This window comes from Paenibacillus sp. FSL K6-3182, assembly GCF_037976325.1.
GTDB lineage: Bacteria > Bacillota > Bacilli > Paenibacillales > Paenibacillaceae > Pristimantibacillus.
Map to the genome: position 1 here is coordinate 3,913,547 of NZ_CP150265.1, position 57,314 is coordinate 3,970,860.

The window sequence follows — 57,314 nt, forward strand, 5'->3', positions numbered from 1 at the left end:
ATTATAAATGTTCAAAATCGTTATAATGACAGTTATCGATAGCGTAATAGCAACGATCGACATAAAGCCTGGTCCAAGTCCAACGATAAAAATAGGTCCAAGCGCCACTTTTGGCATACTATTGAGGACGACCAAATAAGGATCGAATACACGAGATAGAAATGGGAACCACCATAGCAAAGCGGCAATCGCAGTGCCTAAAATCGTACCAAGCAAGAAACCTACGACGGTTTCTGTCACGGTCATGCCAACATGGGGCCATATGGAGCCGTCCGCCATCGTCTTCCAAAGCTGTAGAAACATCTTGGAGGGATAGCTGAACAGCAAGGGATCAATCCAATTTTTGCGCCCAGCTGCTTCCCATAGACCGATAAACAGGAGCAGCAGCACAAACTGTGTTGTGATGACCGCAGCTGTAATACGCCGTTTGTGTTCCTTGAACCGAGTGTGCAGCTCGCCCATCCAAGTCAGGCGATCCTCTTGAATACCAGATACAGCAGCTTTACCTGTTTTGTCGTTATTCAATATATCCCGCCCGCTTCGTTCATCCACCATTTCCACCCCCTTCCATGTCGTCCTCATCAAGCTCCTCCCATAAGCGATCAAACAATTGTTGAAAGTCTGGGAGCTTGCGAGCCGCCATCGGGGTTGCTTGACGAATCTCTTCCGGTATTTCCACTTCACATCGAATATGTCCGGGGTTTCTGCCTAGCACGATAACACGGTCACTCATTGCAGCAGCTTCTGCCAAATCATGTGTGACGAGAACCGCTGTTTTGCCAAGTCTCTTCAATGTCTGATGAACCAAATCCTCAAGTTGAAGCTTGATATGCAAATCAAGTGCTGAGAAAGGCTCATCGAGCAGAAGCACTTCCGGCTCTGTAGCTAAAGTTCTTGCAAGTGCGACTCGCTGCCTCATTCCACCTGATAGTTCATGAGGGTATTTGCGCCCGGATTCCGGCAGCCCAAGCTCAACTAACAGCTCATCTACCGCTTGAAGCGCCTTTTCTGATTTGCGTCCGCTTATTTCAAGTCCAATTGCGGCATTTTCTTTGATAGAACGCCATGGAAATAAATAATCTTGCTGCAGCATGTAGCCTACCTTGGGCGAAGGTCCCACAACCCGCTCACCATTTAGCAGTACTTGCCCCTTAGTCGGTGGAAACAAGCCGGCTAACAGACTAAGCACCGTCGTCTTGCCGCAGCCGCTAGGACCAACCAAGCTGATAAACTCCCCGCGGTTAACCGTCAGCTCAATTTGTTCGACCGCGAGGGAGGCTCCTTTTTCATTCACATATACATGTGATAATTGCTGCAGCTCAAGCACGGGTACATCCATCATGCCTAAGCCTCCATTTCATGCCGGCAGTTATTTCACTGCTTCGATTGCTTTTTCGGCAAAGCTAGTATCTACAATTTCACTATGCTCGGTACGCTTCTGAAGTTCTCCCGCGCTCGTAATAACGTCAAGAAGGTTGTTCCATTCCCCTTCATCAATGATTGGATCTGTAGCGAACGAGCCTTGTTTTTTGTAACGGTCAATGGAGCTGATAAGAATATCGCGATCCACATTTTCAAAATATGGCAGCACAACATCGGCAATTGCTTCTGCATTGTTGTCTTTAACCCAGAGCTGCGCTTTATGAACAGCGTTCGTGAACGATTGAATAGCTTTTTTGTTTTTGTTGATATAGCTTTTCTTAGCCATAAACACCGTGTAAGGAAGGTGACCGCTTTCCTCACCAAATGATGCGACCACATGCCCCTTGCCTTCCTTCTCAAAAATCGAAGCTGTCGGTTCAAATAGCTGGACATAATCGCCAGTACCCGATGCGAAGGCTGCAGGTATGTTTGCAAAATCAACGTTTTGAATCAGCTCCAAATCCGCTTTCGGATCGATGCCAAGCTTCTTTAACGCAAACTCGCCGGCCATCTGCGGCATTCCGCCTTTTCTTTGGCCAAGGAATACTTTGCCTTTTAAATTGTTCCAATCGAAGTTTGCATCAGCCTCTCTAGCTACAAGGAAAGTACCATCGGTTTGAGTCAATTGGGCAAAATTAATGATCGGATCATCCGTCCCCTGCTGATACACATAAATGGACGTTTCCGATCCCACCAATGCAACGTCGATCGCATTCGAGAGCAATGCCGTCATCGTTTTGTCACCGCCCGGCGTAGTCGTTAATTCCACATCGAGCCCTTCCTCTTTAAAAAAGCCTTTTGCGACAGCTACGTATTCTGGTGCATAAAATAATGAGCGCGTTACTTCGCCGATACGAATCTTCACATTGCCTGAATCGCCTTTCCCGCATCCAGCCAGTACACTTATCATGACTAGCACTGCGGCGAGCAGCATCGTCAATACCATTCGTTTTTTCATTTTTGAGTCCCTTCTGCAACTATGCGTTTAATAAATGTACTTCAGCCTATGCGCTTTAGCGAAGGGCGGTGAATACATGCACAAAAAGAAGGCTGCCCATTATCGTCATTGGACGATTGGACAGCCTTCTCATCTTGTTAGTAAATTTAGCTATATATTACAGCTTGTAGATGTCTGTATATTTTTTCGTTAAATAAGCAACCAAATGCTGTGGATCAAGCGGTTTGCCAGTAACGCTCTGGATAAGCTCAGAAGGCGTTCTCAGCTTGCCGTATTTGTAAATTCTCTCGCTAAGCCATTGCTTAATCGGCAGTAAATTCCCTTTTTCTACACTGCCCCAGAAACCTTGCAGATCACGCTCCATCGTATCTGCGATTTGAGCCGCATACATATTGCCAAGTGAATAGGAAGGGAAATAACCAAAAGCTCCACCAGACCAGTGAACATCTTGAAGAACGCCTTCTGCATCATTTTGCGGAGTCACGCCTAAATACTCTTTGTATTTTTCATTCCAGATAGCTGGAAGATCAGCAGCTTTCGCGCCGCCATTAAATATAAGCTTCTCGATCTCATAGCGGATAATGATATGCAGATTATAAGTCAGCTCATCTGCTTCTATTCTAACTAGCGATGGCTGCACAACATTATTCCCACGATAAAATTGATCAACGCTCACATCTAGCTGGCCAGGAAAACGTTGTTGTAGCTCGCCGAAATAACGATTCCAGAAAGGTCTGCTCCGGCCAATGACATTTTCCCAGAAGCGGGATTGCGATTCGTGAATCCCCATGGAAGTTCCGGTGCAAAGTGTTGTGCCGATAAGCTCTTCCATAATATTTTGCTCATAAAGCGCATGACCGCCTTCATGAATTGTACCGAACAATGCACTTGTTACATCGTCCTCCAAATATCTTGTCGTAATTCGAACATCACCGGGATTAAGTCCTGTAGCGAATGGATGAGCGCTCTCATCGAGCCTGCCTGCTTCAAAGTTGTAGCCCATTTGCTCCAATATGTATAGACTAAATGCTTTTTGAGACGATTTATCATAGTTTTGCTTCAGAAATGATGTATCTGGCTGATGCGGCGAGTTAGCGATCGCTGCTGCTAGTGGTACGAGCTGCTCGCGTAAACCGCCAAACACTCGGTCAAGTTCAGCAACGGTCATGCCCGGTTCATATTGATCAAGAAGCGTATCATAACGAGTCTCTTTCGGTCCCCAAAGGTCAATAAATTGATTTGTATAGGAAATGACCTTCTCCAAATAGGGCTGGAAGCTTGCATAATCATTGTTTTCCTTCGCTTCTTCCCATTTGCTTTCGGATTGCGAGGATAACACCACATATTCTTGATATAGCTTTGGTGGTATTTTGATGCTGCGATCGTACTCCTTGCGAGTTTCCGCAACTAAACGCTGATCGATTTCACTGAGCTCTGAGTATACAGAACGATCCTCCAGTGTGGACAGATTTTCTCCTAGTTCAGGTGATGTAGCGAGCTTAAAATGATCGCCGGATAACACGCCAATGACTTCTGAGCGATTATCCATTCCTTTGCGCGGAGCGCCTGTGCGCAAATCCCAATATAGAACTCCGAGTGCTTCCTCATAGCTCGAAATTTTGCGAATGGTTTCTCTGAAATTTTGCAGAGCTTCCGTATGTTTTGTAGACATCATTGTTCCACCTTCCTGCTTCGTTTTTACATTGATTATGATTCATGGGATCTTTACTTGATCTTACTTATTCCAATCCTTATAATCATCTTAAACCTGCAAGACATCCAGTGCAAGAGATAGAAAGAGAGGAAACCATATGCATATCATTTTTTCCAAAGCAGCTACTGATCGGTTAACTCCTTATTTAAAAGAGGGGAAAAACCAATTAAAACTGCTTCATGATACAGAAGGATGCGGTTGTGTCGTTAGCGGCGTTCCTGCCCTTCAGTTGATTAGTGAGCCCACGGTGGACGACAAACTCGCACAAGGCGATCCTTTGCCCTTCTATTATGAACCTCGCCATGAAATATATTATGAACCCCAGCTGCGTGTTGATTACAATGAGGAACGAAGCAGCTTTAGCCTCAAGAGCGACAGCCAAATCTATACAGTAAACCTTCGTTTTCTAAGCGGAGGAGCAGCATGAACAAAATTGATGAAATTTTAAATTACAATAAAGAATTTGTTGAGAACCGGAAATACGAGAAATATTCCACGAGCAAATATCCAAACAAAAGAATGGTCATCGTTACTTGTATGGATACAAGGCTGACAGAAATGCTACCGAAAGCTATGAATCTCAAAAATGGCGATGCCAAAATCATTAAAAACGCTGGTGCTATCGTGACACAGCCTTTTGGCAATATTATGCGTAGTGTCCTTGTCGCATTATATGAGCTGCAAGCCGACGAAGTATTTGTCATCGGGCATAGCAATTGCGGAATGACTGGTCTCAACCCTGAACTCATCATTCAGCATATGGAAGAGCGTGGAGTTTCAAATGAGACGATTACAACCTTAAAGCATTCAGGCCTTAATCTGATGCGCTGGCTGACTGGCTTCGACAACGTCAGAGACAGTGTTCTAAACAGTGTAAGCATCATCCGCAATCACCCCCTGCTGCCTGCCAATATTTTAGTTCATGGATTGATTATTGATTCCGAAACTGGTGAACTAGAGCTTGTAGACGCTGCAACATCTCAATCGTAATCAAACAAAACGGGAACACAGCGGTTAATCTATCATACCGCTACGTTCCCGTTTTTTTGCTTCATAAGCTGCAAGCCTAGCTGCTATCACATCAGATCTGTCTCTTTTTGAATGCCTGTGAATGATTGCTTCATCATCTAATGGGCTCGTAGTTCCCCAAATCAATCCTCTTTGATCACACATCTGCTTGCACAATAAAACGACGTCTTCGTTTACAATTTGCAAATTAAAATCTGTATAGGGAGTTTCGTCCTCTGCCTGCAAATAAGCCAATCTTGCACTTAATTGCATCTGCAAGCTATTCTTACCTAAACCAAGCTCATTAAGCGGGGCTGCAGACAATCTGCGATCTGCTTGCGTTAGCATTTTGACTGCGCCGCGAACATTGCCTCTGCGCTCGTGATAGAGGCCAACAGCCAGCTGTATAAGTCCAACCCAAGTTTCTGCAAATCGATCACCGGGATTCTCTTTCCAGTACTCCTCCAGAAGCTCGTGACATTCGAAATAATCTCTGGATGCATGGAACTCCACTAAATAAGCAATATACGCTTTCGGAAAAGAAATCATAAAAACCTCCAAATGACTTGTTCCAATCGAATTCATCGTTTCATTAATAATAAAAATATTAGCATATGTCGCTTATACTTTCATACATTTAAACCAATCCTATAGAAATAAATGAAACCATCATGTCTATTAGCCGTATATTATCTATGTTTGTAAAGAATGTATTAAAGATATCAGGAGGAGAAAACACAGATGAAAAAGGGATTCATGGTCATGCTGGCACTCACACTATTCATCACACTAGGTTTCGGACAGTATGCCGATGCAAAACCACGAGGCGGAATGAAATCTCCGAAACAAAGCGTTACGCAAAACCCTAAGAAATCGGATAACGTTAATCAATCGAATCCAGGCAAGAAAGCTGGAGCAACTACTGGCGCTACAAAACCTGGATTTTTTAGCGGCGGCGGCTTGATGAAAGGCCTAATGATTGGCGGTTTGGCAGGCTTGATGTTCGGCGGTTTGTTCGCGGGCATGGGCGCATTCGGTAATATTCTTGGTCTAATGATTAATTTAATGGCTATTTTCGCCATCATCATGCTCATACGTGTAGCATTCGTATATCTGCGCAGCAAGCGTAACCCGCCAGATCAACGGAGACCCTACTAATCGTGCGCATCTATACAGATGAGATTATAAACGCTATCTGCCTTCATATGTCTGAACGACGGGGAGTTAACCCTACCGATGTGGAAGTGCAGCTCTCATGGGAAGAAGAGTATGGGTATACGGCCGAGGTTTGGGTGAAGGGCCGCAGCCAGTACATCATTGAAGCGAATATCCTCGAGGCTATCGAGCAATATATGTTCACACAATATAATCGGCGCGTTTTCCGCTCCAACATTACGTTGGATGCAGATGAAGAATTTTGGGCAGACATTTCCGATTAGCTTAAAAAAAGCATCCAATAGCTTGCATTATCTTACGGATAAGCAGCTAGCGGATGCTTTTTTTTGTGCCAAAAAATGCTCTACCAATAATTACTAGAGAAATATTAATAGATTTCCAGCAACATCCTCGTCCTCCCTGCGTCTAATCATTAGACTAGAGAGGAGTGTATATGACAAATCTATGAGAAAAAAAATGAGTACAGCGCTGCTTTTGCTTTTCTTTTGCCAAACAATCATGACAGCAACGGCAGGCATTGCAGATGCTGCAGCAAATCAAATGACAAAATTCCGTGTTTATCAAAATGACCAAGTGCTCCGTGAGTTCACTACGGAGGGCCAAGCGATTTCCTATGCTGGGAAATTCGGTTACAGTCATGTCGAGAAAATTGCCGATCGTGCTTGGGTATGGGATAACTTCCCTCGTTACAAGGTTTATCAGAACGGTCAAACTCTCCCGAAATGGGAGTTTAGCACTTACAATCAAGCATTATCTGTTGCTAAAAACCTAACTAACGTACATATCCGTGATCTTGAAAATATTGGCTGGAGTTATCAATCCTATTCCAAGTTCAAGCTTTATCAAGGCGACAACACTCGTGACAATTGGTCCTTCCTTACACTTGCTGCCGCTAAGCAGGAAGCCAAAAAATGGGGAAATGCCCATGTAATAGACTTAACAACGAACAAATGGGTTTGGGGAAACCAGACAGCTGCACAAACTAAAGCACAGCGCGCTGCTGCACCCGTCTATCAGATTACTGTGGATGGGGCACCTGTAGAAGAGTTACCGCTTTACTCCTACCTTCTCGATGCTATGAATGCCTCATACTCCATTTCTGGCAGTCAGGTATTAAATACAGCAACGAGTATGATCGTTCATTCGAATGTTCCTGCTTATTTAGTAAAACAAAATGGTGCCGTGGTCGGCTCTTCTATTAGCTTAGATGGGGCTGTACAGCTTGCGAAAAAAACACCAAATGCAGAAGTTACCTTTAATGAGAAAGTATACTGGTCCGGTATTCCTTATTTAGCCGTTTATCAAGGCTACAAGAAATTAAGAGCCTTTAATACAAAGACCGGTGCAATTGCGTATGCGAAGGGTTTTGCGAACAGTACCGTTCAAACGAGCGAAGGCCGTAAAATTTTCAGCAATACCAAAAGCCTAGTTTATATGGGATGGAATGGCAGTGCTACAAGTGCAACGATTATCAGCCATGTCGCTAATACGCAAGGATTGTCGATTGACTCCCCTACTTGGTTTGAGCTCTCCGCTGCGGATGGATCAATGATCGACACTTCAGATCAAGTAGTCGTAGACACTTTCAAAGAACAAGGAATTAAAGTAATGCCGCTCGTTCATAATCAATTTAACAAAAAAATGACGACGGAATTTTTAAAGAACAACACCGCCCAGCAAACATTCATTAAGGCGCTTGTAGCGAAGCTTACTCAGCTCGGTGTTGCAGGCATCAATCTTGATTTCGAAGAGGTCGCTGGAACGGATCGGGCTGCCTATACCGTCTTTGTTACAGCACTTTCTAAAGCCGTGCATGACAAAGGTATGCAAATATCTATCGATTTGCCACGCGGCAGCTTAAGCTGGAATGATAGAACCGCTTACGACCATACCGCTCTATCAGCAGTCGTCGATACGATTATCATTATGGCTTATGATGAGCATTGGAAAGGAAGCGAGGTGCCTGGTTCTGTTGCTGGCCTCAACTGGGTTGAAGAAGGCGTTAAGCAATTTTTGAGCTATGGCATTCCGCGTAACAAGCTTATGCTAGGCATTCCTTTTTACGTACGAGAATGGAAGCTTGACAGCACGAATAAGCTAGTCAGCAACCGCGCTATCTTCATGAAGGAAATTCCTAAGCTTATTGCAGATACGAACGCTCAAGGTGAGATGGACCCGGAATCTGGACAGATGAAATATAAGTATACCAAAGACGGCTTCACCTATTTATTCTGGGCTGAAACCGAAAACACGGTCAAAGCTCGTATCGATATAGCCAAAACTTACGATTTGGCTGGCGTTGCAGCTTGGCGCCTCGGTTATGAAAACTCTGATTTGTGGACAATGATGCTTCGCAATAAATAACATGAATAGCCCCATTCTCCTATGGAGAATGGGGCTATTCTTCATTTATAGACTTATTTCAATTGATCTACGGCAGGGAATTTCAGCAATACCTTCGTCCCCATTCCGAGCTCGCTATGAAAAGCAATTTTACCCTTTAATGCTTCGACTATCCGAAAGGTTACCAAAATGCCTAAGCCTGTCCCCGTTTCCTTTGTCGTAAAAAAAACGGTACCTAACTGCTCTAATTCCTCTCTGGATATACCCTTTCCAGTATCAATAATTTCTATACAAATTTCTTCTTTATAATAATAGGCATTGACAGTCACTTCGCCTTTATCTGGGATCGCTTCTACCCCATTTTTAATTAGATTTAATATCACTTGAGTCAGCTTCGGTTTGTCTGCCCTTATATAAAGATCCGTTTGATTACAGTTTAAGTGGATTTGCACATTTTGAATTAACCCATAAGAATTCATAATTTCCAATGTATGTACCAGAAATCCGGAAATCTCGATTACTTCCAGCTGATCTGCTTGCGGCTTAGCAAGATTCAAATAATCAGAAATAATATACTCTGCTCTATCCAATTCAGATAAAGCAATATTCAAGTAATCCTTTTTTTGTCATCTACAGATTCCTTCAACAACTGTAAAAATCCTTTCACTACCGTCAGAGGATTTCGCACCTCGTGAGCAACAGAAGCAGCAATTTGACTTACGATCTTCAATTTTTCACTACGCTCCAGCTCATTTTTCAAATATGCCGTTTCGATAAAATGCTCTTTCAGTAATATAGAGACACCCATTCCAATAAATGATGCTGCAGCTAAAATCGAAATGATAAAAATACAGTCTGAATGAATCTCGTTTGTGTAGGAGTTAATCTCGAGATAGACAAAAAAAGATAAAATGAACACAATAACGGAATAAATCGATAAGTTCATACAAATCAGCATGCGTCTGGCAGCTTGTTTTTTACGCAACGACTTTAAAAAAAAGAAACACGGCCCCACACTTAGCAACAATGTTGCTGTAGAAAGGAAGACATCATCTCCTCCCATACACAAGCAGTATATGATGGCAGCAGCTAGGGCAATAATGCCAGGTAAAATGTACTCGTAGCTATAAATGATCAGAACAATTAAAGGAATACTTCTTAAATCGCCATGAAAGTTGCCCATCACATAAACAGGATAAGCCATACAAAGGATAGAGGATGCTCCAAACACAAATCCATTTAGAACTTGATAAGAAATTCTATTAATTAATTTATTTCGAGAATAAAAAAATTGTTGGATAAAGATCGGAAAACATATGATAATTAGATGAATTAATAATTGATTTATCATATCTAGATATCAATTCCCTCTCCTTTTTGCTATATTTTCAACATTCTTTTAAACGATCTTGTCACCAGTATAATATCATAAAAAATAGAAAATAATCATGTAATTTTTGGAAGAAACCAACAAAATAAAAATCCCATGTCATTAGACATGAGCGAGTTTAAGATATTGGGAACCAAAGCTTAAGTTCTCTGCTTATTCGCTTTGTTTTTGCTGCCATAAATACGAACTCAGGCTTTAAATTATGTACGCCTTAGATTGTTCAATTTATTTTGAGGAGTAAGTAAATTTACGTAGGCTTCGTATCCAATAATAGCTACAATCAGTGAACCTATAAAGAAAAGAACAGATCCACCTAACGTAAACAATCTGCCAATAAGCGTTATTCTTGCCTCATCAATCTGTTCCTTAGTGTTCATTTATTTCACTCCTTGTGGACGTATACCCCATTAATTCCCTTTTGATAACATTTAGCGTTTCAATGTTCTCATAAGCCCATTTCCGACGATATCGTGGAATAAAAATGAATCCATGTTGAAATCAGCTCTTGAACGATCGTGAACAAGGTTCCCCCACCGACACTGACCTTCCTTTTCTCAATCCTAACATCCTACAAATTACTTTAACTTACTTATAACTTACTTCTAAATACTTAAATAATACTTTCATTTACTTAAAAAATACGATAAACTTACTTACAAGGAGGTGTTCATCATCTATCAAGAGCAGAGATTATTGAAAATACTCGAATATTTAAAAGAACATCAAACGATGAGTGTCATGGATATTTGCACCCATCTCGGTGTATCAAGGGATACAGCTCGAAGAGATATCGTTAAATTAGTGCAAGAAGGTGTAGTCAATCGAACACATGGTGGAGTAGCCTCTCCTCAATTACAGAAGGAGCTTGCTTCCTATCAGGAACGGCTAATTGATGAGACAGATAGCAAAATCAAAATTGGATTGGTGGCAGCAAAGCTCATTCATGATCATGAGACGGTCATATTAGACGTTTCTACAACTGTTCAGGCTGTGGCCGAACAAATCTCCGCGAAAAATATTACAGCTATTACTCAGTCCATAGACATCGTAAGAATTCTCTCTGATCGAGATGATTTGCAAGTTTATGTACTCGGAGGTTATTTACACGTAAAGAACCGCTTGCTGTATGGTCCCTCCGTAATTGAAAAGCTTCGTGAAATGAGAGCTGATAAAGTGTTTATTGGCGCCGCTGCGATTCAATCAGATGGGCTCTACTACCCGTTTGAAGAGGATGCTCATATCAAAAAAGAGATGGCACGCAGATCAGACCAGGTTATCGCTGTAGCTGATTTTACGAAGTTTAAAAACAAGTCGGTTTATCGTTTAGATTTTGACTATATTGATATTTTAATTACCGATCAAGAAGTGCCTAGTGAAATAGAAGAAATACTTGATCAGAAAAATATAACAGTTATTTGCTCTGAGATGAACAACAAACTCGAGGAGGAAAATAAAGATGAATAATAAAATAGTGCATAACGTTCAAATCGTTCAGCCTGATGCTATTTTGCCAGCTAGTACCGTCTGGATTAGAAATGGAATTATCGAAAAAATAGAAAATAATCATACTCCCCTTTCGCCTCTTCCAGAGGAGGAATATGAGCTTATAGATGGGAACGGGCAATGGTTAATCCCCGGCATGATCGATGTGCATATACATGGAGCTAACGGGTTCGATATGATGGATGGAAGCGAAGCGAGTATTCAAGAGGTTTCTCGGGCTTGTGCTGCAACCGGCTGCACCTCGTTTCTTGCTACATCAGTAAGCTCAACAATGGATGAATTATTAGCTATGGTTCGTAGTGTTAAACGAGTAGTTGGATTTGAGGTCGGCGCCAAAATTGCTGGACTTCATTTAGAGGGACCTTATCTGAATCCGAAGCGTAAAGGGATGCAAAATGAAAAGTATTTACGTCATCCGCATCTTGGTGAGATGAAGCAAATTTTCGAAGAAGCAGTTGGACTTATTAAAATGGTAACGATTGCCCCAGAATTACCCGGTGGAATGGAACTTCTCTCTTATTTGAAAGAAATGGAAGTTATCATTGCTGTCGCACATTCTGATGCAACGTATGAGGAAGCTAAGTTAGCATTTGATGCTGGAGCTAGCCATGTTACACATTGCTTTAATGGCATGCGGCCGATTCATCATCGAGATCCTGGGCTCGTCGCTGCTGCTTTTGAAGCAGATCATGTGAGTATTCAAGCCATAGTTGATGGAGTCCACCTCCATCCTGCTATAGTTCGTTTGATGCATCGCATTAAAGGACCCGAAAACATGGTACTGATCACAGATGCATTACAAGCCATGGGTTTAGGAGATGGCAGCTATCTCTTTGGCGGCCATCAAGTAACAGTAACCAATGGCTTTGCGCAGCTTGCGGATGGAACATTAGCCTCTAGTGTAGTTACAATGAATGAAGCACTCCGCTTCACGACCGAAACCGGTATTTCCATGCTCGACGCTATTCAAATGGCCTCAACGACTCCTGCTCGAATATTAGGTATGGATCATATGACAGGTACAATCAAAACAGGATTAGATGCCGATCTTGTTTTGATGAATGAACATTTCCAAGTAGAATGGACCATGATTAAAGGTAATGTTATTTGAATGTGCGGTGGTTGAGAAATCATCTTTTACAATAACAAGAAATGAAGAAAACACTCTCTTAATGTAATTACACTACTATAAAATAGTAAACTTACTTTAGGAGGGAATTTATGAAACTTGTTAAAAAGAACGGAATTAAGGCCGCGATTGTAGGTACAGCAGCTACTGCCCTTCTGATTACGAGCATGATCAGTACACAATCGCCTAATCAAGTTGAAGCAGCTACTACAAAAACGAAAAATGTCATTTTGTTTATTGGCGATGGGATGGGAACGGCTCAACGTGATGCTATCCGCCTTGCTACCGTCGGCTTAAAAGGCAACCTCGCTATGGATTCGATGCCTTACGTAGGTTTGCTGCACACGAGCTCTACTGTTCCTGTAACCGATTCAGCTGCATCAGCTACGGCATATGCCAGCGGTGTGAAAACGTACAATGGTGCAATTGGAATGGATGCCAATAAAGTAAAAATAAAAACGATCATGGAATACGCCAAGGAATCTGGAAAATCAACTGGAATTGTAACAACAAGTCAAGTAACAGACGCTACGGGAGCTGCTTTCGGCGCACATGTTGATGAACGTTCTAAACAAAGTGAGATCGCTTTGCAGCTATTGACACAAAGCAAAGTTGACGTCATTCTCGGTGGAGGCGAAGATTTCTGGTATCCAGCTGGAGAGCCTGGTAAATTCCCAGATGAGCCGATCGAAGATCCTTCTGAAAAAAGCAAAGGAACACAAGGTAATCTCGTAAATAAAGCAAAACAATTAGGGTACAATTATGTTACAAGCAAAACAGAAATGCAAAAAGTGAAAAAAGGCAAGCTGCTTGGTCTATTCGCTAATGAAGAAATGTTCCAACAAAAGCCTGAAGGCGAAGGCGATATTTATAACCCAGTTGTGTCTCTAGCAGAGATGACTAAAAAAGCGATAGATACGCTCGCTACAAATAATAAAGGCTTTTTCCTAATGGTTGAGGAAGAAGGAACGGATGAGTTTGCTCACCAAAACAATGCCAAAATGACGATCAAAGCCGGTCAAGAATTGGATAAATCCGTTCAAGTCGCCAAAGATTTTGCCAAGAAAAACCCGAATACACTTGTCCTCGTATTAGCCGATCATGAAACTGGCGGTTTCTCCATCGAAGAAGTGAATGCCGATGATGAGTCCGGCGATGGAATTTCCAAAGAAGATGGTCCTTTCGCCGTTGCTAACAGCAAATTTAATTTTGTTGTGGATTGGACAACATCAGGCCATACTGCCGTAGATATTCCGATTACAGCTATGGGTCCAAATGCTGAGCTGTTTACTGGAATCTACGAAAATACAGATGTATTTCATAAACTCATGCAAGCTTTAGGACTTAAAATTAAAAAATAACAACGAATTGGCTCACCATAACAATGGAATACAACACAAATCAGAAATGCCGCCAGATCACTGGCGGCATTTCTCACAATTGAATGACTTTAGTTTGAGCACCCGCAAAGCCACTGGGCGTTATGCCTACAGCGGCTTTAAATGAACGACTAAATAAATATATGCTGGAGTAACCAACATTTTCAGAAATTTCTGTCACGGTATACTTCCCTTCCATGATAAGTAATTTTGCATGCTCAATTCTAATATGCGTTACATATTTATGAATGGATATCCCAAGCTGCTGCTTAAACAAATGAGACAAATGATTCGTAGACACCCCGACATATTTACTTATAGAAACATTATTTAAATCATGATCTTGATAGCTGTCATGGATGTAATGGATTGCTCTTTCAATGAATGCCCAGCCTTTAGTCAATTTCCCTTCATTGCGATCCGTTTGGTTTTTTAAAAATAAATATAACAGCTCCAAGCAGATTGATTTAGTTAATAAAAAATATCCAACTCTTTTCTCCTGAAAATGTTTGTGAAGCTGCAAAAACTTCTTTTTCAGCTCTATTCTGTCTGCCAACTGTATGTGTGAAATGGGAATAATGGATGTTAACTACATTTCCTTATCCACAATGTAAGTATTATGAATTTTGGAAGCTGTTGTGAAATCCAATAAACTTCTTTCCTCATCATAATATAGATCAAAATGAAAAATATATTGAATTAATGGTTGATCAGAGATCGATCGAATAATGTGAGGCATAAAAGGATGCATCAACAGCACATCGCCTTCTTGAGCAACATATTTAACACCGCTCAAGAAAAACTCAGCTTCACCTTGTTCGATATAGGTAAACACATGATCGTGATCCATCCATTCACCGGCTAAGGATGAAGTCGTCATCATTCTCACCGCCCTTACGAAAGGCGATATGCTGTTCATCCAAGTCTCATCCATTACCTTCACCTCTGCTATCGTAACGCTTCTTTCCATCCTCCTCCCATTATAAATGAAGCATATTAAAATTACTCATAATTAAATCTGTTAATCCGCTAGAATAGATCATTCATCCGTTATCCGCTTAAGACCAGTCAAATAATACACCATTATACTGATCTTTATTGACTCTTAGTCCCTCGTACGCTTCTTGTGCTTGCTCCGGCTTAATCACATGACTAATTAATGGTTCGATCTGAAGCCTATTTTGTTTCATAAGCTCAAATACAATCTTTGAATTTCTAACTAAAGAGTGTTTAACAAATTCATTAGGTTCAACCGGATAACGCCACTCATGCGCGCCCTTAAACGTAATACAGCCTCGGCCATAAAGATGACAATAGTTTAAAATATCAGTAACATCTGTGTTGTACTCTCCGCGAGGACTACCCAAGAAAATAATTTCACCAAGCTTAGCAATCCACTTCAGACTGTCAACTCCGACAGCAGGTACGCCAGTTGCCTCAATATGTGTGGATACACCAGCACCCTTGGTTAACATTGATATCCGTTGCTTTGTATCTTCTACTCCACCATCAATCGTGTAATCCACGCTGCAAGCCTCGGCAGTCCGAATTCTTTCTTTTGATAAATCGACCCCAATAACCGTAGCTCCCTGAAGCCTAGCAAGCTGAGCAGCCAAATTACCGACTAATCCAAGCCCAGTCACACTTACAAAGTCACCAATTTCAATTTCAGATACACGTATCGATGTGAAGGCAACCGTAGCCATACGGGTAAATGGCACCCATTTTAAATCCAGATTTTCAGGAACTTGAATACATAGCTCATTCGTGTTAACAACTTGATATTTGCTATGCTGTCCATAATGAAACACGATATCTCCTGGCTTCAAATCTTTAACGCCCTCACCTGTCTCCATTACTTTGCTTACGCTTGCATATCCCGGACATAGCGGAAGCTTAGCCCATTCTTCTTTACCCGTTAACATTGCTAGTTCAGTTCCTGGGCTAATGAGGGAATATATCAATTGCACAAATATTTCTTTTTCATTCAATTTTTTTAGAGTGTAATTCTCTTTAACCGTCTCAACTTGTAAGGGGCTCACGAACATGACTTTTGGATTTTCCATCGAAATCACTCCTCTGTAAATGCTTTCACTATTAATATAAGACTTTGTGATGTCGATGTCTTTGCTCGCTTAAACGATTTTTTATCTAAAACACCGAAAATAATATGAGCTGCTATGGTTGTATTCTATAAGGCTATTATCATTCCAGTACAACCATCCAATCACTTCGCTCTATCAATACATAATTTATAGTGTAGTCAAAACACAGGGGGTGAATGTTTGATGGGAAATATCGGTTTTATTCTAGTTCTGTTCATTTTGTTGGTTATTATCGCTACTCACTGCCGTGACCGCGCTTAGAACAAAAACTGTCTAGATAACAAACCCTGTTCTGTCATATGAATAAAACCATAACAACACCTGCCACAGTGTATGCTCATTTAACCTATAACATCTCATAGTAAAAAGGAGAAAGTCCATGCCATGGGCTTTCTCTTTTCTTACAAACAGCTTATTGGGCAAATATCCTTACAGAACAAACGTCCAATCATACCGTACCATACGCACATAAACTACAGTGTACTTTAAACATTGGAGGTGAATGTTTGATGGGTGGATTTGTTGGTGGTGCTAATCACAATGTTGGTATTATCCTGGTTCTGTTCATTTTGTTGGTGATTATAGCTTGTAGTTGCGGCATCTTTGGCGGCGGCTGTGGCTACTAATCAGAATGCTTAATGCCTTCCATCTATTCAGACAGTGAATATTTTCTTAAATAGCATGAACACAAAAAGCCCATTGTATGGGCTTTTTGTGTTTTTCCCCTCATCGAAAGGGGAAATGTAGGATATGAGATTGTATAATAAGAATCATGTTTACTTAAAAATAATGGCATTAATGTTTAAATGAAATAACAACTTTCCCAAAGTATGACCCCTTCGTCAAGTACTGAAGCGCATCTACTGCATGTTCAAATGGATACACTGAATCAACTATGGGATGTAGCTCGCTATGTTCAATAGCAAAATTCATCGCTTCAAACATGACCCGGCTGCCTACGTTGATCGCTTGAAGACGCGCTTTTCTAACAATTGCAGGGATAATGTCAAATCCTTCTACACGAAACCCCGATAGACCGCCGATCATGCTGATATGTCCACCTACACGGAGTGCTGAGATCGATCTATTTAACGTAGCTGATCCGCCGAGATCAACGATATGGTCTGCTCCACGTCCCTCCGTCAGTGCAAGTACAGCCTTATCCCATTCGGGTGTTTGCTTATAGTTAATGCCAAAATCCGCCCCAATTTCCTTCGCTCTATTAAGCTTCTCGTCACTGCTTGATGTTACAATAACAGTTGCTCCATACAGTTTTGCGAATTGAAGTGCGAACAAGGAGACGCCACCTGTCCCCTGTACGACAACGGTATCACCCGCTTTAATCTTGCCTTCCTCAATGAGAGCATGCCATGCTGTCACGCCTGCACAAGGCAGGGTTGCCGCTTCTATATCCGTCAATCGATCAGGTACATGAACTAACCCTTCTTCTGGCAGCACAACAAATTCCGCGAGCAGTCCATTCAACGGACTGCCTAGTGTACTTACCCAGTTTTGTTGTGTCGGCTCACCAGTAATCCAGCTTTGAGTAAAAATTCCACTTACTCTATCCCCAATTTTGAATTTGTTTGAGTTTTCTCCCAGGGACACAACTTCACCTACACCATCAGATACTGGAATTAATGGCGTATTTAAATTGGGGTTATAAAACCCATTGATAACGCCCAAATCTCTAGCGTTTAAAGAAACCGCATGCATTTTGATAACAACTTCATTTGAACGGGGCACTGGTATTGGGCGGTCGGATGCCTTCAATCGATCAATTCCAAATTCACCGTTAATTTCGTATACTTTCATAATATTCTCTCCTTTATGGATAATATAGACATACAATAATATACAAACTAAAATAAAGTAAGAAGGCACTTTAAGGTTTCCAATGAACCAAAAAGTGCATAAGGAGGGCCATAAATGAAAACATCATCCTCACATAAAACCGTTCAACCCGACATTTCAATATCTGAATGCTCTTACAGCAAAGTACTTGAAATCATTGCAAACAAATGGTCAGCATTGGTCATTTATGCATTGGAAGACGGTATTATTCGATACGGAGAAATTAGCAGACGGATTGATGGAATTTCAAAAAAAATGCTAACGCAAACCTTGCGGCAATTGGAACGTGACGGTTTGGTTCAGCGAGATATGACTCCGGCTGTTCCACCAATCGTTGAGTATTCGCTCACCAAGTTGGGCGAGTCTTTGCTCGAGCCACTGAGTGCCTTGAAGCAGTGGACAAGAACAAATTATTCTCTTGTTGAATTGGCTAGATCATCATTTGATCAAGCTAACGAAAAGGAATAATACAAAACAAAAAAACACCAACTGAGCGTTAGTGTTCATGTATTTGCAAGACCATCGAATTACAAATTACAAATATCGTCACACACGGAAACACGGCAGCAATGAATGGAGTTATAAAACTTGAGAACGACAAAAGTTATGCTTTTTGTACTATGTATGTGTTTAGCAGCGCCTCCAAACAAGCAAAAATAAAAGAAATGACCTCATATGTAATTGAAGTATCATAAACTCTAAGAGAAACTTTCCAACGGCTTCACAAGTTTTCTCCAGTTCTCAGGTAATCCATTATCATGATCAGCATAAATGACTTGTATATATTGATTAAGATTAATAACTCGGTCTTTGAACAGCAACTCATGTATTTCAGAAGCTTTCACAGGAACAGTGTTATTCCGTTTTTTCTGGAATTCATCTAATGAAAGAAACATCTCTAAACTTTTCTTATACTTGCAGCTCTTTGGAAATCTTGGTGAACTCCCCGAATCGTATTTGGACAATTTAACGGCCGAATAATGATCCATCAATATTGGAAATGCTTCGAACTGTAAAATAACAAATGCTTCATCCGGTTCTCTTCCTTTGTATGTATCCAACATTTTGCGACAATCCTTTAATGTGGGCCAAAAGAACACATGTTGATCGAGATAAGCCCGAAATTGTTCATGTGTACAATTCGCATCCATCATACTCTCAACAATCCTTAGATGCGCATTAATGACAACCGTATGTTTGAAATATTTAACTTCTTTGACCTCTGATCGCCGCTCGCCGATATGGAATGGATAAAGATGTTTGCTCGACCAAAGTGCATTATGTTGTACGATCGCAGACAAGTTCCTTTCTCGCGTAAAATGGTAAAGGCTTTTCCTGCCTTTTGATTTTGTTATCGCTGAAACGATCACTTTCTTATCCACTATGCCCCCTCCTTCTGCCCATATGATTTCACGAATCCGATTGAATCATTCCCATCATTAGAGTAAAAACATAGATACAAAAAAAAGGTTGCCGATGGCGACCTTTTTTAAGAACCAATTTTATATTAAAGATCCATTGATTAATATCGAATTTTTAGCTAGTTATACTTTCATCCGCTGCAAACGAAGTGCATTTAGCACAACGGATACGGAGCTAAGTGCCATAGCCGCACCAGCGACCCATGGGGCTAACAATCCGATTGCTGCAATAGGAATACCCAACGAGTTGTAAGCCAGCGCCCAAAATAGATTTTGTCTAATATTGCCCATCGTTTTACGACTCATAAAGATGGCATCTGGGATGCTATTCAGATCACCGCGCATTAGTGTAATATCAGCAGCCTCCATCGCAACATCTGTACCTGTACCAATAGCCATTCCAATGTCCGCCATTGCTAAGGCCGGTGCATCATTTATCCCATCACCAACCATCGCTACTTTTTTGCCTTGTGCTTGCAATTTCTTCACTTCTTCAGCTTTACCTTCTGGAAGTACTTCTGCCAGCACATGATCAATGCCAACTTGCCGCGCGATAGCTTGGGCAGTACGTTCATTGTCACCAGTAATCATAACGACTTGAATCCCCATTTGCTTCAAACGAGAAACGGCTTCTTTCGAAGTCTCCTTAATGGTGTCAGCAACGGCTACCATGCCTGCATATTGGCCATCAATCGCGAACAGCATCGTTGTTTTTCCTGCTTGCTCTAGGATAGACATTTGTTCAAAAGCATGCTCCGCTTGAATACTATATTTCCCCATCAGCTTCCGAGTACCGGCTAATATCTCTTTGCCATCCACAATTGCCCGAATGCCATACCCAGGAATCGCTTCAAATTCATCAGCGTTTGGAAGCTCAATGTCTTTAGCCAATATGCCGGATACAATTGCTTCCGCAAGCGGATGCTCTGAGTTTTTCTCAGCAGCGCCGACGAGACGCAAGAAAGCATATTCATCCATCGTCTCCACAAATACATCCGTTAATTCGGGTTTGCCTTTGGTCACCGTTCCTGTTTTATCCAAAATAATTGCATCAATTTTATGCGTTGATTCGAGATGCTCGCCGCCTTTAAAGAGAACTCCGAGCTCTGCAGCACGACCAGAACCTGCCATAATCGACGTAGGTGTTGCAAGACCGAGAGCACACGGACAAGCGATGACAAGTATCGCGATCGCAATCTCTAATGCATTAGCGAAATCGCCAGGACTTATCCAGAAGTACCATACAACAAAAGCTGCAAGTGCGATTCCAACAACAATCGGTACAAAGATACCTGAGATAACATCAGCAACACGCTGAATTGGTGCTTTTGAACCCTGCGCTTCTTCTACAACTTTAATAATTTGTGCTAAAGCCGTTTCTTTGCCGACCTTTGTTGCTTTCACTTTCAACCGACCATTTTTGTTAATCGTCGCTCCGATTACATGGTCGCCAATTTTTTTATCCACTGGAATGCTTTCACCAGTCAGCATGGACTCATCCACCGCTGATGTACCTTCGATGACTTCACCATCCACCGGAACCTTCTCACCCGGTTTTACCAGCACAACGTCTCCAGTAAGCACTTCCTCGACAGGAATCGTTAGCTCTTGACCATCACGAACGACTAACGCCGTCTTGGCTTGTAATCCCATTAGTGTCTTGATTGCTTCAGAAGTACGCCCTTTCGCCAAACCTTCAAATAATTTACCGAGAATAACGAGTGTAATTAAAACTGCGCTTGTTTCATAATACATGGATGGACTGTGGTGCATATTTCCAGACATCGTTGCCCAATCTATTGTCAGATATAGGCTATAAAAGTAAGCAGCTGACGTACCTAGAGCTACCAGAACATCCATATTGGCACTTTTGTTGCGAAGTGCTTTGTAGGCTCCAACATAAAAATGTTTTCCGACATAAAATTGAACCGGAGTTGCAAGTGCAAGCTGAAACCAAGGATTCATAAAAATTTCAGGCATCCAAATCCATGATGTAAATGAAAAATGAGTCACCATGGACCAAAGCAGCGGCAGCGACAAGATGGCAGATATGAGAAGCTTGCGCTTTTGTTGTTTAATTTCTTTTTGACGATGCTCTGCCGGATCGCCAACCTCTTGTTTTGGCACTGCTTTGTACCCGAGTTTCTCGACTCGTTTTTGCATATCTGACAAAGTTACATCTGAAGGATTGAATTCTACATGAGCAGTTTCTATTGCGAAATTAACGGTAGCATTCGTGATACCAGGCAGTTTATTTAAAGCTTTCTCGATTTTAAGTGCACAAGCTGCGCAAGTCATCCCAACTAGCTGCAAATCAACGCTTTCCTTAGCCGTGCTGTACCCAAGCTTCTGTATGCTTTGTTCCATATTTGCAATGTTTGTTTTGCTTGGATCATAAATAACGGTAGCACGTTCCATTGCAAAATTTACATTCGCTTCCGAAACACCTTCAAGCTTATTTAATCCTTTCTCAATCCTATTCGCGCAAGCTGCACAAGTCATTCCAATAATTTGCAGGGAAGTTTGCTTCGTATCTGAGCTAGTCGCTTCCATGATGATCACCTCTTTTTTTCTCGATTAATGAACTTCATATCCTTGTTCTTCTATGGTTTCCTTGATCGTTTCAAGTGTTAGCTTACTTTCGTCGAACTCAACTTGAACCGATTCACTCGCCAGATCCACTTTTCCTTGTGCACCTATCGTGTTTAATGCTCCTTCAATGGAATTAACACAGTGATTGCAAGACATTCCTTCAACATGTAATGTTACATTTTTCATTGTTCATATCTCCTTTATGTGAATCATTTATTTTTATCTTCGTATTGAAAATACAATGTTTAAGAAGTTTACTGCTCTTTCTCATAAACGCACTATACCCCCCTACTGTATATTATGTCAATCATTTTATCTATTTTCATTCTATATTGTGTCATTGACCATTTGCTTACTCCATCTGAAACAGAGAAATTTGCACAAAATGCATATAGTTTATCCCTTTCGATTTCAGCTCGATTTTTCAAGTATTCTGTCAGATTAATTCTTTGTCATGGATAAAAAAGTTGGCTTCAGGAAACATTAATCGACGATAGTGATCAAAGATTTTTTACATGCAATTCATAAAGAAACAAACGAATTTAAAAACAATAGTTGGAGGTTCTTATGACTTACCTGTATAGCTTTGGGCTTTTATTTGGAGGATTGTTTGTAGTTAATTATATTTTTTCTTATCAAGGGAAACATATTGAACCCCAATTTTGGTCAACTTTAAAGTTTCAATTGCTAATGTTACCCTTCTTTTTAATGGCTAATTTATCTATTGGTTATGGTGTAAAGTATGGTCTCAAATCTTCCGGGAATCTTAGCTTTACTTTAGTAGCCGCTAAGTGTTTGGAAATATTAATTTCGTTAATTATGGGGTACTTGTTTCTAAAAGAATTCCCCAATTGGAAAAACTGGGTTGGCTTAGTGATTATCGTTATTGGGTTGTTCCTCGTTAAACAAAAGTAGCCACTTCCATAAAAAAGAAAAATTTATGACTTCCATAACAGGAAAATGGGGTTTTCTGTCGAATTGTAATGACGTCTATGGAAGAGGAGGAGATTTTCATCAAACAATTTATGATCGGGCAATACGGAGGATTTGATGACCGTAAATATGAAAAGGATTTTAGAGATAGTTTTTATGGGATTGAAGCATGTTTGTTCCATACCCATGAAGATTATTTAAAGCTTGTTGAAGAAGCAAAAAAAAGAGGGTTTCATATCGGAGTGCATTTTCCTATGCGAGCTAATGCGTCAAAACTAAGAGATGCATTAGTTTTATCATTAGATGATAAGATTAGAACTGATGCATTCAACAATATTGAAGAAGAGCTGAATTATTTAGCAACAGCCCCACTTGATTATATTTTGTTCCATTATCCTAAACCAGTCCTATTGGATGACAACGTCAACTGGGATACATGGAAATTTACGAATAGCACGGAATACATTTTAGAAAGCAATTATTGTTTTGAGCAATTTGTTGAAAAAAGCGAATACCTTTTCAACTGGCTTACGGAAAAAAGCGAGCAATATCATTTCACCCCATTACTGGAGTTTGATGCACTAAATAAGTATATCTATGATACGGATTTCTTGGAAAATTTGCTTTTAAAGTACCCGAAAATTAAGCTGTGCCTGGATACGGCAAGACTATTTCATCAAGAGAGTATAGATCCTTCGCTAGATGCAAGAAAAATATTTAGAAAGTATACGAAATATACTGCTTCGATTCATTTGTCAAACATGCAAATTACCGATACCATTCAAAATAGACATCATCCGGCACTCCCCGAACTCAGTCCCGATGAGGGATGGGCACCGATAGAAGATTATTTGAACATTATTAGAGAAGAAAATAATAAAGTAAGGATCATGTTCGAGCACAGGTCTGATCGTATTAGCGAACAACAATTAGAAAGCTGTTACTTATGGGTAGATAGCATTCTAAATAAATAAGATTCACCTATTAGCTGCCATACTAATTAGAGGCAGCTTTTTAATTGCCTTAAGGAATGACATATGTACGCAAATTGAAAACCTGACTAGAAGCCATCGTTATTTTCAGCATCTGCCGTGAAATTTCTTCCTCGGTTTGCCGCATCCCATTTTGCAGCCAGTATTTATATATTCCTATAGCCCCTCCAACAATCCAGTTCACAAGCAGGTCCGATTCAATCTCCGGATTCTGCTGCCCCATCCGGCGTATTAATTGAAGCAAAGATTCAAACATTTGATCATGAAGTCGATCCGAGAAGTTAAGAACGCCATTTCCAAGCAGCATGATGCTATAGAAATCAGAATGTTTTTTTATATGACCAACGGAAAGCCTGATCGTCTTCATATATTCAATGGACGGTCGCTTTGACGCTGGTAATTCTGTAACGCCTTCAATAATATCGGCGTATTCAGTTAGCACGTCTTCAATAAGCTCCATAAGGAGCTCATCTTTCGTTGAGAAATGATCATAGTAGGTTACGCGGTTTACACCCGCTATTTCTGTTACTTCTTTAATTTTTATTTGGTTATAGCTTTTGACAGCCATCAGTGATAACAGCGCTTCTTTGAGAAATGTGCGGGTGCGGACACCACGTACATCTAAGGTATTGTACACTTTTGTCATTTGCTCAGCCCCTCGTTCATTCACATGCTTGTTGAACTAATTTATACCTTAAACGACATTTTGACTCGAAATGTCATAGTAATAATCACTTAACTTGTTATCCTAAGTATATACGACAGGACGTCGTCAAATAAAGAAAGAACCAATCTGCCTAGTCGAGAGGATGATTTAAATGAAATTACAAGGAAAAACAGCCGTAATCACAGGCGCAGCGTCAGGTATGGGCAAGGAAATGGCTTTATTATTCGCACAAGAAGGTGCTCAAGTAGTTGTAGCCGATATTAATGAAGCGGCAGTAACTTCTGTTGTTGAGGAAATTAATTCATCTGGTGGACAAGCCAAAGGCGTAGTTACAAACGTTACAAAGGAAGAAGACGTTGCCCGAATGATTGACACTGCTGTAAATGATTTCGGCAAACTTGATATATTAGTAAACAATGCAGGTATTATGGATCAAATGCTGCCCGCAGAATCCGTTACCGATGAAATGTGGAACAGAGTAATGGACATTAACGTAACTGGTCCTATGAGAGCTATTCGCAAAGCTATTCCCCTCATGACAAAGCAAGGCCATGGCGTCATTATTAACACAGCTTCTGTCGGCGGTCTATTTGGTTCACGCGCAGGCATTGCTTACACAGCTTCCAAGCATGCTGTTGTTGGCATTACCAAAAATGTAGGATTCCAATATGGCAAGCTCGGCATTCGATGTAATGCTATCGCGCCTGGCGCTGTTGCTACAAACATTGGTGCAGGTATGACACAAGCTGATCCATTTGGTATCGAACAAGCTATGGCAGGTATGTCCTTACAACGCGGAGAAGCGGCAGACCCGAAACAAATTGCAAGCGTTGCTTTATTTCTAGCTTCAGATGATTCTAGCTTTATTAACGGCACTGTAGTTACCGCAGATGGCGGTTGGTCAGCATACTAAAACACTAATGAACAGCAAAGGAGCCATCACTTGTGATGGCTCCTTATTTTGTTATTAACAATAGATATGAAGATTACGAAATTATGTTTACTCTAGTACAGCTTAGTTAAACCCAGGAAAATCAGATAAATCGGATAGTCGGATAAAAAATAGTACAAATGATAAAACACCTACGAGGATGATCGGGAAAGTTTGTTTGAAAGAATCTTTTACACGTACATGAGTTAATGTGCCTCCGATAGCTGTAACGCCAAGCAATAACGCGCCAGCTGATGCCCAGCTGTGCTCCCAGTATCCAATAATTAAAGCAATGGCAGCGATTAATTCAACAACACCCGTTACAACTCGGAACCATTGCGGCAAGCCCCATTGTTTAAAGCCGTCAACATGCATCTTCGAACCCGATACTTTACCGAATCCCGCCATCAAAAACATCAAACCTAATAGTCCCTGCAATACCAACGCTAATATTTCCATTGTAGACTCTCCTTTTTTTCTCGGTTAATGCAACCTATGAAGGCACATTATAAAACAGACTATTCTTTTTAAATATTTAATGCTTACTGTTGTTATTTCCGATTTAGGTCATACCCCCATAATCTTCAAAGTTAAATGTGCTTGTCACAAGCACATATAATACAAAAATAAAAGTGCAGTGTTAACTGCAACTCATTTAAGCACATTATAATTCGTTTCAAAACGTTTGACTAGTACTTTGTTGAAAAAATTAAACGACAAAAAAATCTACACGCTCCATCACATCATTAATAGTATATTGTCGAAGGTAATCAATCGTTTTTTGCTCCGCTTCAAACAGAATTTTTTCCAGCTCTCCGTCCAGTTTATGGCCTGTTTCTCCACAATTGCCATCACCTACTGGTTCAGCTGTACATGTATTTACTGCCGCGTAAATGTCGCCTAATGTAATTTCATTCGCTGTTTTTCTTAAAATATATCCGCCTTCTCTACCGCCCTTTGACTCCACAATGCCGGCTGCCGCTAATGCTTGCATAACTCTTCTCATAAAAGTTGCATGCGAATTCACCTGATTTGCAATCATCGTACTTGATAAGATGCTGCCGCTCTGCGCTAACCAGACAATGGAATGAACCGCTATTTTAAATCTAGGAGGTCCGATATTAACTCCACGATTTGCAGTACTCATATCAATCACTCCTTCAGCCACTTATGTGGCTTAAACATCATATTATGAATTGTATTTCTATTAAGCACATTATAAAGTAATGCATTTTCATGTTCAAGTTTGTCACCCCCAAGACAGTCATACTTCTTTTTCGCTTCTGTCTAACTTATAACTAGGCTTATGACATGATTCATTTAGCTAGGTAACAAACACCCAATCAACAAATACCCATCCAGCATAAATTACACAGTACACAGAACGTAAGGAGGTGCATTGAAAAATGTCTGGTCACGTTGGTGGAGCTTTCTCGAGCTTAGGGATCATCTTAGTCCTCTTTATTCTCTTGGTGATTATCGCTTGCAGTTGCGGATTTGGCGGAGTTGGCGGATACGGTGGATATGGTGGAGTTAGCGGAGTTGGCGCTGGTCATGGTAAAGGATACTAAGAAGAAGGTCTAACCCGTATCGTTGCGAGTATATAGAGGTTTATATTATCCACAAGGACCATTTCGTGGGCCTTGTGGTCTTCCTTTTTCCATTACATAAATCAATATTAATAAGGAATTTATTCCATTTTATTCGTCTGCTGTAGCCATTTATCATGTACAATAAAAGAAATACCGATCAACTATTTTCAACTTTCTTAATTGCTTCATTTAATCGCGAATACACAAATAAGGGGCTGATCCTTGTGGTATTGTTTGCAATCCTCTTTGTCATCATTGCATTCCTTAATATTTTCTTTCCTAAGTTCGGTTGGTACATGAGATACGGCTGGATGGTTAAAGGAAATTCTGAACCTAGCGATGCTTACATACTAATGAGCCGGATAAGCAGTATCATCATTCTTATTGTTTTTCTATTTGTCATCCTGCCTAATCTTTTCTAAAATAACATCTTAATTTTTCATAAAAAATTTGATTCCAGACCATCTAATGATACAATTGGAATGAAAATATTGGAGCAATAATGAGCCAATAATCATGAAGGAGTGAATAAAATGGCAGTTGATGTTTATATGAATTTCAATGGGAATTGTCGTGAAGCGGTCGAATATTATGCGCAAGTGTTTGGGGCTGAAATTACAAATTTCACTACTTTCAGCGATATTCCACCAAACCCAGAATATCCCCTTCCTGAGGAAGCAAAAAACTTAGTCATGCACGCTCGCTTAAACATTTTAGGCAGCAATGTTATGTTTTCTGATGTATTCCCTGGAATGCCCTTTATTGAAGGAAACAATATAAGCCTTTCGATCGTCAGTAAAGATAAAGATGAAGTAACATTACTATTTCATAAGCTGAAGGAAAACGGTACGGTCCTAATGGAACTCCAAGAAACGTTCTGGAGCAAATGCTACGGCCAAGTAAAGGACAAGCTTGGCATCTTGTGGCAACTGAACGTTGAAGATGAGGCAGCTAACGGCTAACAAACATTAAGGTTAAAAAGGATCGGGGTCTCTTCTTTTTATAAGAATAGTGCCCGATCCTTTTTTTTTCGCTCAAACACTGTACTTATTTTAAAGCTTTTGCCATTGCATCAAGCTTCATAATTGTTTTCCAGTTTCGAGCTGTAGCTGGCAGTAAATTTTGAAATTTTTTGGGCAGCTTGGAATCAAGAATACTGTTTCGATAAAGCACATAAATTTCTTTGCCGCTTATGTAATATTCATCATTGCCTAGGTCTACATCAGGCAAATTATTAATTTGTTCTTGTGTAGGCGCCTCTTTTAATAAAGTGAGATGTATACTCTGACCTTCGGTCAACTCAGCCGCATTGAATGGTGATTTATCAATAATGCTTTCAAGTTCATCCGTCGTCCTCAGTATTACAGCGATATTAAATCCAAACACTTCACTAATCTGCTTCTCAATTGTCTCTTCTAGTTTGTTTGCATTCTCGTTTGATTCGAAAATGACATTCCCGCTGTTAATATACGTCTGCACACGTGCAAAGCCAAGCTCCTCAAACATTCGTTTAAGCTCAGCCATTTTTATCATATTATTGCCGCCAACATTAATTCCTCGTAAAAGCGCAAAATAAATGCTCATCTACAAACATCCTTTCTTTCAACTGCTGATGTTATTTGACATTTATAGTATAACTGATTTTGCCATATATCAAGTACGCCATTATTCGTCAAACAATCCTATAAATCGTTCCTACCGTTTGACATACTTTTCTGATAAAATCGTATATTCTTGTCTTGTTCTTATGCAAGCATACACGCTAATATGACAATTATTTTTATAAAGAAAGAGGAGATGAACCATGTTGATCAAAAAGAAAAATGATATTGCATTTATTTTAGAAAACTTCAAGCAACTAGCCCAGTGGGATGCAACCGGTCAAAAATTTTATTTTGTATTCGCAGATCGCAAACGTGGAGGACAGTGGACTCTAATGAATAACAGTGAGGATCGATTCAGCGTACATGGATTAGGTGAAGATTACATGGATGAGCAGGAGTATTTCTTTGACGAGTCTAGCCAAATTCACTCATTCTTATGGGAAAATCGAGCTGCTTTTAATGCCGCCTTAAAACCTGCCACGATGTGCAGCTAGACGAAGATTAACATAAATAACACAAAACACACCTTTTTAAGCGTGTGTTTTGTGTATTGATTCTATAGATTATTTCTTAAAACTCAGCCGCTGCTGAAGCAGCGCAGCAAGCTCCCCCGCATCATCCCATATCATTGGCCTAATGGACTCCGGCTGAACGCACAGCTCGTCCTCCTGTGTGCTATTCATTGTCCACACGACCTCAACATTTGCGCCAAGCGCATACCCAGCTGCAAAATAAACCTCCGGTGAATGGCTTGTAATATCCGCAATGATAAGCTTGCTTTCAGCTAGCTTCGTTATGGAATGATTTTCATTGCCGCCTGTATCTGATTGTTGAAACATAAACGGCAAATAACCAAACTGCTCTAATTTCGGAAATACATGCTCAAACCATTCCGCTCGCAATGGCTGATTGTCTGGAAGCAGCACACCGCAGGTTTTCAACTTCCTTCCCCCTGTTCTTGCTGCCGCTTCGTTCCATCCCTTTTCCGTAAGCTTGAAAGTAATCCCTTCTCTAACAATCAATTGAGCTTCCCTTAGTTTCTCCACAATGTACACGAGCTCTTGTAGGTTTGGGGAATAAGTTAAATTAAAATTTTGCGAAAGCGGCTGAATGACGATCGGTTGTCCAGGATCATCGGAATGACGATATAAATATTGAAGAAGCCGTGCTTCTTTATCTTCAATTGTAAGCGGAATATGTGGTGCTTTCTCAATCGTTTCCAAGTCATCAATTGTAAGAGTAATCTTTTCACCACAATCTAATTGTTCTCTAATGTACCCCGATATAATGGGAAAACGTTTATTTTTTATAGGATAGGACAATGAGTTAATAGCAAGGTAACTATCTCTTAATAAACTGTAATAACTTCCCGGTGCGCAGTTGCAGCCCAAATAGCGCTCATACTCACCTTTTTGTTCGATGGGTACGATCTCAGAACAGAACAAGCAGCGTTTCTTTTCCATGATCATATAACCTCCCTGTTTACATATCTTTCGCATATCTTATATGAATTCAGGGGCATAACGTCATTAATATTTATTAATATAGCTGGTAATATTTTCTGATCTTCCATTTCACTGCTTTGCCTATTCTAATCTTCATGCCTATTTCCGCACTTATTCTGCTTGCATGCAGCGCATCGTTCAGTACGATCCTCCGAGTAATTAGCTTGTTCACGATTTGGAATCATGCGGTACAATGCCTCAGTTTCCCCATTCCAACAATCAATTTCACGATAAATGTCCACAAGTGGTGGCGGGGATTCTTTTTCATATGACCACTCACTAAATATTTCGGTTTCTCGCCTGTCTATTCGATATTTATGATCACCTTGTGATAAAGAATACGAGTTGCCGCTAATTTTCACAATAACATGAAGAATTAACGCAGAAATAAGCATAACCATTCCGGATTTCAAATTATTCGTCAAGCATAGCACCAGAATGGAGAACAAAATTGCGGGAAAAATAAAAAGAAGCGAAAAAAGATGAACGATCAGCTTCAATAATAAAGTCCCTGCATTATGCATCGCATGCTCCTTTGAACGAATTTTTGCTCGTTATAGGATATGCGGTAACAGGTTATCCTTATTTTCAAAACAATTTACCACCTTGAATAAGAAAAACTGCTGTAATCAATTACAGCAGCTTAGTGAAACCAATTATACGTTTACCAGTCCGAACCCCAAGCCGATTCGTAACCTTTATTAATGGAATGCTGTGGGACTGATTTGGACTGCACTTCTTTAAAAGCATAATCTGTTCCCATGTAGTTGGCAAAATGCTTACTCTCTTGTCTTCGTATACGTCTTGCCTCTTTCCTATCTGGTGCAGTAGAGAACAATAGCCGCTCTTCATCTGATTCGGCTAATACGCCAGGGACTACTGTTGGTTTATCGTCATCGCCTAATGCAACAAACGTCAGGAATGAGGTAGCGCACACCTTGCGACCGCCTGTAAGCAAATCCTCCGTCACTACTCGGACAAACACCTCCATAGACGTTTTATGTGACCAAGTAACGAAAGCCGATAAGCTTACTGCATCGCCTTTTCTTACTGGATGAAGAAAATCGACGGAGTCCGTAGAAGCCGTAACGACGGGACGACGAGCATGCTTCGTTGCGGCTATCGTAGCCACATCATCTATATATGCCATAAGCTTTCCACCAAAAATCGTTCCGTGATGATTGGTATCTGGCGGAAGAACAATCGATTCCTTAATGGTTAGTGATGCTGATGCTGGTCTTGATGATAAAGGGACAGCTAATTTTTCTAATACGTTCATGGTAACACCTTTTTTCTTCATAAAATTTTTCGATAACGCTAAGTTTACACCCATCTTATATATAGGTAAAATACATATATCGCATAGTTTTCATTCCTTTTCACTATAGGTGCTCATAAAGCAGATTATCGATTGATTCCTGCTCTAAAGCTGAAGGAGCAATATAAATGGATCTTAAACATTTAAATTATTTTGTCGCGGTTGCTGAAGCGGGCAGCTTCACACAAGCCGCACGCAAGCTTCATGTAACCCAGCCCTCATTATCAAAAATGGTACGGTTACTTGAAGAGGATCTTGGTGCACAGCTAATAGATCGCTCTTCCAAGCAGATCGAATTGACGGATGCCGGCATATCGATTCTCCGTTCAGCGAAACAGATTATACAATCCTTTGAGGATATGTCGAGTGAACTTGAGGAAGTAGTAAAATTGAAAAAAGGAACGCTGCGCTTAGGCATTCCTCCCATGGTAGGCGGATATTTTTTACCGCTCATTATTGAGAAATTTTTGTCTCATTATCCTCAAATTCGATTGCATGTTATTGAACAGGGCGGGAAAAGCTTGGAGCAAGATATTCTTCATGGTGAACTGGATTTCAGTATGGTCATTCTTCCCGTTAAGGACGTGGAACGGTATCATGTCCTTCCCTGCATCAACGAGAATTTGCGCCTTGTTGTTCATGCAGAACACAAGCTTGCTGGTCAGAGCATGATTGAGATGAAGCAGCTAGAATCAGAGCCATTTATTATGTTTCGCAAAGATTTTACGATTCATCATTTAATTAAAGAACATTGTGAAGCAGCAGGCTTCGAGCCCAAAATCGTGTTTGAGAGCTCGCAATGGGATTTTATGACGGAAATGATTGCAGCTAAATACGGTGTAACGCTATTGCCTGAGGGCATATGCCGACAGCTGGACAAAAAACGTTTTGCTTCGGTTTCCGTTGTTCAGCCTGTAATCCCATGGCAATTGTCGATGATATGGCGCAAAGACAAGTACTTATCCTTCGCTTCGCGCGAATGGATTCGTTTTATAGAAGCAGAGCTTCAGAAGAAATAAGAAAAAAAGTTCGCAGTGAATACCCTGCGAACTTTTTTATGCTTTGTCTATTTGATTGCCTTTCCATGAGAACTGCCTTACTTCGGTTGGTGTCTTCCCCATCTGCTTTTTAACCATCCTTGCAAAATGGAATGTTGATTTGAAACCGCATCTTATTGCAATCTCAGTAATGGATAAACCAGTATGGGTTAAATATTCAACAGCCTTTAACACCCGATAATGCCAAAGGTACTTAATCGGGGTCGTTTTTTCGCTCATTCGAAACAATCGAACAAGATGTTCTAGCGAGACACCTGCATGCTCAGCGAGCATAGTCAAAGTTAGTTCCTCGTGGTAAGTACTATGAATCAGACATTTCGCCGTTAAAATAGACGGATGAATTTCCTCAAGTGCTCGAGTCCGCGACATTTCAGAGACATATAACAGGATCGCTGACATACCCAAGCTGCGAAGCAGATCACTTTCGGATGGATGAGCATCTTGCACAGATAGCATTAAATCAGTTAACCGATTCATCTCCTCCGAAATGCGCTGACATAGCGGAAGTTCCTCGAAGTAATCTTTTTCCGTCTTGGATATGTCCTCAATATGAATAGATATCCAGCGATGCCAGGTTTCACCCTTGCCCCAGAATGTAAACTGTTCATGGTGCCCAGGCTTTAGCAGCACGACAGACCCAGGCGTTATCTCATGAACTTCATCATCAATCTCAATGCTCATCTCGCCCGAATGCAGCAGTACGAGCTGTATATCCTCTTGTACACGAGGGCCATAACGACCGTTAGCCGGATAAATAACTGTGCCTGCGTAAGCCGATTTGATTCTGTTGAACGTTACAGTATTAGCCATTAAATCAACGCATATTTCTCGCGCAGATCCTCACGCAATGTGACTGCTGAATCCTCGCGAATGTAATGACAAACATAAGAACGACGCCAGCGGTCCGTGCTCCGATTACGGTTGGAGGAATGAATTAATAGCTCATGGAAAAAAAGAATATCTCCTTTTTCCATAATAACAGGAATCTGTTGATTTAAATCGATGCCCTCTGTCTCGTCCGTCCATTCTTCATGCTCATCGACATTTTTCACCTTGCCATGCGGCAGAAGCCCAAGCTTATGCGTGCCAGGAATAACCCATAAGCAGCCGTTTTGTACATCTACCTGCTCTTCCATCGCAATCCAAGCGGCAACCATGGTCATTGGATCGTTTTTGATATAGTAGTAGTCCTGATGCGCAGCTTGACCAGGCGAACCCGGCTCTTTATAGAAGAACATACTTTGCACGCAAACGGCCTCCTTCTCCATCAGCTGAGCTAGAGCCCCCCTAACGATCGGAAGCTTCATCACTTGTCGCGAGAAGCTGTCATGCTGGTGCGGGTTGAATAGCCGAGTAGAATAGCGTGCTTTCTCGGAGGTGCGTGCCCAATCCGGCGTTTCATCAAGTGGCGTAGAACGCAGTTCATAAATATGTCTATTAAAAGCATCGATTAAATCCGCGCTGCAGCCTTTTTTGATAATAACAAATCCGTCTTTATGATATTGCTCCAGTTGTTCGTTAGATAGCGGCTTTAAAAGTTCGCTTTGTGTTGTAAGCATAATGATAATCCCCTCTCCATTATTCGAGTGTGATTGACGCTGCTTGCAGATGTTTTGCTATACTTGTATATTACTGCGCCGATCCTTCTTCAACAATGGCTCTGATTATCATCTTTGTGTCTGAAATTGATATATCCGTCATTCTAAAAAAAGACTGCTAACCTCAGCATTACCTGCTCGGTCATCAGTCCTTGCTTATTCGATTACAATTTTATATGCGTCTGTTTCTATTCCAACCGCTTTCTTTCACTGAAATCTGAAAAAAGTCGTTTATATTTCAGCAACCGTTTCCACATTGTAAAAAGCCAGCATCGGCAAATAAGTCCCCGTATCAATCAGCATCTGAGATGCCGGATTCGTCTGATATGCACCATGAACACTAAGTTTGCCGCTTGGCTTTCTCGATAATTTAAGCAACACTTCATTGCTCGATATAATTTTCCAGCCATTCAATAGAATAGCACCCTCTTCGTCCTCTATACCAAACAAATCCGCATGTGGATTTATCGCAAATAGTCGTTCCGATACATGCTTAAAGCGCAGCTTAATGGCATGTGAATCCGATTCATGTTCCTGTATGTAAATAGCATGTTCCAAATTAGGTGGGTACGCCTGCCGCTGTAAACCGTAAACCGCTTGCAATGCTATATTCGCCGCACGGCTCCCAATTATTAAATTTCCTGCAGGACTGTTGTGAATATCGTCAGACATCGGACAATCAAGAGAAGGTATGACAGAAACCGAAGGTATGGATATAGCAGCTTGCCGCTGTGCTTCGCGTACCTTCCCCCATTGTTTATCGTGATGCTCTTTGTCTTCTTGAATATTGGTGAAGCGGTTAAGCTGGACCGTTATAAAGGGAAGCTCAGTTATGTTCAAATCCTTACGCCAATAATGAACAACCTTTGAAAAACGCTCCAAGTAAGTATCGGCGCTTTCAGAATTGCAGTCGGAACTGCCTTGGTTCCATACCACGCCAGCCACTTTGCCGCCGCAGCGCTGCACCGTTTCGATCATATTTCGATAAAGATGACCTTCTTCATCAGGATTCCATGCACGAAGCGCTGAACCGCCAAGAGCCGTTTGTACGAAACCAATAGGATAATGAAGCTCATTTTGCAACAACTTGCCAAAATGGAGCCACGGACTATGTGCTGGATTTACCCACTCCATATTCACCTCATGGATCGTTGCCGTGGAGTCGTTGAACGGATGCGTTGCGAGATCCCACAATCCGTTATTTCTTAGCAAATGAACCCCTAGCATCGGACTATCTTCCACCGTTCCTCTTCCATAACCTGCCGCATTGCTTTGACCGGCTATGATCCATAGATCTCCGACACCGATATGATGGATCATATCTCCGCGAATCGCTCCTGAACCAAGTAGCGCATTCTGATCATGCTGCAAGCAAGTTTCTAACCGGTATAAACCACCATTCGGAACATGTAAGGTAACTCGCCATCCATTCTCACCAACCATTTCACATGGTGTCCAGCTTAATACATCACTGCCGTTATTCTCATGAACCACTCTTGCAAACACTTGGAATGGACCAATGTGCACTGCCTGGTCCACTTCCCAAATGCCCGATAACGCAAGCTTACCTCTTCCGTCTACTTGCTGAATAATTTCCCAAGCCACAGGACCTTTCTCCAAAAAAACGCCAAATGACATGATCAACAAAACCTCCTTTCCTAATCCGTTCTCCTTACAATAATACTCTTCTTCTTGAATGACTTATATAATAAGTTGGCAATTATTTCTTCATTAGCTGTTTCTTTATGCGCGGCCAAAAGTTTCAAAAAAAAGTGAAACAAAAAATGGAAATTTATCGTTTAGAATGTAACATACATCATCGGCATCTATACATTAGGACCAATTAAATACCCATTCAAACAATTGTAATCGCCTAATTGCAAAAAAAGGAGTGCTAACCTTTGAAAAAACGTATTTTCACGAAAGTATGCCTTGCGGTTTTATTAGCATTATCACTAACGCCTCTCAGCCATTTAAAAGCTGCAGAAAGCAGTTCCAATTCGCTCGCAGGATTTACTCAGGTCGAAATGGCTGGTAACGTAGCATTAGCGTTAGACAATCAAGGAATGATATGGGCATGGGGCAATAACTTTGCTGGTCAACTGGGAGATGGAACAATTGGTTTCAAATCGGCTGCGGTACCTGTATTCAGTGACGTTGCTAAAGTTCAAGTAACAGGCTTTTACAGCCTCGCACTCAAAAAAGAAGGTACAGTGTGGTTCTGGGGCGGGAACGGTGATGGCGTAAGCGGTTTTGATACCTATGATACAAACGCACAAGCTATTGTAACAAAACCTAAAATGGTTAATGGTCTTACAGATGTCATCGATATTGCTGCAAAAGAAGACCATAATCTAGCATTAAAGTCAGATGGCACGGTATGGACATGGGGGAACGGTGGATTTGGTCAATTGGGTCGCATGGACATCAGCGCCTATAAGCCTGAAGATTATCGCAAACGCGTCAGTGAACAAAATATTCCAAAGCAAGTTGCTGGACTAAAAGATATTGTCTCCGTCCACGCAGGAAGCTTCCTTTCAGCAGCAATTAATGCAAAAGGTGAAACTTGGATTTGGGGTCATTACAATGGATGGGGCAGCGATACAGGAGATTTGATGAGTCCATTTAAGCTACCTGGCATTTATGCTAAAAAAGTTTCTGCGACATGGGAAAAATCGATTATACTCGATACGGATGGTACGGTTTGGGAAATAAACAAAGGTTTAAAACTCAATAAACTTCTAACATCGGCTTCTGATATAAGCTGTGGAACATTTAGCTGCGCAGCACTTCATTCCGATGGAACGTTATGGGGTTTATATAATAATTCCAAGGATTTAGTTGATCCATCACCCATTGCAGGCATTTCAAATGTGAAACAATTTGCGATCCATTCACTTAATCAAGATTTTTTTATTATTTTGAAGGCAGACGGAACTCTATGGTCTAAACAACCATTCGGATATGGAACAGGCAGTGAAACCATTATGGACTATTACAATCAAATGAATATTCCTTCAAGTGAAATGGTTTCAAAGCTGCGCCAAGTGAAGAAAGCCATCACAGTAAAGCTCGACGGAAAGACGATAACGCTCACTTCTAATCCCTATATTTACAAAGGCGTTACTTTCGTTCCGCTTCGCAGTACATTTAATGAACTAGGTGCAAAGGTGGAATACGTAAAAGGGAAAATGACCATATCGGATGCTAACCATACACTGAATCTCACCATTAGAGAGAAAGAAGCATTTATCGATGGCAAGCCGATAACATTAGACTATCCTCCGATGATTATTGATACAATGACCATGGTTCCCTTGCGTTTTGTCATTGAAGGCCTTGATCGTAAAATTGATTGGGATCCTGATAATCGAGTTATTTCCATAAGCAAATAAACAAAAGCCACCAGACCTATTGATCTGGTGGCTTTGATTTTCCATTGTCGTTACTGTGAATAAAAAATGCTAATTAATTTGGTCTAACAATCCTCTTCGCTTTCGCAGCTTCCAACCAGCTCGGAAATTCGTTTAATAGCTGATCATACAATAATTCATCAGAGACAGCTGCTATATCGTCCAAATGTATAAAGTTTGCGTTATCGACAATCCGGCCTTCCATGGTGTCTAGCTGCTTCAACACTTCAAAATCGGAATGACCAATGCCAACGAACTGCCAGAAAATCGGCTGTACCGCTGCGGCAGTAATGACCTTTTTAATCGGTTTTACGACACCGCCATCATTAATGAATATAATAAATACTGGCGTGGCCGCTTCCTCTTCCACCGTATATTTACGAATGACATCTTCCATAACTGGAGGTTCATTGTTGCGGCCAAACTTATGTATGTTGTTATTATCCACTATTTTTCGTTGGACGTATTGATCAAAATCTTTTTCTGAAACAGAAGGCAATCGGCTAAAATGAGTATCATAAACCCAAACATCGAGCATCCCGTTGTCATCAAATTTACTGGCAACTGCGAGAATTCGTTCCACTACTTCCTGCACGGTGCCATTTCTGTATAATGGCTGCATAGAACCTGAAATATCAAGTACAATACCTACTCTAGCCGCAACACTCGTTAATTTTTTCTTCTCCAACGTAATTTGAACGATCTTTTTCCGCAAATCAATGGATGATAAAGTCATTTCGGCTGCAGCAGCTGCTACTTCTGCTTCGTCCCTCTCAATCTCTAGACCAAAGCTTGTACATAACGCTTCAAGCCCTCCGTAAAAACCGCTCCCTATTGCATTAAACTTCCACTCACCGTTATATCTATACAATTCACCGACTACTACAGCCGTTTCCTTTGTAAACGCCAAACCATAATCAAATCGGAACAACTCTTCATCTGTACTTCCATTTACTAGTCGAATATACAAATGCGATGCGTTTTGCATAAAATGGCCAAGCCGTTCACCCTCATGGATCGTCACTGTAAAAGCTATTTTTTCCGTATTTTTGCTCAACCGCTTCAGGTGTATCGTGATTGCTTCCTTGTCACCGCTCTTCTCTGTCACATCATGCGAAATCGAACCATCGTGTGCTTGTGGATTACCATAAAAGATAAAATGTTCATCTCTCTCGCAGATATTTCGATCAGATAATAGAAAAGCAGCAGCATCGATGCTCATCGATGATTGTCTAGTCGTCCAACCAAATTGAACTCTCACAGATGTAAGTTCGCGTCCTCTAGTGATATCTACCTTTTGACCCTTCGACAATAACATGCATCCCGCTCCATTTCGATTTAACTCGTATTCTTCACTCTATTATCTACGAAACTATGGCTAAAGTCCTCCTCCAAACTATCCATTTTTTTCAAATTGTTCGTTTACAAAAAGATATAATTATTATAAAATTCTTTATAACGAACATTAAGTTCGCAATTAGAGCGGGGACAGGAGGTGTTGATGTCATGTCCAAATTCAAAAAAATCTTATCACTTACTTTGCTGATCACCATCTGTATGTATCCTGCTTCCGCATTTGCTGCATCCAGTAAAGAACCATACGATGAAAAGAAAGGTTTCTTATCAAGTATCTTGTCTGTGTTCTCCATTACGAAAAGTACAAACAACAGCAACAACAGCAATAATAATAAGCAAAACAACAACAAGAATAATAATAACAATAATCATTCAAACCAACCAAGCAAAAATAAGAACGACAAAGATTGGGACAAGAAAGGCTGGTTTGACTGGTTCGACAATGATGATTGGTTCGACAATGATGATTGGTGGGATGATATCTGTTGGTGGGATAAGCATAAGGACGATTCATTCAAAATTTGGGAGCGATATTATTGTTATTGATACCAGTTTGCCCGGTAACCGTTGGTTAAAACCAGCGGTTATTTTTTATTTATCCTCCATAAGGAAATTTATATGGCATTTATTGTCGAAATAGATTCGCTCAAATCGTATAAGCTTTCCGATAAGAGGACGGGTTCATGCCGAACGATTTCTTGAAGCTTTTGCTCAAATGATGCTCATCCGTAAACCCGCATTGCTCCGCTATTTGCGCAAGCGTTAATGAAGAATTGACTAGCATAAGCTTAACCTTATCCATTCTTAGATTAGCGGCGTACGAACTTGGTGTCGTTTGAAATTCCTGCTTAAACAGCCTGGTCAATTGCACTTGGCTGAGGCCAAGCTCCATCGCGATCGTCTTCAAGGAAACGCCCTCTTCCGCTTGCTGCTGAAGCATATGTACCACACGCTGCAAGACCTGGTTCTCGCTATATAAATAATTTATCTTACGATTCATGCTTTCAATCTGATAGACATACATCAAATCCCTTAACAGATGTTGCTTGTATTTCAGCGCCAGACTATCCTTCACATAACGAGCTTCGCGAAGCAACGAAAGTGTAGAACTCATTCTTTTTTTGTTGAGTAAAATAAGCTTTCCTGTAGGGGGCAAAGTGGTGTTGTCCTCCCCGGCAGCGCTATCTGCATTCCCCCACTGAAACCCGATGAGATGAAATGACAAGCCATCTGTTTTGCGGTAAAAGGTCATATGGGGCGGACAAAGCACCATCTCCCCTTTTACGGCTCTCTCGCTCCTCGATTTTCCCATTCTATACTCAAAGCCGCCCTCTTCAACAATGAATAAAGCCCAGTGATCGTAAGTATCCTCTGTCTTCTGAAAATGTGCAGCATCCTTCACAAACACATGGTAAATCAGCTCAGGCTCGCGAAACCAAGGCTTGTCCAATTCCATCATCCCTTTTATGAAATTATTTACAAGTAATTCGATTATTCTATACATTATACTACGAAAAATCGTCGCATATAATTAAATTAAATACAAGAAGGAGGAGAGGCTAATGAATACAGCTTCGCTAAATATTCCAGAATTAATGAGCCGTTTTCATGAACAAGGATACTTGGTTTTACCCGATATACTTTCACAGGAAAAGGTATCCCTCCTGAATGCAGCGATCGATGAGGTCCTTGCAGAGGAGGAAGATACGTTTGCTCATAATATTTATAACAGCGTCTCTCGGCACACTGAAATTGCCTCATTGATCGATCACGAAGAAATCCTTCCCTTAATCGTTAATTTGCTTGGACATAATATTCAGCTGCATATTTCTCATCTAACCGTGAGAAAACCTAATCCAAATGATATAAAGACGGCTTCCCACAGCTTTATCGATTGGCATCAAGACGGCCCTCATCCACAGTTTCCGGTTATTGCAGGCTTAACGGCTACTTATTATATAAAAGTCTGTTATATTTTGAGCGATATGACAAAGCCGAACCGCGGCAATACAAAGGTTATTCCGGGCAGCCACAGGCAGCCCTATAATCCGAACCATAAGGATGTGCGCCAGCAATTGGATGGCGAGGTACAAGTGTGCGGAAAGCCGGGTGATGTATTTATTTTCGCACAAAATTTATGGCATGCCGGATCGATCAATCAATCCGAATTTACAAGAAGGCAGCTCTTTCTCGGCTATAGCCCGATCTGGATGCGTCCAATTGACTATCATCAGGCAGACGAGCATCTATTAAAGGATGCCGATCCGATCCGCCGTCAACTGCTTGGACAAATCAGCGACAATAAATTCAAATTTTATGTCCCGGAAGAATCGATGGTACCGCTCAAAAAGATGGTTATCGACAGCGTCTGATAAAGCCGAAGCTGGGCACACATAAGGACCGTTTGCTCACCTCATCGTGATGCAAACGGTCCTTTAACAATCAGCTTGAGATGTCCGATAGCTCCGACAGCAGCATAAGTACGAGTCCCTGCCCATAAAGCGTTGGATAACAAGCGATCTCATTGTAAGCTTCGATTGAAGGCATGATAGGCGTCCCGCCTGACACGCCCATGACTTCCCCGCTCGGCTTTATTTTAAGAAGAATAGCTTCTGCCGCAAGGTAGGCAGCATTCAAATAATCCGCATCGAGCAAGCCTTGACGTACCGCTTTCACAATGCCGCAAGAAATGCCGGCGCTGCCCGACGTCTCCGAATAAAATTCAGGACGGTCAAGCACCGTTGCCCATAGGCCTTCCTCATGTTGAAAGCGAATAAGGCTGCGCATGAGCAATTGATAACGTTCGAGCGTTTCCTTCGGAACAACTGCTAAACCTTCCAGCTCTTCCACTATCATCGGCACCGCCACCGCTATCCACGCATTAGCTCTTGTCCAGCGGGCAGCCGAAAGATGGTTCCGTGCCTCCGAATTCCAGCCATGAAACAGCACACCCGTATCCTCATCCTGCAGCAGCGTTAAATGCAGCTCCACCTGACGTACGGCCTCTTTCGCATAATCCACATTCCCAGTGAGTTTCGCAAGTTTAGCCAAGAACAAAACCGCCATAAAAATAGTATCCACCCATACCTGCTCCGGGAATTTCACATTTTCCGTAACCGTATGCTCGAAGGCGCCTTCCCTTGTACGGGGCGCCTCCGTCATCATCCATTGTCCAATCCGCTCTGCTGTCTCCAAAAAAACAGGGTCATGCGTATGCTCATAAAGCGCTGGAAAAACCGTATATGGCGCCATCGCATTGATGACTCTGACCTTCTCCGCAAGGTGTAAATTATTTTGCGACCATTTTATTAACTCCGTCATCGTCTCTGATTCACCTGTAAGCTCATAATAAGACAGCATCGCAATGACGCCGACTCCCGGCACCCAGTCCCAATGGTTCAAATCCATGCCCCAACTACCGGAATGATCCTCAAGCATATAGTGATATACACGATCAGCCGCCTGCTTCACTATTTCCCGCGATAACTTCGTTTTCATGCCCGCTCCTCCACCTCCATAAAATGATGCAGCTTCACCGTTTTAAGCTGATGGTGATGCTGCAGGCTTCAATGCTAAGGATAGCTTAATAGGATCATCACTGGTTGCGGCAGCATTCTGTTTGCTTGCAAAAATAGCTGCTACAGCATTATCATAGGCCTCTACTATAATTTCCGGCTCTGCTTCACCAATTACTAGCGAAAAAAGAAAAGCTGCTTTGCCCATCTTCTCAAAATCAATTGTACTGTCCTCTACTGCATGTAAAATATGGTCGAAGCAAAAGCTGCTGCTGTTCCTCGCGAGCTCCCACTTCCAATTGTCTTTTTGTTTATCGTCATGCTCATCCGTCCCTGCACCAAATGCCGTAAACAAAATACGCAGAACAACTTTGCAGTCACCGATTCTAACCTCCGCTCTTTCCCCGCTCACTTCCGCGTCTACATTATCCAAGCAGCCGCCAAGCTCTACCCGAATTCGCAAATCAGATACAGCTATGCAGCCATTTATTCGATCAAGGCTCGGATGAGTATCTCCTCCATCAGTCAGAAAACGGATACCGAGCAGCAGTCTGCTCCCCTCTACTCTACTGTTCAGTACAGCTGAGCAATAATCATAACCGTCATGCAGGACACGCAGCTTCAAATAGGCCGCCTCTCCACCATTATCAAAGAAAACAAGCAGCGGCCTTGTTTGATTCCACATAATTTCCTCGCTGGACACACCAATCGCAAAGGAAGGGGTCATGTAGGTTGTTGCCCACTTTTCCTGCCCAGTCTGTTCATTTCTAGAATAGAGCTGCTGGAGCAGCCTTTCCTCAGACTGTGTGAAAAATGGATAATACTTGTGCGGACAACAAATCCCGCTCCCAAACCACTCCGCATCATACGGCTGTTCATTCTCAAATCTAAAAACAACCCTTTCGTTTGTTGCGATTTGCAAAAATGACTTCGTCATATCCGATAGCAGTGTACTGTAGCTACGGCTGTGCGGGCCGGACCACTGCTTCGTCGCTGGATGAAAATGCTCTGCTACCATGCGCCATGCGCTATCGAGCAAATCTTCCGCAAACGCTTTAGCCTGAGCGCTCGCCGTCATCGTATAAATTTTGGAAAGTTCGGTGATGGCGATAACCGTATAAGTCGGACTGTTAAACTCATGAAACGTCCCTAGCTGATTCGTAAATGCATGGAGCTTTTCCAGCCTTCGAATACCGTAATCGGCCAATTCTGGCTCAGCGTATGCTTCGCCCGCGATAAGCGTGACCAAAGCACCCATTAGTGCGATATTCGTATAATTTGGACCAACATCCCGCTTCATAATGGCATTGCATGCGCAGAAGACAGCTTGACGGATCAGCTCTCGCAGTTCCATAGGCAATCTATCTCCATGCCGCACTTCGATTTGAACGAGCTGTTTACCGCAAAAATCAGCCCAGTTCCAATCTGGCGGGGACATTTCCGTAAGCGGCTCCTCGTAAAACCATGACCATATGCCATACGTTAGGTGTTTAGGATTTTGGTCTTGCAGCGAAATCACTTTGCGTATGACTTCATAAGCTCGCGTGGTATAATCCGGCAAACCGCTGTCAAGCAAAGCCAGTGCATAAAGAAGAGAAGGATATGTAGGGTGAACAAGCGGGAACTCCTCAGCCGTAAGCGTCGTATGGTAGCCGGGACTATGAAAGGGCAGCTTAAGCATGTTGACTTCCGGGTCAAAAAACGACTCCCAGTGATGGATTTTTCCGAGCAGCAGCGGCTTATGATCCATTGGATTGTCCGTCTTATCCATATATCCCATCCTCTCAATTACGGTATCCTAGTTTGCGCCAATGAAGTGATAGAGAGCAGACCGCCATTAAGGCGAACTGCTCATCTCCTGCCTTTCAACCTGTATCTATTAAGCTCCGTTCTCTGGCGATTTAGTCAGTTGGCGCCGGAGTCACTGGATTCGAAGGTGCTTCAAGCTTTCCCGACTCTGGCGTTTCACTAGGTACTGGCACTTCCGTTTCACTAGGTTCTGGCGTTTCTGTTGACCCCGGCTCCACGATCTCAGTAGGCACAGATGTCTCCACCTCCGAGTCAACGACTGGAGCAGCTGTGACTGTAACGATGCAGCTGGCTGTAAATAAACCATCCATCGTCGTTACCGTTATCGTTGCCGTACCCACTCCGACAGGCGTAACTTCCCCTGCATTTACTGTCGCAACATTCGGATCGCTTGTTGTCCACGTTACCTCTTTACTCGCAGCATTCTCTGGCGTCACCGCTGCAAGAAGTGCAACTGCAGGGTCACCCGCATTCATCTCAAGTAGGCTTTTGTCAAGCGTCACACCGCTAACGCTTGCTGATCCAGCCTCGCCAATCAACATAGGCTTAAATAGTTTAGACTGTTTATTGGACCCAATGCCTCCGCCCCACTCCAGCCATCCTTTGCGTCCATTGCCGTCATTCTCATTCACAAGAGCGGACAAGCTTAAAATCCCGTCACTCGGAACAATCGGCGACAATTCCGTCCAAGGCAATGCGAGCCGATAGATCGTATCCTTGTTTGTTTCATCTCTCTTAATCTGGAGCTGGCGATTTGTAACCGGTCCGGTCAATACGCCACTCATCGCCATCCACCGATATAATTCCGGTCCGTCTGGCGTCAGCGCCATTCCGTATTCATACCATTCCGCCGCCTCTCCCGGCGTTCCCAAAGAAATAGCGAATTGAATGCTGTCTCCGCTCCAAATCGCATCTCCTGATTTGGTTTGCGAGAATAGATCGTCATGGATCTTTGCCGACAGATAGAGGTGGTCATTATCATACGTAACCCATAGTTTACCGCTCAAATCCTCAGGCCCATTATGCGGTACCACTCTTGAATGTCCTTCCTCAAACAGGTCGATGCCAGGGAGATCGGTTACATCGTCCAGCGCCCCATCCACCTGCACCGTGCGGTTAACGATGGGCGTCATACTTGCGACAGCGATATTGTTCAAGTTGCCTGAAGAAGACAGTACGGTGCCATCATCCAAATAGACGGTAAGCTGGTGAGGCGTTAAAGTTCCCTCTTGCAGTGCAGGTATTGGAAGATCAATTGTATAATCCGTAAAACCAGGCAGCACCGTATTATAAGCTTCTGATTCGGTGTTCGCACCCACCTGCCAATCGATCTGTGTCAACCGCCTATCGACCGGTTTTGTATTATCGATTCGAACTCTCAGGAAGTTGCTGCCCTCCTTCAGCACATGTTTGACAGAAAGCTCCTCTGATTGCTTGATCACCACTGTATTTTTTAACGCTCCGATTTTTTTGCCGCCAACGACAAGCTCCGCCGTCGCTGTGTAGCTGCCAGGTTGACCTATTCCTTGAAATACGACAGGATAGGTGCCGACCGAAGAAGCCTGTATATGTTCAAAGGATCCTTGCAATTGAATGCGAGCGCTTAGTGGATTCCAAGATGATGCTTTGTATACGGATAACGTTACGCTGATAGGATCACCGGTAAAGGAAGGCTCGCTCTTAAGCCTATATTTGCTTCCTTGAATGACTTTATCGATTTTCCCTTGGATGAATAGAGGTTCGCTTGAAGCCGTAATGTAAATTTCCCCGTCCTTCGGCGTATAGGTAGCTGAACGGCCCATCATGTCCGTTACGACCAGCGGTCCATTTGTTTTCAAAGTCAGATCGGTTTCGGTATCCGTCCCTGACCAAAGCACATGAATCGATTTCTGGCCCTTCTTAAATTTATAGCGATAGATGCCGTTCGTAATCTCCTGACCGGTTAAGCTTGCGCCAGTCAACTGCCGCGCTACTGTCGCTAACGCCACATAACCCGGTTTTGGCGTATACGCGCCGAGCGGATCACCGCCATTATGAATAATACCGAAGTTATGCTCGTTATATTTCTTATCCGTTCCGTCGTCCATCAGATCGTACCAGAAGATTTTCTCCACTCCTGCTGCCATGCCAAGTACATAGGTGCGAATCAAATAGGCAGCCTGTGTCCTCTCATCCACCCCGCGGGGGTCAAGCTGCGTCGGCCATCCAATTTCCGAGAACCAGATGGGTTTCGTCTGTCCGTCGTTATAGGTTTTCACCAGTTGATTTAACGAGGCTACCTCGTTAAGCAGTCCTTCCGGCTTGTCGGGATAACGGTAAGGATGTACGGATAAGGTGTCCATGTAGTTTAACCCTCCGAGCTGGAACAAATCTTCAAGCCACTCGGCTGGAATGCCTGCGGTCGCGCCTCCAAGCACATTCAGATCAGGGCGCACCGATTTGGCAGCCTCATAACCTGCTTTCATTAGATTGAAGTATACATCGGGCTGTGATGCAGCTGGCCCATTCCCTCCAAATCCGGGCAGGTTGAACTCGTTCCACATCTCGCCCCATTTGATTTGGCCTCCGAATCGGTTCAGTACGGATTTTGTATAATTCGCATAGGCGGCGTGAGCTTCTGCCGAATAAGGCGTTTGGAAATTATCATAAAATTGATTGGAAAAAGCGAAGGTCATCAGCGGATCGATGCTGTTCTCCAGTAGCCCCTCCATATAGAGTGTAAATTTCGGGTTATAGGTGTAGCTGCCTTTTTTTAGCTCGATCTCAGACCAAAACATCGCATCCCTCACGCTTTTGGCTCCTGCATACTTGACCAAAGGAAGCATCTCACGGTTCCAGCTATGTGCAAAATGCGTCTGTACGCCAAACGGTGATGCCGTCACTGCTGTCAAATCAAACGTTGGCACAGCCGCGAATGTCGTCTCTGTTGTTTTAAGCAAAGTTCCCGATTGATAAGCTGATAGTTTTAAACGATAATAGCCATCTGATTGTACCGGCACCTCAAGCCTGATCTTGCCTCCGGTAACCGGCGAACTTCCAGTTGAACCGGGCTCTCCCCAAGCATCATAAGTTTGCCATGTGACGGTATCTCCCGTCGTTAATACATCAAAAGTGCCTTTGTTTGCACCAGCAAATACGTTGCCAACCTGCGTTTGTGCGATGGCTAAATCAGGAACAGTCACCTTGATTCGGAGATCGTCGAACCATACCGAGCCGCTCTTAAGCCCCGTGCGCAGTCCCGCCCGTGCTACCTTGATCGTCATCTTCTTAAGTGATGGATGAAAGGCTCCGTCATTGGCGCCTCCCCAGTGCGTATATTCGCTGCCGGCATTAAAAGCATTCACGGTAACTTTCTGCCAATCCGTTGTCGGCTGAAGCACCAGCCTTTGCGAGTGGTTTTGGTTCGTTCCGTCCATTAGTACAATATAAATCGATGCAGCGTCCGCAGTTTTCACCCAAAAGGATAAGCTTACCGCATCCGCCGGAACTATTCGTTTCGTCAGATACCGCTCCAGTGCAACGTAAGAGCCGCCGCCATTAAAATCGCCAGCCACCTTGGCCGAGGATAGACCTGTTTTGAATACAGACTGATCTCTTGTAAAGCTTCCTTGCGCCCCGGGAAATTCGGCACCCAGCAGGAAGTCCCATACTTCGTCGGAGCTTTCATAATCGCCTGCTTGCAGCTCTGCGACCACCGCTTCTGCAGCTGCTGCATGTTCATTTTTGCCAAACGTACCAGTTGCCGTCATGATCAATGCAAAGACGAGGAATAATGAAAAAACTTTTTTCATGGTCATCATTTTCCATCCATCCTTTGCTACTCGGATCGGCGATTAACCCTTCCCGAAAAAGTAATGACCGCATTCGGGAAGGGCCTTCCCCTCTACTTCAGATGCTCTTTGTTCGTTTCATACCACTCCTGCACTAACTTCTCTACATTTTCACCGCCCAAACGCTTCCATTCCTTGCGAATATCCTCCATTCCACCCTGCGGCGTAAGCGCGCCTCCTCCAGTAACGATTTTGGCTTCAATTTGCTGCGCAATCGGAGCGAAGGTAGCAATCAGTTGGCTGACCTCAGGCAGATCAGGATTATAGGCAATGTCCCGTCTGTATTTATTTTTCATCGCAATCTCAAGACCTGCTGCTTTAAGCACGGCCTGCTCTTGTGAAATCGGATCCTGCGCCGCCATCACCGCATACCATTCCGGCTTCGGATCCCATTCGTTCAAGATCGCATACTCTCTTGCATAGAACACTTCCTTCTTGAACTTATCAGCGTCGGTCTTCTGCGGAACTTCTCCCACGAGCTTATAATGAACGTCCTTCTCACCGATTCTGAGCGGCTCCCAGCCCTTCTCCAGCATCCAGTCCAAAAATTTGACGCCTGCTTCGATTTTGTCCTCCTTCATATTCGTATTAAAAGCGATATACATATTGGCCGGCACTTCCTGATAAAGGCCATTTTTTCCATACTTCGAAGCAACAGGCTCCAAAGGCACCACTTTTGCATCCGGCATATTTTTCTTCAAATCTACAAACTCTGCGCCCATTGACCATGAGCCAAGATAAATACCCGACTTGCCTGTCGTCCAAAGCTGCAGCGAGCGTTGAAAATTCGTATCCGTAATGTATTCCTTATCGATTAATCCTTCGTCAAAAAGCTGCTTCTGCAAAGCAAGCGAATCGGCATATCGATCCAGTATCCGGCCGAACGTGAGCTTGCCATCTTCCAGATACCATTGGTTTTCGTTATTGAAGAAAAGGGCTCTTAAAATTTGCACTCCGTTGTAATTAAAGGTGATTGGAACCGTGTCCGCCGTGCCGTTGCCGTCCGGATCGCCCTCTTTGAACTTGCGTGCAACCTCAATTAATTCTTCAACTGTTGTCGGAGCTTTCAAACCCAGCTTATCCAACCAATCCTGACGAATCATAATGCCATGATTGGCTATCGTTTCTTGTCCGCGCGCATTTGCGACCGCATACATTTTTCCATTTATCGTTAGGAAGGGTTTAAGTTCTGGATGCTTAGCCAAATAAGCTTTGTACGTTGTGCTGTATTTTTCGATATATTCGTCGATTGGCTGAATCGCTCCCTGTGCAGCGAGCTGGCTAATATAGCTGCGGTCATATTCCCATATGAGATCCGGAGCCGTGCCCGATGCAATCAGCGTGTTTAATTTTTGCTGTACCTGCGTACGCGGCACGGGTACCCATTTGACCTTTGCAGGAGCATTCTCATTGATCCACTTCGTCCAGCGGTTGTTTTCGTAGCTGCCTTCCTCCGATGACACTTCGCCCCGGTCAAGGATAGATACGCTAATCTCTTTCTTTTGCTCTACCACTGGAGCTGGCGCATCCGATTTATTCGGTGCAGCAGAAGGTTTAGTCGGCTCGGATTTCCCCGTGCAGCCAACCAGCAGTACAACAATTAAGCTAGCCAGCATGATCAAGTTACCGATTTTGTTCCCTTTCATCAAATACATCATCCCCTTTTCCTTATTAACCTTTAACCGAACCGATCAAGACACCTTTTACAAAATGTTTCTGAAGGAACGGATATACGCATAGAATAGGCGTGACCGCAATGACGATGGCCGCAGCTTTGATGCCTTCGGGCGTTAACAAGATTTGCCCCGCACCCTCGCTTCCCCCAGTATTGTTAAGCAGGCTTGCATCCACTTGATTAATCATCTGATACAGCTTCACCATTAATGATTGTGACGTCGTTTTTGTTATATAAAGAAGAACGCTGAAATAGGAGTTCCACCAGCCAACGGCGTAGAACAGCGACAAGGAGGCGATGATCGGCTTGCATAGCGGAAGCATGATTTGCATTAAAACCCGCCAATCTCCAGCTCCGTCCATAGCAGCCGACTCTTCAATTTCATCCGGAAGGCCTTCCATGAACGTTTTCATCACAAACATGTTATACGTGCTGATCAGCCCAGGAAGCCATAATGCCCAGTAGGTGTCCATTAAGCCCAGCGTCTTGACGAGAATGAAGCTCGGAATGATCCCAGAAACGAATAACATCGTGAACGTAACGAACATTAGCAGCCCGCTGCGTCCCATCAAGCGGCGTCTTGAAAGCGGATAGGCAGCCAGTATCGTCATGATCATGTTCAACGCGGTACCAACAACCGTGATCAAGACCGTATTTCGCAAGCCGATCAAAATTTGTCCGTCATCAAAAAGCCGATCGTAAGCGTGCAGATTGAATTCAATTGGCCACAGCATCACTTCTCCCGCTGTAATTGCCCGGCTGCTGCTAAAGGATGCTGCCACCTCATACCATAGCGGGAACAGGGCGATTAAGGACGAGAGGCCAAGAAACGCATAAAGGATGATTTTGCTAATCGATGACAGTACAAAAGCTGCGGCAGCATTCCTTTTCACCGTTACCATAACCCCCTTTCGCCGAACTTTCGGATGATCCCGTTAACGCCCACGACTAGAATAAAACCAATCAAGGACTGGAATAACCCAAGCGCTGTCGTGTAGCTGTAATTCATATTTTGCAAACCGACCCGGTATACGTAGGTGCTGATGACATCCGCTACGTCCAGCACGGATTGGTTTTGAAGCACCAGCGTTTGCTCAAGGCCAACATCCATCATATGCCCCATCCGAAGAATCAATAAGATGGCTATCGTGCTGCGAATGCCGGGAAGTGTAATATGCCAAATTTGCCGCAGCTTGTTTGCACCGTCGATTTTGGCTGCTTCATAAAGCTGGGGATCAATCGAAGCCATCGCTGCTAAATAGAGAATCGTCCCCCAGCCCGCTTCGCGCCAAATACCGGATAACGTATACACAACAGGCCACCAAGTCGAATCCGCCATAAAATAAACGGGCTCGATGCCAAATTGTTTTAGAATCAGATTCACGACGCCTGTGCTCGGCGATAGGATCGCAATAACGATTCCGCCCAGCACAACCCAAGAAATGAAGTGAGGCAAATACAACAGGTTCTGAACCGTCCTTTTGTACCATTCTCTGCGCACCTCGTTAAGCAGCAAGGCAAGGAGGATAGGTACCGGAAAACCAAACACGAGACTATAGATGTTCAGCAGCAGCGTATTTCTAAGAATTCTCCAAAAATCCAAGCTTGCGAACAGCATTTGAAAATGATGAAAACCTGCCCATTCGCTTCCCCATATTCCATCAATAAACCTGTAATTTTTGAATGCGATAATTTCGCCCGCCATCGGTGCGTATTTAAAGATGACATAAAACAAGATGACAGGCAGAAGCATCAAATATAAGTGACGATCCCGCTTAAGCCGTATCCAAATCGTCCTCCCCCCCTTTATGTTCCGTCTACAATTCGATCGTACACAAAGCTCGGGAAGCTGAATATAGACATGTTCTGTGCCAGGTGTCTTTTATTGTGAAATGGGCCAGTCGCCTTTCTTGAACAGGTTCATTCTTTTGCTGTGACACGGAAGAAATCCCGCCATTACAAGTAAAAACCCCTACAACTTCTGGATGTTGAAGTAGCTTTGACGGAGAAATATAAGCCTTTTATAAGCTAACAAACTTATAGATACTCATAGTACAAGGAAAAAACCGGGGCAACGCCTCCGCTTAGGAAGTGTGCCACCGGTCTTACGTTCGCTCTGTGCCTTGCCCTGTTTGTTTGCTGATGGCATGCTCGCGGAACTCTGTCGGTGTCATCCCTGTAAATTTTTTAAACGTCCGCAAGAAGCTGCGGGTATTCATATATCCAATCGATTCGGCGATATCGTTCACCTTTTTATCCTTGTTAGCGAGCAGTGCTTTCGAGGCGTCAATTCGAATTTCGATTAGATAGTCGATAAAATTTCGCTCGGTGTATTCTTTAAACTGCTTGCTAATATAGGTTGGGCTCAAATGAAACTGTTCAGCGAGCCGATCGAGCGACAAATCATTTTCATGGTAATGGGCTTGAATGTAGGTAAGCATCCGCTCAATCGTGTCATTTTTCCCTCTCAGGCTTCGTTTGCTTGTAAGCTTAGCAGCTAGCTCCTCAAGAACAGCCAGGACGAGGGCCTCTGCTTGCTTCCAATCCTCACTATGCTCAATCTTCTCATAAATGCTGTCCAAGTTGCCCATCGACTCCTCGGGACCGATTCCGATTGCATCCGCAACCTGCAGCGCCTTCACGATTAAATCGAACGAAAACTGGCGGATGAGGTCAGGAGGCAAGCCTAGTTCCACCGCCTTCTCAAAGGCTTGGTGCACATCCTCCTTTATTTTATCTGTATCCGTCTGCTTGAGCGCCTCCATAATTCGAGTAGCCTTCCGATTCAAACGGTAATAGTCTTGACTGTCCGGCGGTTGCAAATCCTCGATTGAAATGACGGAATGGCTGCCAAAAAGCATCTTGTAGCGGAGCGCCTTGCGCGACTCGCCGTAGGAGCTTTGAATATCGCCGAGTTCCTTGACTCCTCTGCCTACACCCACCGTAGCGACTAATCCGAATTGCTTCTTAATCACCTCAAGTATCCATTCCAAAATTGCGAGCGCGCGCAAATGGTTTTGTTCCGCTTCGCCCTCTGCGAAACTAAAGACAAGCGCCGCTCGTCCGCCGCCTAAATCGATTGCGACTCCAGCATCCTCTTTGCCCATCATCTCCTCCGCCACGTTGCAAAACACATACGTATACAACGTTTCATCACGCGGGCTTAAGCAGTCTTCTGGTTTCGCAATTTCTGCCGTACATACAAGGTAGCGCTCTGAATAGAGCTTAATGCCTGTAAATTCAAAGTGATGCCGCAAAGCTTGGTAGTCCGTTCGGTAGCCGGTCAGCATATCCATAATCAGTCTCCATTTGAGTACGGATTTGGAATCCCGCACATGCTTCTCCAAGTGCTCCCGATTCTCCATCATTTGCTCAAACACCGTCTCCAAATAAGTGAATCCCGCCGTATCAAATCCGCGCTTCTTATCTGGCTGGTAGGTCCCTGAAAGCTTGCTAACCAGTCGATCAAGCGGCTTGAAGGTTAATCGATTGATGTAGAACAATACAATTAGCGCTAGAACGATCATTACGCCAGCCAATATGAACAGAAGATTGCGGGTAATCTGAAGCGGCTCGTAAATTTGTGATTCCGGCATGATGCTGACCATTTTCCACCCCGTATAGGCGGAAGTCCTGTAAAATACGGTTTGCGGGATCCCGTCCAGCTTGACTGATAGGGAGCCGCTGCCTTCTGCTGAGAGTACGTTTTTCATATAGGGCAATTGCTTTAAATTTTGGTAAAGGAGCGTTTTGTCATCGTGGCTGACAACTTTTCCATCTGCGTCGAATATAAACAGATGGCCAGCCGAGCTTTCCTCATAGACCGATTTAATCATATCGTAGAGAACAACCTCGTTAATGTTAACGGCAACGATGCCGTTACGATAACCGGGACTGCTGAGCGTCGGGTAGGAGCGCACCAGTGTCACAACGTCTTGAGTCGTCGTTCCATCCCACACCGGATGGGTCGTCATCCACTTGAAATAACCCGGCATGTCCATATAATCAGCCAGCCAGTTGTCTAACGATGAAATATCGTTCATATAAGCCTTTTCGGTTAAAATATCGCCGTTTACAGCAGAGTAAACAAAAATGGATGAGAATGTGGGATTCGCGTTAATAAAGTTTTTTAATTTTGTCGTAAGCCCATAATAGTTGCTGTATTTTTGGGCATCGTCATTGTAGCTATCCAGCATGAAGTAGACAAATTCGAGCTCTTCCATAAGCGCGAGCAAATCTTTCTCGGTTTGACGGAACGCCACTTCAATCTTTTGGTCTACTTGCTTGAGTAGAGCGAGATTCGTATTGGTCAGATCGGCCTCAAGCGGACCAACCGTACCCCGGTAGGACAACCAGAAGGTTAAGACAATAATCAGCAGAAATGTGCTTCCGTAAATGATCATCACTTTTCCCGAAATGCTGGATTTCATTCAAAACCTCCTCACGGGATGCAGCTTGTTCATTACTATATGCATCATATGAGTCTGGCATTATACATTCATAGCTTCCTCTATCAGCATTGAATACAAATTCTTCTGCTTCAATAAAAACCGTGGAAGGGTATCCTACTCGCCTTAAGCGATATGGAAACTTCCAAAATGCAAAAGCTAATTGATGCGTTCAGCAGTTAATTGCGTATTAGTTATGATTTCTTAAATACGAATCAATTTGTATCTATTGCACATGAGCTAGAGTGGCATATTAAGCCGTTTTAGGGAGGAACGCTGTGCAATCAAATAGAAAATTACAGCCACTTTATCGAAATATTGAATGCAGATGATGGGATCGGAATGGACGAAGAAGAATTGGGGCAACTGTTGGATGGGAAGTATAACGAACAACGAGGAATTGGTTTATTGAATACGGATCGCCGATTAAAACAGTTATATGGTCATGGACTTGTCATTACAAGCAAGCTTAATTTTGGAACCAAGGTATCATTCCAGATTCCCTAAAATGAATAAATAAAAAAAGCGACATTGCCCACCAAGGGTAAGTCGCTTTCTGTTTATTTGCCAAAAGTACCTGATTTGATTTTTTTTACATCATACATATTTACCGATGAATCAACGATATATGAAGGACGCTGCTCATCTTTTTTGTTCCGATGGCCAGCAATATGGACGGGATCTTTCTCCCAATTTTTCCAAGCTTCATCAGACTCCCAACGGATCATAATAACAACTTCTTCCGTTTCTTTTGCTTTTCTATTCACCATAATATTAATATCGATAAGACCTTCCTTGCCGTCAATATAGCCCTCTTGCCCAAAATTGTCGACAACTTGCTGTGAATTTCCCTTTTCCACTACAATTGATCTCAATTGAATGAACACAGAAATCCCTCCTATATCATTTTAAAAACTACCACTTAACTATATCGATAACGATTCTCATTGTCAAATGTACATTGTTAAAATGTTCCTATTCAGGTCGCATATTTTTCTTCTCTCCCCTTCTGATTTAAGGAAACGACTAAAATTTTATTAATCGTCAGCAAGTAACGACTAACATGTCAAAAAAATGATAAAATAGATGATGATAATACCAAAAAGGCGGAGATTACATGGGACATCCATTCATTATTGAACCGATATCGTACATTAGCTTCGAAAACGAAGCAGAGCAAATAGAAAAATGCAAGGAATGGGGTTTGCTTTCTGAGAAGGCTGCCAAAACAAAAGTATTTTTCTATAAAGGAAACGGCATGAATCTCGAATGCATTATTATTGGATATGTAGATAAAATGACTGCTGTCATTTCGTTTGAAAATGAACAAAAGCATTGTATCCACCCCTCCTACTTAAAGGAAATGCAAGCTTCTAGTTATGGCCAGAAGACTTCCAATGCAGTAGAAGAGATTGCACCTGCACAAGAGATTGAAGCTGATAAAAATGACGTTCTGCTAGAAACATCACAAAATAATGATGCAGCAGCGATTTCGGAGACGATACCAGCGCCTGATTCAGTAGAAAAAGTACATAAAGCAGCAGCAGCTCCAAAAGAAAAAACGAAAAAAGAAAAGGCGCCAAAACTGCAGCTCCCTGAAGATAAGATCAAGATGGTTGCAACAGTAAAAGAGTTTACGACTGTACCTAACAATTTTTCTGATACAGATGACGAGGTTGTTATTTACAATGCAGTAGCCATTCAAGATCCTGCTATGGAGATCGGCGATGCTTGGTCCAGCCATAGCGCTACCCTCAAAAAGCTTGAGCTGGAAATCGGCGATATCCTTCATTTTGAAGGAAAAATAGTCGCTAAAAAGCTTACTAAGCACCCTGTTCCTTACAAAATCAATAACCCTGCAAAAATTCAAAAAGAAAAATCAGAATAAACCCATTCATAGTTGAGGTATACTTTGAGCTTTGCTTCTAACCTACAGGAGTAAAGCTTTTTTCTGATCGAACTTTATAGTTTCAAACTATAAAATAGATAGGAATAATATATTTTACTTATATATAATCTTTGTGTGAGAATAGGTTTACCAATAGTTAGGGGATGATATTATGCCTTCCGGCCAATTTTGGAAAACCGAATTATATGACAACAAACTGGGTTTTGTATCTGAGTACGGGAAGGAAGTTGTAGAATTATTAAGTCCTGTCTCAGGCGAGAAAATATTAGATGTAGGGTGTGGCACCGGAGATTTGGCCTATGAAATATCGAAAACGGGAGCAACAGTTGTAGGCATGGATTTTTCTGCGGAAATGATTGAAAAAGCACAAGTGAAATATCCAACCATTCATTTTTTCACTGGAAATGGTGAGCAGTTTCAGTTAGATGAAACATTTGATGCTGTATTCTCTAATGCGGCATTGCATTGGATGAAAAATGCAAAACAAGTGGTTGAAAATGTGTGGAATGTGCTAAATAGCGGCGGCAGATTTGTTGCTGAGTTTGGAGGCAAAGGAAATGTTAATCGAATAGTAAAAGCAACAACAGCTGTGCTTGATGAGGATTATGCTATTGATGCAGAAAAGTTAAATCCTTGGTTCTTTCCGAGCATTTCAGAATATAGCGCTCTACTTGAACAACAAGGCTTTCGTGTAACTTATGCCATTCTTTTTGATCGGCCTACGAAGATGGAAGACGGTGAAGAAGGACTAAATCACTGGTTATCTGGTTTTGCAAATCATTTTTTCGCTAATGTATCGGAAGAAGATAAAAAGTTGCTATACGCTAAAATAGCCGCAAGAGTAAGAAATGATTTATTCCATGATGGTACATGGGATGTGGATTATGTGCGGATTAGAGTAAAAGCTATTAAGCCATAACTTTAAAGCCCCTATAAATAGAGAAAAAGACTGCTGCTTAACCTTGTACGGTTTTAAGCAGCAGTCTTCTCTATTAAGAAGCAATCAGATGATAGGATGATTAACGAATACGATAGCTGAGATCGTTCCAACGAAGCTCGTTGCGAACACTGCGTACCGTTGAATGCTTATCGATTACTACGGTTTCAATGCCAACTTGATCCGCCCAGTCTACAAGCTGCTCAGTCGTTACGACATATGAGAATACG

60 protein-coding genes and 1 pseudogene (2 of these 61 running past the window's edge) are annotated in these 57,314 nt (G+C 42.4%); 24 read left to right on the forward strand and 37 right to left on the reverse strand.

Annotated features, from left to right (window positions below; genetic code table 11):
• The 4 genes from MHH56_RS17170 to MHH56_RS17185 form a co-directional block, all read right to left on the reverse strand.
• Positions 1-462, reverse strand: partial view of an ABC transporter permease gene (locus MHH56_RS17170; RefSeq protein ID WP_339209630.1) — the 5' portion only. 336 nt of this gene lie to the left of the window's left edge; 462 of the gene's 798 nt are visible here — the first part of the coding sequence; the start codon lies at positions 460-462; its stop codon lies off the left edge, out of view.
• A gap of 82 nt (positions 463-544) precedes the next feature.
• On the reverse strand, positions 545-1,342 hold the full coding sequence (locus MHH56_RS17175) for an ABC transporter ATP-binding protein (protein ID WP_076265790.1): 798 nt from the start codon (positions 1,340-1,342) through the stop codon (positions 545-547).
• Between the two features lie 27 nt (positions 1,343-1,369).
• Positions 1,370-2,380, reverse strand: a complete 1,011-nt coding sequence (locus MHH56_RS17180; protein WP_339202732.1) for an ABC transporter substrate-binding protein — start codon at positions 2,378-2,380, stop codon at positions 1,370-1,372.
• A 157-nt stretch (positions 2,381-2,537) separates the two neighbouring features.
• Positions 2,538-4,052 carry a carboxypeptidase M32 gene (locus MHH56_RS17185; RefSeq protein WP_339209632.1) on the reverse strand — a complete coding sequence of 505 codons (1,515 nt, stop codon included), beginning with the start codon at positions 4,050-4,052 and terminating at the stop codon, positions 2,538-2,540.
• A 139-nt stretch (positions 4,053-4,191) separates the two neighbouring features.
• On the opposite strand from MHH56_RS17185, the gene MHH56_RS17190 reads away from it, so the two are divergent.
• On the forward strand, positions 4,192-4,521 hold the full coding sequence (locus MHH56_RS17190; RefSeq protein WP_076265787.1) for an iron-sulfur cluster biosynthesis family protein: 330 nt from the start codon (positions 4,192-4,194) through the stop codon (positions 4,519-4,521).
• Positions 4,518-5,084, forward strand: coding sequence for a carbonic anhydrase (locus MHH56_RS17195; protein ID WP_339202734.1), 567 nt, complete (start codon positions 4,518-4,520; stop codon positions 5,082-5,084). Before MHH56_RS17190 ends, MHH56_RS17195 begins: the two co-directional genes overlap by 4 nt.
• A 24-nt stretch (positions 5,085-5,108) precedes the next feature.
• Here the strand turns inward: MHH56_RS17195 and MHH56_RS17200 are convergent, their stop codons facing one another.
• Positions 5,109-5,687 carry a DUF309 domain-containing protein gene (locus tag MHH56_RS17200; RefSeq protein ID WP_339202736.1) on the reverse strand — a complete coding sequence of 193 codons (579 nt, stop codon included), beginning with the start codon at positions 5,685-5,687 and terminating at the stop codon, positions 5,109-5,111.
• Positions 5,688-5,843: 156 nt separating this feature from the next.
• On the opposite strand from MHH56_RS17200, the gene MHH56_RS17205 reads away from it, so the two are divergent.
• From MHH56_RS17205 to MHH56_RS17215, 3 genes are all read left to right on the forward strand, one after another.
• On the forward strand, positions 5,844-6,260 hold the full coding sequence (locus MHH56_RS17205; protein ID WP_076265784.1) for a hypothetical protein: 417 nt from the start codon (positions 5,844-5,846) through the stop codon (positions 6,258-6,260).
• 2 nt (positions 6,261-6,262) lie between these two features.
• Positions 6,263-6,541, forward strand: a complete 279-nt coding sequence (locus MHH56_RS17210) for a YxcD family protein (RefSeq protein ID WP_076265783.1) — start codon at positions 6,263-6,265, stop codon at positions 6,539-6,541.
• A gap of 235 nt (positions 6,542-6,776) precedes the next feature.
• Positions 6,777-8,642: a glycosyl hydrolase family 18 protein gene (locus tag MHH56_RS17215; protein WP_339202738.1), complete on the forward strand. Its 1,866-nt coding sequence runs from the start codon at positions 6,777-6,779 to the stop codon at positions 8,640-8,642.
• Positions 8,643-8,695: 53 nt separating this feature from the next.
• On the opposite strand, the gene MHH56_RS17220 is transcribed toward MHH56_RS17215, so the two are convergent.
• The 3 genes from MHH56_RS17220 to MHH56_RS17230 all read right to left on the reverse strand — a co-directional run bounded on the left by MHH56_RS17220 (position 8,696) and on the right by MHH56_RS17230 (position 10,388).
• The gene (locus MHH56_RS17220) at positions 8,696-9,211 is read right to left on the reverse strand and encodes an ATP-binding protein (RefSeq protein WP_339202740.1); all 516 of its coding nucleotides are present in this window, start codon (positions 9,209-9,211) and stop codon (positions 8,696-8,698) included.
• A gap of 17 nt (positions 9,212-9,228) precedes the next feature.
• Positions 9,229-9,825 carry a histidine kinase dimerization/phospho-acceptor domain-containing protein gene (locus MHH56_RS17225; protein WP_339202742.1) on the reverse strand — a complete coding sequence of 199 codons (597 nt, stop codon included), beginning with the start codon at positions 9,823-9,825 and terminating at the stop codon, positions 9,229-9,231.
• Positions 9,826-10,211: 386 nt separating this feature from the next.
• Entirely contained in the window at positions 10,212-10,388 is a 177-nt protein-coding gene (locus MHH56_RS17230; RefSeq protein ID WP_339202743.1) for a hypothetical protein, read from the reverse strand.
• Positions 10,389-10,704: 316 nt separating this feature from the next.
• Between MHH56_RS17230 and MHH56_RS17235 the strand changes: the two genes are divergently transcribed.
• From MHH56_RS17235 to MHH56_RS17245, 3 genes are all read left to right on the forward strand, one after another.
• On the forward strand, positions 10,705-11,475 hold the full coding sequence (locus tag MHH56_RS17235) for a DeoR/GlpR family DNA-binding transcription regulator (RefSeq protein WP_339202744.1): 771 nt from the start codon (positions 10,705-10,707) through the stop codon (positions 11,473-11,475).
• Positions 11,468-12,625, forward strand: a complete 1,158-nt coding sequence (nagA, locus tag MHH56_RS17240) for an N-acetylglucosamine-6-phosphate deacetylase (RefSeq protein WP_339202746.1) — start codon at positions 11,468-11,470, stop codon at positions 12,623-12,625. The genes MHH56_RS17235 and nagA overlap by 8 nt, the downstream gene beginning before the upstream one ends.
• Before the next feature lie 110 nt (positions 12,626-12,735).
• The gene (locus tag MHH56_RS17245; protein ID WP_339202747.1) at positions 12,736-14,004 is read left to right on the forward strand and encodes an alkaline phosphatase; all 1,269 of its coding nucleotides are present in this window, start codon (positions 12,736-12,738) and stop codon (positions 14,002-14,004) included.
• Between the two features lie 73 nt (positions 14,005-14,077).
• Here MHH56_RS17245 and MHH56_RS17250 read toward each other — a convergent pair whose 3' ends face one another.
• The 3 genes from MHH56_RS17250 to MHH56_RS17260 form a co-directional block, all read right to left on the reverse strand.
• Positions 14,078-14,479 carry an AraC family transcriptional regulator gene (locus MHH56_RS17250; protein WP_339202749.1) on the reverse strand — a complete coding sequence of 134 codons (402 nt, stop codon included), beginning with the start codon at positions 14,477-14,479 and terminating at the stop codon, positions 14,078-14,080.
• 132 nt (positions 14,480-14,611) lie between these two features.
• The gene (locus MHH56_RS17255) at positions 14,612-14,992 is read right to left on the reverse strand and encodes an AraC family ligand binding domain-containing protein (protein WP_339202750.1); all 381 of its coding nucleotides are present in this window, start codon (positions 14,990-14,992) and stop codon (positions 14,612-14,614) included.
• Between the two features lie 88 nt (positions 14,993-15,080).
• Complete coding sequence (locus tag MHH56_RS17260; RefSeq protein WP_339202751.1) at positions 15,081-16,088, reverse strand: zinc-binding alcohol dehydrogenase; 1,008 nt, start codon at positions 16,086-16,088, stop codon at positions 15,081-15,083.
• 548 nt (positions 16,089-16,636) lie between these two features.
• On the opposite strand from MHH56_RS17260, the gene MHH56_RS17265 reads away from it, so the two are divergent.
• Positions 16,637-16,753 (forward strand): sporulation protein YjcZ, encoded by a 117-nt coding sequence (locus MHH56_RS17265; protein ID WP_082360697.1) that lies wholly within the window; start codon positions 16,637-16,639, stop codon positions 16,751-16,753.
• A gap of 169 nt (positions 16,754-16,922) precedes the next feature.
• Here the strand turns inward: MHH56_RS17265 and MHH56_RS17270 are convergent, their stop codons facing one another.
• Positions 16,923-17,942 (reverse strand): NAD(P)-dependent alcohol dehydrogenase, encoded by a 1,020-nt coding sequence (locus MHH56_RS17270; protein ID WP_339202752.1) that lies wholly within the window; start codon positions 17,940-17,942, stop codon positions 16,923-16,925.
• A gap of 114 nt (positions 17,943-18,056) precedes the next feature.
• Here MHH56_RS17270 and MHH56_RS17275 point away from each other — a divergent pair, with 114 nt between their 5' ends.
• Complete coding sequence (locus MHH56_RS17275; protein WP_339202754.1) at positions 18,057-18,449, forward strand: helix-turn-helix domain-containing protein; 393 nt, start codon at positions 18,057-18,059, stop codon at positions 18,447-18,449.
• A 230-nt stretch (positions 18,450-18,679) separates the two neighbouring features.
• Here the strand turns inward: MHH56_RS17275 and MHH56_RS17280 are convergent, their stop codons facing one another.
• From MHH56_RS17280 to MHH56_RS17290, 3 genes are all read right to left on the reverse strand, one after another.
• Positions 18,680-19,363 carry a hypothetical protein gene (locus MHH56_RS17280; RefSeq protein WP_339202755.1) on the reverse strand — a complete coding sequence of 228 codons (684 nt, stop codon included), beginning with the start codon at positions 19,361-19,363 and terminating at the stop codon, positions 18,680-18,682.
• A 162-nt stretch (positions 19,364-19,525) separates the two neighbouring features.
• Entirely contained in the window at positions 19,526-21,955 is a 2,430-nt protein-coding gene (locus tag MHH56_RS17285; protein ID WP_339202756.1) for a heavy metal translocating P-type ATPase, read from the reverse strand.
• A 24-nt stretch (positions 21,956-21,979) separates the two neighbouring features.
• Entirely contained in the window at positions 21,980-22,180 is a 201-nt protein-coding gene (locus tag MHH56_RS17290) for a copper ion binding protein (protein WP_339202758.1), read from the reverse strand.
• Between the two features lie 381 nt (positions 22,181-22,561).
• On the opposite strand from MHH56_RS17290, the gene MHH56_RS17295 reads away from it, so the two are divergent.
• Entirely contained in the window at positions 22,562-22,909 is a 348-nt protein-coding gene (locus MHH56_RS17295; protein WP_339202759.1) for an EamA family transporter, read from the forward strand.
• 77 nt (positions 22,910-22,986) lie between these two features.
• Positions 22,987-23,901 (forward strand): sugar phosphate isomerase/epimerase, encoded by a 915-nt coding sequence (locus tag MHH56_RS17300; protein ID WP_339202760.1) that lies wholly within the window; start codon positions 22,987-22,989, stop codon positions 23,899-23,901.
• Between the two features lie 49 nt (positions 23,902-23,950).
• Here the strand turns inward: MHH56_RS17300 and MHH56_RS17305 are convergent, their stop codons facing one another.
• A complete protein-coding gene (locus tag MHH56_RS17305) occupies positions 23,951-24,565 on the reverse strand; it encodes a TetR/AcrR family transcriptional regulator (RefSeq protein WP_339202761.1) in 615 nt (204 codons plus the stop codon).
• Positions 24,566-24,737: 172 nt separating this feature from the next.
• Here MHH56_RS17305 and MHH56_RS17310 point away from each other — a divergent pair, with 172 nt between their 5' ends.
• On the forward strand, positions 24,738-25,499 hold the full coding sequence (locus MHH56_RS17310) for an SDR family oxidoreductase (protein WP_339202762.1): 762 nt from the start codon (positions 24,738-24,740) through the stop codon (positions 25,497-25,499).
• A gap of 102 nt (positions 25,500-25,601) precedes the next feature.
• Here the strand turns inward: MHH56_RS17310 and MHH56_RS17315 are convergent, their stop codons facing one another.
• Positions 25,602-25,976 (reverse strand): DoxX family protein, encoded by a 375-nt coding sequence (locus MHH56_RS17315; RefSeq protein WP_339202763.1) that lies wholly within the window; start codon positions 25,974-25,976, stop codon positions 25,602-25,604.
• 250 nt (positions 25,977-26,226) lie between these two features.
• Entirely contained in the window at positions 26,227-26,664 is a 438-nt protein-coding gene (locus MHH56_RS17320; RefSeq protein WP_339202765.1) for an Rrf2 family transcriptional regulator, read from the reverse strand.
• 259 nt (positions 26,665-26,923) lie between these two features.
• On the opposite strand from MHH56_RS17320, the gene MHH56_RS17325 reads away from it, so the two are divergent.
• The 3 genes from MHH56_RS17325 to MHH56_RS17335 all read left to right on the forward strand — a co-directional run bounded on the left by MHH56_RS17325 (position 26,924) and on the right by MHH56_RS17335 (position 28,071).
• A complete protein-coding gene (locus MHH56_RS17325; protein WP_339202766.1) occupies positions 26,924-27,088 on the forward strand; it encodes a hypothetical protein in 165 nt (54 codons plus the stop codon).
• A gap of 155 nt (positions 27,089-27,243) precedes the next feature.
• Positions 27,244-27,531, forward strand: coding sequence for a DUF6199 family natural product biosynthesis protein (locus tag MHH56_RS17330; RefSeq protein WP_339202768.1), 288 nt, complete (start codon positions 27,244-27,246; stop codon positions 27,529-27,531).
• Positions 27,532-27,642: 111 nt separating this feature from the next.
• Positions 27,643-28,071: a VOC family protein gene (locus tag MHH56_RS17335; RefSeq protein WP_339202770.1), complete on the forward strand. Its 429-nt coding sequence runs from the start codon at positions 27,643-27,645 to the stop codon at positions 28,069-28,071.
• Positions 28,072-28,156: 85 nt separating this feature from the next.
• On the opposite strand, the gene MHH56_RS17340 is transcribed toward MHH56_RS17335, so the two are convergent.
• Positions 28,157-28,693 (reverse strand): DUF1697 domain-containing protein, encoded by a 537-nt coding sequence (locus MHH56_RS17340; RefSeq protein WP_339202771.1) that lies wholly within the window; start codon positions 28,691-28,693, stop codon positions 28,157-28,159.
• A gap of 220 nt (positions 28,694-28,913) precedes the next feature.
• Between MHH56_RS17340 and MHH56_RS17345 the strand changes: the two genes are divergently transcribed.
• Positions 28,914-29,207 carry a hypothetical protein gene (locus MHH56_RS17345; protein ID WP_076265763.1) on the forward strand — a complete coding sequence of 98 codons (294 nt, stop codon included), beginning with the start codon at positions 28,914-28,916 and terminating at the stop codon, positions 29,205-29,207.
• A 69-nt stretch (positions 29,208-29,276) separates the two neighbouring features.
• On the opposite strand, the gene MHH56_RS17350 is transcribed toward MHH56_RS17345, so the two are convergent.
• The 3 genes from MHH56_RS17350 to MHH56_RS17360 all read right to left on the reverse strand — a co-directional run bounded on the left by MHH56_RS17350 (position 29,277) and on the right by MHH56_RS17360 (position 31,497).
• Positions 29,277-30,176, reverse strand: coding sequence for a hypothetical protein (locus MHH56_RS17350; RefSeq protein WP_339202772.1), 900 nt, complete (start codon positions 30,174-30,176; stop codon positions 29,277-29,279).
• A 128-nt stretch (positions 30,177-30,304) separates the two neighbouring features.
• A complete protein-coding gene (locus MHH56_RS17355; protein ID WP_339202774.1) occupies positions 30,305-30,742 on the reverse strand; it encodes a hypothetical protein in 438 nt (145 codons plus the stop codon).
• A 140-nt stretch (positions 30,743-30,882) separates the two neighbouring features.
• Positions 30,883-31,497 (reverse strand): acyl-CoA thioesterase, encoded by a 615-nt coding sequence (locus tag MHH56_RS17360; protein WP_339202776.1) that lies wholly within the window; start codon positions 31,495-31,497, stop codon positions 30,883-30,885.
• Positions 31,498-31,664: 167 nt separating this feature from the next.
• On the opposite strand from MHH56_RS17360, the gene MHH56_RS17365 reads away from it, so the two are divergent.
• Complete coding sequence (locus MHH56_RS17365) at positions 31,665-32,555, forward strand: LysR family transcriptional regulator (RefSeq protein ID WP_339202778.1); 891 nt, start codon at positions 31,665-31,667, stop codon at positions 32,553-32,555.
• Positions 32,556-32,591: 36 nt separating this feature from the next.
• Here MHH56_RS17365 and MHH56_RS17370 read toward each other — a convergent pair whose 3' ends face one another.
• The 3 genes from MHH56_RS17370 to MHH56_RS17380 all read right to left on the reverse strand — a co-directional run bounded on the left by MHH56_RS17370 (position 32,592) and on the right by MHH56_RS17380 (position 35,830).
• Entirely contained in the window at positions 32,592-33,404 is an 813-nt protein-coding gene (locus MHH56_RS17370) for an AraC family transcriptional regulator (protein WP_339202779.1), read from the reverse strand.
• Positions 33,404-34,153 (reverse strand): phytanoyl-CoA dioxygenase family protein, encoded by a 750-nt coding sequence (locus MHH56_RS17375; RefSeq protein ID WP_339202781.1) that lies wholly within the window; start codon positions 34,151-34,153, stop codon positions 33,404-33,406. Before MHH56_RS17375 ends, MHH56_RS17370 begins: the two co-directional genes overlap by 1 nt.
• 270 nt (positions 34,154-34,423) lie before the next feature.
• Positions 34,424-35,830: a sialate O-acetylesterase gene (locus tag MHH56_RS17380; protein WP_339202783.1), complete on the reverse strand. Its 1,407-nt coding sequence runs from the start codon at positions 35,828-35,830 to the stop codon at positions 34,424-34,426.
• A gap of 263 nt (positions 35,831-36,093) precedes the next feature.
• On the opposite strand from MHH56_RS17380, the gene MHH56_RS17385 reads away from it, so the two are divergent.
• The gene (locus tag MHH56_RS17385) at positions 36,094-37,587 is read left to right on the forward strand and encodes a stalk domain-containing protein (RefSeq protein WP_339202784.1); all 1,494 of its coding nucleotides are present in this window, start codon (positions 36,094-36,096) and stop codon (positions 37,585-37,587) included.
• 73 nt (positions 37,588-37,660) lie between these two features.
• Here MHH56_RS17385 and MHH56_RS17390 read toward each other — a convergent pair whose 3' ends face one another.
• Together MHH56_RS17390 and MHH56_RS17395 are read right to left on the reverse strand one after the other, a co-directional pair.
• Positions 37,661-38,341: a VWA domain-containing protein gene (locus MHH56_RS17390; RefSeq protein WP_339209634.1), complete on the reverse strand. Its 681-nt coding sequence runs from the start codon at positions 38,339-38,341 to the stop codon at positions 37,661-37,663.
• Between the two features lie 63 nt (positions 38,342-38,404).
• A pseudogene (locus MHH56_RS17395) lies at positions 38,405-38,923 on the reverse strand (TerD family protein); the annotation flags it as partial.
• 188 nt (positions 38,924-39,111) lie between these two features.
• Here MHH56_RS17395 and MHH56_RS17400 point away from each other — a divergent pair.
• Complete coding sequence (locus MHH56_RS17400) at positions 39,112-39,507, forward strand: hypothetical protein (RefSeq protein ID WP_339202785.1); 396 nt, start codon at positions 39,112-39,114, stop codon at positions 39,505-39,507.
• Between the two features lie 100 nt (positions 39,508-39,607).
• On the opposite strand, the gene MHH56_RS17405 is transcribed toward MHH56_RS17400, so the two are convergent.
• The gene (locus MHH56_RS17405) at positions 39,608-40,420 is read right to left on the reverse strand and encodes a helix-turn-helix domain-containing protein (protein ID WP_339202787.1); all 813 of its coding nucleotides are present in this window, start codon (positions 40,418-40,420) and stop codon (positions 39,608-39,610) included.
• Positions 40,421-40,523: 103 nt separating this feature from the next.
• Between MHH56_RS17405 and MHH56_RS17410 the strand changes: the two genes are divergently transcribed.
• Positions 40,524-41,333, forward strand: a complete 810-nt coding sequence (locus MHH56_RS17410) for a phytanoyl-CoA dioxygenase family protein (protein WP_339202789.1) — start codon at positions 40,524-40,526, stop codon at positions 41,331-41,333.
• Between the two features lie 70 nt (positions 41,334-41,403).
• Here the strand turns inward: MHH56_RS17410 and MHH56_RS17415 are convergent, their stop codons facing one another.
• From MHH56_RS17415 to MHH56_RS17445, 7 genes are all read right to left on the reverse strand, one after another.
• Positions 41,404-42,459, reverse strand: a complete 1,056-nt coding sequence (locus MHH56_RS17415; protein ID WP_339202790.1) for a glycoside hydrolase family 88 protein — start codon at positions 42,457-42,459, stop codon at positions 41,404-41,406.
• A 42-nt stretch (positions 42,460-42,501) separates the two neighbouring features.
• Positions 42,502-44,247, reverse strand: a complete 1,746-nt coding sequence (locus MHH56_RS17420) for a hypothetical protein (RefSeq protein WP_339202792.1) — start codon at positions 44,245-44,247, stop codon at positions 42,502-42,504.
• 130 nt (positions 44,248-44,377) lie between these two features.
• Positions 44,378-48,085: an Ig-like domain-containing protein gene (locus MHH56_RS17425; RefSeq protein ID WP_339202793.1), complete on the reverse strand. Its 3,708-nt coding sequence runs from the start codon at positions 48,083-48,085 to the stop codon at positions 44,378-44,380.
• Positions 48,086-48,168: 83 nt separating this feature from the next.
• Positions 48,169-49,761, reverse strand: a complete 1,593-nt coding sequence (locus MHH56_RS17430) for an extracellular solute-binding protein (protein ID WP_339202794.1) — start codon at positions 49,759-49,761, stop codon at positions 48,169-48,171.
• 25 nt (positions 49,762-49,786) lie between these two features.
• A complete protein-coding gene (locus MHH56_RS17435; RefSeq protein WP_339202796.1) occupies positions 49,787-50,683 on the reverse strand; it encodes a carbohydrate ABC transporter permease in 897 nt (298 codons plus the stop codon).
• A 2-nt stretch (positions 50,684-50,685) separates the two neighbouring features.
• Positions 50,686-51,543, reverse strand: a complete 858-nt coding sequence (locus tag MHH56_RS17440) for an ABC transporter permease subunit (RefSeq protein ID WP_339209635.1) — start codon at positions 51,541-51,543, stop codon at positions 50,686-50,688.
• Between the two features lie 352 nt (positions 51,544-51,895).
• Positions 51,896-54,220 carry a helix-turn-helix domain-containing protein gene (locus MHH56_RS17445; protein ID WP_339202798.1) on the reverse strand — a complete coding sequence of 775 codons (2,325 nt, stop codon included), beginning with the start codon at positions 54,218-54,220 and terminating at the stop codon, positions 51,896-51,898.
• 336 nt (positions 54,221-54,556) lie between these two features.
• Here MHH56_RS17445 and MHH56_RS17450 point away from each other — a divergent pair, with 336 nt between their 5' ends.
• Positions 54,557-54,745 (forward strand): ATP-binding protein, encoded by a 189-nt coding sequence (locus MHH56_RS17450; RefSeq protein WP_339202800.1) that lies wholly within the window; start codon positions 54,557-54,559, stop codon positions 54,743-54,745.
• Between the two features lie 53 nt (positions 54,746-54,798).
• Here the strand turns inward: MHH56_RS17450 and MHH56_RS17455 are convergent, their stop codons facing one another.
• Positions 54,799-55,125, reverse strand: coding sequence for an antibiotic biosynthesis monooxygenase (locus tag MHH56_RS17455; protein ID WP_339202802.1), 327 nt, complete (start codon positions 55,123-55,125; stop codon positions 54,799-54,801).
• A 230-nt stretch (positions 55,126-55,355) separates the two neighbouring features.
• Between MHH56_RS17455 and MHH56_RS17460 the strand changes: the two genes are divergently transcribed.
• Together MHH56_RS17460 and MHH56_RS17465 are read left to right on the forward strand one after the other, a co-directional pair.
• A complete protein-coding gene (locus MHH56_RS17460) occupies positions 55,356-56,126 on the forward strand; it encodes a hypothetical protein (protein WP_339202803.1) in 771 nt (256 codons plus the stop codon).
• Between the two features lie 172 nt (positions 56,127-56,298).
• Entirely contained in the window at positions 56,299-57,066 is a 768-nt protein-coding gene (locus MHH56_RS17465; protein WP_339202804.1) for a methyltransferase domain-containing protein, read from the forward strand.
• Between the two features lie 100 nt (positions 57,067-57,166).
• Here MHH56_RS17465 and araA read toward each other — a convergent pair whose 3' ends face one another.
• Positions 57,167-57,314, reverse strand: partial view of an L-arabinose isomerase gene (gene araA, locus MHH56_RS17470; protein ID WP_339202805.1) — the end only. 1,343 nt of this gene lie beyond the right edge of the window; only the last 148 of its 1,491 coding nucleotides appear in the window; its start codon lies off the right edge, out of view; its stop codon occupies positions 57,167-57,169.

Excerpts from the sequence above, each read along its gene's own strand:
- MHH56_RS17175 (WP_076265790.1), bottom strand. The coding sequence starts at position 1,342 with ATGATGGATGTACCCGTGCTTGAGCTGCAGCAATTATCACATGTATAT.
- MHH56_RS17180 (WP_339202732.1), bottom strand. The coding sequence starts at position 2,380 with ATGAAAAAACGAATGGTATTGACGATGCTGCTCGCCGCAGTGCTAGTC.
- MHH56_RS17185 (WP_339209632.1), bottom strand. The coding sequence starts at position 4,052 with ATGTCTACAAAACATACGGAAGCTCTGCAAAATTTCAGAGAAACCATT.
- MHH56_RS17190 (WP_076265787.1), top strand. The coding sequence starts at position 4,192 with ATGCATATCATTTTTTCCAAAGCAGCTACTGATCGGTTAACTCCTTAT.
- MHH56_RS17195 (WP_339202734.1), top strand. The coding sequence starts at position 4,518 with ATGAACAAAATTGATGAAATTTTAAATTACAATAAAGAATTTGTTGAG.
- MHH56_RS17200 (WP_339202736.1), bottom strand. The coding sequence starts at position 5,687 with ATGAATTCGATTGGAACAAGTCATTTGGAGGTTTTTATGATTTCTTTT.
- MHH56_RS17205 (WP_076265784.1), top strand. The coding sequence starts at position 5,844 with ATGAAAAAGGGATTCATGGTCATGCTGGCACTCACACTATTCATCACA.
- MHH56_RS17215 (WP_339202738.1), top strand. The coding sequence starts at position 6,777 with ATGACAGCAACGGCAGGCATTGCAGATGCTGCAGCAAATCAAATGACA.
- MHH56_RS17225 (WP_339202742.1), bottom strand. The coding sequence starts at position 9,825 with ATGGCTTATCCTGTTTATGTGATGGGCAACTTTCATGGCGATTTAAGA.
- MHH56_RS17230 (WP_339202743.1), bottom strand. The coding sequence starts at position 10,388 with ATGAACACTAAGGAACAGATTGATGAGGCAAGAATAACGCTTATTGGC.
- nagA (WP_339202746.1), top strand. The coding sequence starts at position 11,468 with ATGAATAATAAAATAGTGCATAACGTTCAAATCGTTCAGCCTGATGCT.
- MHH56_RS17245 (WP_339202747.1), top strand. The coding sequence starts at position 12,736 with ATGAAACTTGTTAAAAAGAACGGAATTAAGGCCGCGATTGTAGGTACA.
- MHH56_RS17255 (WP_339202750.1), bottom strand. The coding sequence starts at position 14,992 with ATGGAAAGAAGCGTTACGATAGCAGAGGTGAAGGTAATGGATGAGACT.
- MHH56_RS17260 (WP_339202751.1), bottom strand. The coding sequence starts at position 16,088 with ATGGAAAATCCAAAAGTCATGTTCGTGAGCCCCTTACAAGTTGAGACG.
- MHH56_RS17265 (WP_082360697.1), top strand. The coding sequence starts at position 16,637 with ATGGGTGGATTTGTTGGTGGTGCTAATCACAATGTTGGTATTATCCTG.
- MHH56_RS17270 (WP_339202752.1), bottom strand. The coding sequence starts at position 17,942 with ATGAAAGTATACGAAATTAACGGTGAATTTGGAATTGATCGATTGAAG.
- MHH56_RS17275 (WP_339202754.1), top strand. The coding sequence starts at position 18,057 with ATGAAAACATCATCCTCACATAAAACCGTTCAACCCGACATTTCAATA.
- MHH56_RS17285 (WP_339202756.1), bottom strand. The coding sequence starts at position 21,955 with ATGGAAGCGACTAGCTCAGATACGAAGCAAACTTCCCTGCAAATTATT.
- MHH56_RS17290 (WP_339202758.1), bottom strand. The coding sequence starts at position 22,180 with ATGAAAAATGTAACATTACATGTTGAAGGAATGTCTTGCAATCACTGT.
- MHH56_RS17295 (WP_339202759.1), top strand. The coding sequence starts at position 22,562 with ATGACTTACCTGTATAGCTTTGGGCTTTTATTTGGAGGATTGTTTGTA.
- MHH56_RS17300 (WP_339202760.1), top strand. The coding sequence starts at position 22,987 with ATGGAAGAGGAGGAGATTTTCATCAAACAATTTATGATCGGGCAATAC.
- MHH56_RS17305 (WP_339202761.1), bottom strand. The coding sequence starts at position 24,565 with ATGACAAAAGTGTACAATACCTTAGATGTACGTGGTGTCCGCACCCGC.
- MHH56_RS17310 (WP_339202762.1), top strand. The coding sequence starts at position 24,738 with ATGAAATTACAAGGAAAAACAGCCGTAATCACAGGCGCAGCGTCAGGT.
- MHH56_RS17315 (WP_339202763.1), bottom strand. The coding sequence starts at position 25,976 with ATGGAAATATTAGCGTTGGTATTGCAGGGACTATTAGGTTTGATGTTT.
- MHH56_RS17320 (WP_339202765.1), bottom strand. The coding sequence starts at position 26,664 with ATGAGTACTGCAAATCGTGGAGTTAATATCGGACCTCCTAGATTTAAA.
- MHH56_RS17325 (WP_339202766.1), top strand. The coding sequence starts at position 26,924 with ATGTCTGGTCACGTTGGTGGAGCTTTCTCGAGCTTAGGGATCATCTTA.
- MHH56_RS17330 (WP_339202768.1), top strand. The coding sequence starts at position 27,244 with ATGTACAATAAAAGAAATACCGATCAACTATTTTCAACTTTCTTAATT.
- MHH56_RS17335 (WP_339202770.1), top strand. The coding sequence starts at position 27,643 with ATGGCAGTTGATGTTTATATGAATTTCAATGGGAATTGTCGTGAAGCG.
- MHH56_RS17340 (WP_339202771.1), bottom strand. The coding sequence starts at position 28,693 with ATGAGCATTTATTTTGCGCTTTTACGAGGAATTAATGTTGGCGGCAAT.
- MHH56_RS17345 (WP_076265763.1), top strand. The coding sequence starts at position 28,914 with ATGTTGATCAAAAAGAAAAATGATATTGCATTTATTTTAGAAAACTTC.
- MHH56_RS17350 (WP_339202772.1), bottom strand. The coding sequence starts at position 30,176 with ATGGAAAAGAAACGCTGCTTGTTCTGTTCTGAGATCGTACCCATCGAA.
- MHH56_RS17355 (WP_339202774.1), bottom strand. The coding sequence starts at position 30,742 with ATGCATAATGCAGGGACTTTATTATTGAAGCTGATCGTTCATCTTTTT.
- MHH56_RS17360 (WP_339202776.1), bottom strand. The coding sequence starts at position 31,497 with ATGAACGTATTAGAAAAATTAGCTGTCCCTTTATCATCAAGACCAGCA.
- MHH56_RS17365 (WP_339202778.1), top strand. The coding sequence starts at position 31,665 with ATGGATCTTAAACATTTAAATTATTTTGTCGCGGTTGCTGAAGCGGGC.
- MHH56_RS17370 (WP_339202779.1), bottom strand. The coding sequence starts at position 33,404 with ATGGCTAATACTGTAACGTTCAACAGAATCAAATCGGCTTACGCAGGC.
- MHH56_RS17375 (WP_339202781.1), bottom strand. The coding sequence starts at position 34,153 with ATGCTTACAACACAAAGCGAACTTTTAAAGCCGCTATCTAACGAACAA.
- MHH56_RS17380 (WP_339202783.1), bottom strand. The coding sequence starts at position 35,830 with ATGTCATTTGGCGTTTTTTTGGAGAAAGGTCCTGTGGCTTGGGAAATT.
- MHH56_RS17390 (WP_339209634.1), bottom strand. The coding sequence starts at position 38,341 with ATGACTTTATCATCCATTGATTTGCGGAAAAAGATCGTTCAAATTACG.
- MHH56_RS17400 (WP_339202785.1), top strand. The coding sequence starts at position 39,112 with ATGTCCAAATTCAAAAAAATCTTATCACTTACTTTGCTGATCACCATC.
- MHH56_RS17405 (WP_339202787.1), bottom strand. The coding sequence starts at position 40,420 with ATGATGGAATTGGACAAGCCTTGGTTTCGCGAGCCTGAGCTGATTTAC.
- MHH56_RS17410 (WP_339202789.1), top strand. The coding sequence starts at position 40,524 with ATGAATACAGCTTCGCTAAATATTCCAGAATTAATGAGCCGTTTTCAT.
- MHH56_RS17415 (WP_339202790.1), bottom strand. The coding sequence starts at position 42,459 with ATGAAAACGAAGTTATCGCGGGAAATAGTGAAGCAGGCGGCTGATCGT.
- MHH56_RS17420 (WP_339202792.1), bottom strand. The coding sequence starts at position 44,247 with ATGGATAAGACGGACAATCCAATGGATCATAAGCCGCTGCTGCTCGGA.
- MHH56_RS17425 (WP_339202793.1), bottom strand. The coding sequence starts at position 48,085 with ATGATGACCATGAAAAAAGTTTTTTCATTATTCCTCGTCTTTGCATTG.
- MHH56_RS17430 (WP_339202794.1), bottom strand. The coding sequence starts at position 49,761 with ATGAAAGGGAACAAAATCGGTAACTTGATCATGCTGGCTAGCTTAATT.
- MHH56_RS17440 (WP_339209635.1), bottom strand. The coding sequence starts at position 51,543 with ATGCTTCTGCCTGTCATCTTGTTTTATGTCATCTTTAAATACGCACCG.
- MHH56_RS17445 (WP_339202798.1), bottom strand. The coding sequence starts at position 54,220 with ATGAAATCCAGCATTTCGGGAAAAGTGATGATCATTTACGGAAGCACA.
- MHH56_RS17460 (WP_339202803.1), top strand. The coding sequence starts at position 55,356 with ATGGGACATCCATTCATTATTGAACCGATATCGTACATTAGCTTCGAA.
- MHH56_RS17465 (WP_339202804.1), top strand. The coding sequence starts at position 56,299 with ATGCCTTCCGGCCAATTTTGGAAAACCGAATTATATGACAACAAACTG.